The sequence below is a fragment of the Paenibacillus sp. J22FR21 genome, assembly GCF_056269135.1.
In genome coordinates, this window is the sequence record NZ_JBWDNJ010000004.1 from 634,099 (window position 1) to 691,769 (window position 57,671).

At 51.0% G+C, this 57,671-nt stretch carries 45 protein-coding genes (1 of these 45 running past the window's edge); 3 read left to right on the forward strand and 42 right to left on the reverse strand.

What is annotated here, in order from left to right; genetic code table 11:
• From AC0YNS_RS18230 to AC0YNS_RS18240, 3 genes are all read right to left on the reverse strand, one after another.
• Positions 1 to 651, reverse strand: the 5' portion of a protein-coding gene (locus AC0YNS_RS18230; RefSeq protein ID WP_475782383.1) for a DUF2087 domain-containing protein. The gene continues 114 nt to the left of window position 1, outside the view; 651 of the gene's 765 nt are visible here — the first part of the coding sequence; the start codon lies at positions 649 to 651; its stop codon lies beyond the left edge, outside the window.
• 137 nt (positions 652 to 788) lie between these two features.
• Entirely contained in the window at positions 789 to 974 is a 186-nt protein-coding gene (locus tag AC0YNS_RS18235) for a hypothetical protein (RefSeq protein ID WP_475782384.1), read from the reverse strand.
• Positions 975 to 1,669: 695 nt separating this feature from the next.
• The gene (locus AC0YNS_RS18240) at positions 1,670 to 2,842 is read right to left on the reverse strand and encodes an MFS transporter (protein WP_475782478.1); all 1,173 of its coding nucleotides are present in this window, start codon (positions 2,840 to 2,842) and stop codon (positions 1,670 to 1,672) included.
• 297 nt (positions 2,843 to 3,139) lie between these two features.
• On the opposite strand from AC0YNS_RS18240, the gene AC0YNS_RS18245 reads away from it, so the two are divergent.
• Positions 3,140 to 4,180 (forward strand): efflux RND transporter periplasmic adaptor subunit, encoded by a 1,041-nt coding sequence (locus tag AC0YNS_RS18245; RefSeq protein WP_475782385.1) that lies wholly within the window; start codon positions 3,140 to 3,142, stop codon positions 4,178 to 4,180.
• A gap of 72 nt (positions 4,181 to 4,252) precedes the next feature.
• Here the strand turns inward: AC0YNS_RS18245 and lacZ are convergent, their stop codons facing one another.
• The 6 genes from lacZ to AC0YNS_RS18275 all read right to left on the reverse strand — a co-directional run bounded on the left by lacZ (position 4,253) and on the right by AC0YNS_RS18275 (position 12,823).
• Complete coding sequence (gene lacZ / locus AC0YNS_RS18250; RefSeq protein ID WP_475782386.1) at positions 4,253 to 7,372, reverse strand: beta-galactosidase, LacZ type; 3,120 nt, start codon at positions 7,370 to 7,372, stop codon at positions 4,253 to 4,255.
• Positions 7,373 to 7,523: 151 nt separating this feature from the next.
• Positions 7,524 to 8,696, reverse strand: coding sequence for an ABC transporter permease (locus AC0YNS_RS18255; protein WP_090985647.1), 1,173 nt, complete (start codon positions 8,694 to 8,696; stop codon positions 7,524 to 7,526).
• Positions 8,662 to 9,393 carry an ABC transporter ATP-binding protein gene (locus AC0YNS_RS18260; protein ID WP_475782387.1) on the reverse strand — a complete coding sequence of 244 codons (732 nt, stop codon included), beginning with the start codon at positions 9,391 to 9,393 and terminating at the stop codon, positions 8,662 to 8,664. Before AC0YNS_RS18260 ends, AC0YNS_RS18255 begins: the two co-directional genes overlap by 35 nt.
• Positions 9,393 to 10,844: an efflux RND transporter periplasmic adaptor subunit gene (locus AC0YNS_RS18265; RefSeq protein WP_475782388.1), complete on the reverse strand. Its 1,452-nt coding sequence runs from the start codon at positions 10,842 to 10,844 to the stop codon at positions 9,393 to 9,395. Before AC0YNS_RS18265 ends, AC0YNS_RS18260 begins: the two co-directional genes overlap by 1 nt.
• On the reverse strand, positions 10,841 to 11,599 hold the full coding sequence (locus AC0YNS_RS18270; protein WP_475782389.1) for a hypothetical protein: 759 nt from the start codon (positions 11,597 to 11,599) through the stop codon (positions 10,841 to 10,843). The genes AC0YNS_RS18265 and AC0YNS_RS18270 overlap by 4 nt, the downstream gene beginning before the upstream one ends.
• Positions 11,600 to 12,043: 444 nt before the next feature.
• On the reverse strand, positions 12,044 to 12,823 hold the full coding sequence (locus tag AC0YNS_RS18275; protein ID WP_475782390.1) for a phytanoyl-CoA dioxygenase family protein: 780 nt from the start codon (positions 12,821 to 12,823) through the stop codon (positions 12,044 to 12,046).
• Positions 12,824 to 12,965: 142 nt separating this feature from the next.
• Between AC0YNS_RS18275 and AC0YNS_RS18280 the strand changes: the two genes are divergently transcribed.
• Positions 12,966 to 13,856: a helix-turn-helix domain-containing protein gene (locus tag AC0YNS_RS18280; RefSeq protein ID WP_475782391.1), complete on the forward strand. Its 891-nt coding sequence runs from the start codon at positions 12,966 to 12,968 to the stop codon at positions 13,854 to 13,856.
• 98 nt (positions 13,857 to 13,954) lie between these two features.
• On the opposite strand, the gene AC0YNS_RS18285 is transcribed toward AC0YNS_RS18280, so the two are convergent.
• From AC0YNS_RS18285 to AC0YNS_RS18300, 4 genes are all read right to left on the reverse strand, one after another.
• Positions 13,955 to 14,707 carry a response regulator transcription factor gene (locus tag AC0YNS_RS18285; RefSeq protein WP_475782392.1) on the reverse strand — a complete coding sequence of 251 codons (753 nt, stop codon included), beginning with the start codon at positions 14,705 to 14,707 and terminating at the stop codon, positions 13,955 to 13,957.
• 32 nt (positions 14,708 to 14,739) lie between these two features.
• A complete protein-coding gene (locus AC0YNS_RS18290; RefSeq protein ID WP_475782393.1) occupies positions 14,740 to 15,570 on the reverse strand; it encodes a carbohydrate ABC transporter permease in 831 nt (276 codons plus the stop codon).
• Positions 15,571 to 15,573: 3 nt separating this feature from the next.
• Positions 15,574 to 16,458 carry a carbohydrate ABC transporter permease gene (locus tag AC0YNS_RS18295; protein WP_475782394.1) on the reverse strand — a complete coding sequence of 295 codons (885 nt, stop codon included), beginning with the start codon at positions 16,456 to 16,458 and terminating at the stop codon, positions 15,574 to 15,576.
• Between the two features lie 110 nt (positions 16,459 to 16,568).
• Positions 16,569 to 17,939, reverse strand: a complete 1,371-nt coding sequence (locus tag AC0YNS_RS18300; RefSeq protein WP_475782395.1) for an ABC transporter substrate-binding protein — start codon at positions 17,937 to 17,939, stop codon at positions 16,569 to 16,571.
• Positions 17,940 to 18,156: 217 nt separating this feature from the next.
• Here AC0YNS_RS18300 and AC0YNS_RS18305 point away from each other — a divergent pair, with 217 nt between their 5' ends.
• Positions 18,157 to 19,098, forward strand: a complete 942-nt coding sequence (locus AC0YNS_RS18305) for a glycoside hydrolase family 113 (RefSeq protein WP_475782479.1) — start codon at positions 18,157 to 18,159, stop codon at positions 19,096 to 19,098.
• Between the two features lie 383 nt (positions 19,099 to 19,481).
• Here the strand turns inward: AC0YNS_RS18305 and AC0YNS_RS18310 are convergent, their stop codons facing one another.
• The 29 genes from AC0YNS_RS18310 to AC0YNS_RS18450 all read right to left on the reverse strand — a co-directional run bounded on the left by AC0YNS_RS18310 (position 19,482) and on the right by AC0YNS_RS18450 (position 57,562).
• Complete coding sequence (locus AC0YNS_RS18310) at positions 19,482 to 20,861, reverse strand: sugar phosphate nucleotidyltransferase (RefSeq protein ID WP_475782396.1); 1,380 nt, start codon at positions 20,859 to 20,861, stop codon at positions 19,482 to 19,484.
• Positions 20,862 to 20,897: 36 nt separating this feature from the next.
• The gene (locus AC0YNS_RS18315; RefSeq protein ID WP_475782397.1) at positions 20,898 to 21,719 is read right to left on the reverse strand and encodes a DUF6492 family protein; all 822 of its coding nucleotides are present in this window, start codon (positions 21,717 to 21,719) and stop codon (positions 20,898 to 20,900) included.
• Between the two features lie 144 nt (positions 21,720 to 21,863).
• The gene (locus AC0YNS_RS18320; RefSeq protein ID WP_475782398.1) at positions 21,864 to 22,688 is read right to left on the reverse strand and encodes an ATP-binding cassette domain-containing protein; all 825 of its coding nucleotides are present in this window, start codon (positions 22,686 to 22,688) and stop codon (positions 21,864 to 21,866) included.
• Positions 22,658 to 23,455: an ABC transporter permease subunit gene (locus tag AC0YNS_RS18325; RefSeq protein ID WP_475782399.1), complete on the reverse strand. Its 798-nt coding sequence runs from the start codon at positions 23,453 to 23,455 to the stop codon at positions 22,658 to 22,660. Before AC0YNS_RS18325 ends, AC0YNS_RS18320 begins: the two co-directional genes overlap by 31 nt.
• Before the next feature lie 12 nt (positions 23,456 to 23,467).
• A complete protein-coding gene (ssuD, locus tag AC0YNS_RS18330) occupies positions 23,468 to 24,613 on the reverse strand; it encodes an FMNH2-dependent alkanesulfonate monooxygenase (protein WP_475782400.1) in 1,146 nt (381 codons plus the stop codon).
• Positions 24,614 to 24,661: 48 nt separating this feature from the next.
• The gene (locus tag AC0YNS_RS18335; protein WP_475782401.1) at positions 24,662 to 25,675 is read right to left on the reverse strand and encodes a sulfonate ABC transporter substrate-binding protein; all 1,014 of its coding nucleotides are present in this window, start codon (positions 25,673 to 25,675) and stop codon (positions 24,662 to 24,664) included.
• A 515-nt stretch (positions 25,676 to 26,190) separates the two neighbouring features.
• Positions 26,191 to 27,966, reverse strand: coding sequence for an alpha-L-fucosidase (locus tag AC0YNS_RS18340; protein ID WP_475782402.1), 1,776 nt, complete (start codon positions 27,964 to 27,966; stop codon positions 26,191 to 26,193).
• A gap of 74 nt (positions 27,967 to 28,040) precedes the next feature.
• Positions 28,041 to 29,774 (reverse strand): type 2 periplasmic-binding domain-containing protein, encoded by a 1,734-nt coding sequence (locus AC0YNS_RS18345; RefSeq protein ID WP_475782403.1) that lies wholly within the window; start codon positions 29,772 to 29,774, stop codon positions 28,041 to 28,043.
• A 66-nt stretch (positions 29,775 to 29,840) separates the two neighbouring features.
• Positions 29,841 to 30,749 (reverse strand): carbohydrate ABC transporter permease, encoded by a 909-nt coding sequence (locus tag AC0YNS_RS18350; protein ID WP_475782404.1) that lies wholly within the window; start codon positions 30,747 to 30,749, stop codon positions 29,841 to 29,843.
• A gap of 26 nt (positions 30,750 to 30,775) precedes the next feature.
• Positions 30,776 to 31,714: an ABC transporter permease gene (locus AC0YNS_RS18355; protein WP_475782405.1), complete on the reverse strand. Its 939-nt coding sequence runs from the start codon at positions 31,712 to 31,714 to the stop codon at positions 30,776 to 30,778.
• A 214-nt stretch (positions 31,715 to 31,928) separates the two neighbouring features.
• On the reverse strand, positions 31,929 to 33,752 hold the full coding sequence (locus AC0YNS_RS18360; protein ID WP_475782406.1) for a cache domain-containing sensor histidine kinase: 1,824 nt from the start codon (positions 33,750 to 33,752) through the stop codon (positions 31,929 to 31,931).
• On the reverse strand, positions 33,733 to 35,370 hold the full coding sequence (locus AC0YNS_RS18365; protein WP_475782407.1) for a response regulator: 1,638 nt from the start codon (positions 35,368 to 35,370) through the stop codon (positions 33,733 to 33,735). Before AC0YNS_RS18365 ends, AC0YNS_RS18360 begins: the two co-directional genes overlap by 20 nt.
• Before the next feature lie 132 nt (positions 35,371 to 35,502).
• The gene (locus AC0YNS_RS18370) at positions 35,503 to 36,612 is read right to left on the reverse strand and encodes a nucleotidyltransferase domain-containing protein (RefSeq protein ID WP_475782408.1); all 1,110 of its coding nucleotides are present in this window, start codon (positions 36,610 to 36,612) and stop codon (positions 35,503 to 35,505) included.
• A gap of 400 nt (positions 36,613 to 37,012) precedes the next feature.
• The gene (locus AC0YNS_RS18375; protein WP_475782409.1) at positions 37,013 to 38,401 is read right to left on the reverse strand and encodes an ABC transporter substrate-binding protein; all 1,389 of its coding nucleotides are present in this window, start codon (positions 38,399 to 38,401) and stop codon (positions 37,013 to 37,015) included.
• Entirely contained in the window at positions 38,398 to 40,278 is a 1,881-nt protein-coding gene (locus tag AC0YNS_RS18380) for a cache domain-containing sensor histidine kinase (protein WP_475782410.1), read from the reverse strand. The genes AC0YNS_RS18375 and AC0YNS_RS18380 overlap by 4 nt, the downstream gene beginning before the upstream one ends.
• A 532-nt stretch (positions 40,279 to 40,810) precedes the next feature.
• On the reverse strand, positions 40,811 to 41,059 hold the full coding sequence (locus AC0YNS_RS18385; RefSeq protein WP_475782411.1) for a hypothetical protein: 249 nt from the start codon (positions 41,057 to 41,059) through the stop codon (positions 40,811 to 40,813).
• A gap of 36 nt (positions 41,060 to 41,095) precedes the next feature.
• Entirely contained in the window at positions 41,096 to 41,830 is a 735-nt protein-coding gene (locus tag AC0YNS_RS18390; RefSeq protein WP_475782412.1) for a nucleoside phosphorylase, read from the reverse strand.
• Entirely contained in the window at positions 41,830 to 42,504 is a 675-nt protein-coding gene (locus AC0YNS_RS18395) for a sulfite oxidase-like oxidoreductase (RefSeq protein WP_475782413.1), read from the reverse strand. The genes AC0YNS_RS18390 and AC0YNS_RS18395 overlap by 1 nt, the downstream gene beginning before the upstream one ends.
• 37 nt (positions 42,505 to 42,541) lie before the next feature.
• The gene (locus AC0YNS_RS18400) at positions 42,542 to 43,465 is read right to left on the reverse strand and encodes an ABC transporter permease (RefSeq protein ID WP_475782414.1); all 924 of its coding nucleotides are present in this window, start codon (positions 43,463 to 43,465) and stop codon (positions 42,542 to 42,544) included.
• Positions 43,449 to 44,519 (reverse strand): ABC transporter permease, encoded by a 1,071-nt coding sequence (locus AC0YNS_RS18405; RefSeq protein ID WP_475782415.1) that lies wholly within the window; start codon positions 44,517 to 44,519, stop codon positions 43,449 to 43,451. The genes AC0YNS_RS18400 and AC0YNS_RS18405 overlap by 17 nt, the downstream gene beginning before the upstream one ends.
• Positions 44,516 to 46,012 carry an ABC transporter ATP-binding protein gene (locus AC0YNS_RS18410; RefSeq protein WP_475782416.1) on the reverse strand — a complete coding sequence of 499 codons (1,497 nt, stop codon included), beginning with the start codon at positions 46,010 to 46,012 and terminating at the stop codon, positions 44,516 to 44,518. Before AC0YNS_RS18410 ends, AC0YNS_RS18405 begins: the two co-directional genes overlap by 4 nt.
• 75 nt (positions 46,013 to 46,087) lie before the next feature.
• On the reverse strand, positions 46,088 to 47,140 hold the full coding sequence (locus AC0YNS_RS18415; RefSeq protein ID WP_475782417.1) for a BMP family lipoprotein: 1,053 nt from the start codon (positions 47,138 to 47,140) through the stop codon (positions 46,088 to 46,090).
• Between the two features lie 292 nt (positions 47,141 to 47,432).
• On the reverse strand, positions 47,433 to 48,035 hold the full coding sequence (locus tag AC0YNS_RS18420) for a sigma-70 family RNA polymerase sigma factor (RefSeq protein ID WP_475782418.1): 603 nt from the start codon (positions 48,033 to 48,035) through the stop codon (positions 47,433 to 47,435).
• A gap of 107 nt (positions 48,036 to 48,142) precedes the next feature.
• On the reverse strand, positions 48,143 to 50,896 hold the full coding sequence (locus AC0YNS_RS18425; RefSeq protein WP_475782419.1) for a discoidin domain-containing protein: 2,754 nt from the start codon (positions 50,894 to 50,896) through the stop codon (positions 48,143 to 48,145).
• 9 nt (positions 50,897 to 50,905) lie between these two features.
• Positions 50,906 to 52,378 carry an ABC transporter substrate-binding protein gene (locus AC0YNS_RS18430; RefSeq protein WP_475782480.1) on the reverse strand — a complete coding sequence of 491 codons (1,473 nt, stop codon included), beginning with the start codon at positions 52,376 to 52,378 and terminating at the stop codon, positions 50,906 to 50,908.
• Between the two features lie 130 nt (positions 52,379 to 52,508).
• Positions 52,509 to 53,381, reverse strand: coding sequence for a carbohydrate ABC transporter permease (locus AC0YNS_RS18435; RefSeq protein ID WP_475782420.1), 873 nt, complete (start codon positions 53,379 to 53,381; stop codon positions 52,509 to 52,511).
• A 1-nt stretch (position 53,382) separates the two neighbouring features.
• On the reverse strand, positions 53,383 to 54,255 hold the full coding sequence (locus tag AC0YNS_RS18440) for a carbohydrate ABC transporter permease (protein WP_475782421.1): 873 nt from the start codon (positions 54,253 to 54,255) through the stop codon (positions 53,383 to 53,385).
• A gap of 139 nt (positions 54,256 to 54,394) precedes the next feature.
• Positions 54,395 to 55,699, reverse strand: a complete 1,305-nt coding sequence (locus AC0YNS_RS18445; RefSeq protein WP_475782422.1) for a response regulator transcription factor — start codon at positions 55,697 to 55,699, stop codon at positions 54,395 to 54,397.
• Positions 55,700 to 55,726: 27 nt separating this feature from the next.
• A complete protein-coding gene (locus tag AC0YNS_RS18450; RefSeq protein ID WP_475782423.1) occupies positions 55,727 to 57,562 on the reverse strand; it encodes a sensor histidine kinase in 1,836 nt (611 codons plus the stop codon).
• Between the last annotated feature and the right edge of the window lie 109 nt (positions 57,563 to 57,671).

The following is a 57,671-nucleotide window of genomic DNA, read 5'->3' on the forward strand; positions in this document are numbered from 1 at the left end:
ATTGACCTCAGCTTCCTTGTACTTGCGGCCTTTCTTGAAGCTGGTTGCAATGTGGCGGAGCAGTGCTGCTTTGCGTTTCTCCTTACGCGGCAGACCTGTGAGCGGCCCAGCCAATCCTTGCGGCAAATATTTGTTTAGCAGTGCTTTGTACTCATCGTGTGTGATCGCAAAACGCTCATCAACCAGAGGAGCCGTACGGTGCACCGGCACAAATTTCGCTCCTTGCGCAAGGCCTCCGTCCATCAGCTCCATGATGGCAAGAAACAGCTTTGCCTGCTTCGCTTTCTCTTTCAGCGCGAAACGGTGATTGCGAATGGTTGACGCACTGCCGCTGCCGGTTTGCTTCACGATGTCTGCATCGGAAGAGCCTGAGGCAAATGCACTGATGAGCTGCTTCTGCAAATCAGTTAGACCCGTTGCTTTCTTATCTAGTTCAAGCAGATATTGAAGCATGGATCCATGCACGCTGCCGATATGCTTGGCAACCGCTTTGTGAGCTTCCATGAGGCGAGTATCAATCGAATAGATGATGCCCTCTTCAAATTGTTCCCCGCAAACTAAGCAGTAATAGCTATCGGATTCCCCGTGATATACATAACCTTGCTTCAGCTCTGAGAGCGATGCGGTATAGAAGGATTCTGAAATGTCCATAACAAACAACTCCATCATTCGTTTGATAATTACCTAGATAATATATCACTTTGTTTAGTTTTATTCAATAAACGATTGTATAGTAAGAAGCTGGAAGTAGTATAGATATATAAAAAAGAATGACGATGATCCAATCTTTAAGCTGCTCTGGCACGCTTAAAGCCTCGATCATCGTCATTCTTCGGATACGCATATTTCCGTTTATCCGGCTTCACCCTCGTCACAGGTTTCACACCGTTCCAATTCCCTCGTTGCATAGTTGGATCCATCCCGCCTTGCTGCAGCTTCTTATCGCGCTGCTTACGCGCCGTACTCTTCGCCATGCTTAATGCACGCTCCTTATATTAAGTTGAGACCGCCAATTGCTGTAGCTATCAGTGCCTCACCTCTAGCTTATACGATTGATGTGCTTCGTTTCAAGGGGCTGATGCGGTCTGTCGCTCCCTTCCTATAAGTTACCTCGAGAAGTTGCTGTTTCGGCTATCAACTCTGAAAGCCGTTGTCACTGACGCGTTGCACCTCCACATTAGCAGTGTTACCACCTGCTGCAACTGTCATCCCCACTTCCGCTATTTCTGCTATTACGATGAACTCCTCTTCCTCGCTGTAGCCACTGTCGCAGTCACTCTGACACCTCCAACCTCCGTTACAAAGTAACCTGCTCCTCTCTTACATCTGGCAGCCACCTGGCTGAAATGCTGACATTTGGACGGCTCCCCCGGATTAAATGTTGACAAATAGGCAGCATTTCAGGCGAAAATAAGGGTTTTTGCTGGAAATGTTGCGCCAAAAGCAACATTCTCGCGCCAAACCCCCTTTCATTCGCTCATACGACCGGGAATGTTGCAGTTTGGGCAACATTAGGCTCTTACAGTCCATCAGACCGCTAAAATGTTGCAATTCCAGCAGCATTTCGCGCCTCCATCCAACCGACCGCCGCCCTCCACCTTTCCCTCGAGCAAAAAAAAAAGCTATCCCGAAAGTACACAATGCGTACTTTAGGGACAGCCACAAATTACTATGCTGTCTCTCGCCGATCTGGCGGCAGCAAGATCGCTAATAACCCGATCATCGGGAGGACGCTGGAATAGTTCATCACCTTAGTCAACCCCCAAGCTTCTGCGGCATGTCCCAAGATGATGGCGCCGAGCGCTCCCATGCCGAAGGCGAGTCCCGTAATGAGACCTGACGCCATGCCGACGTTGTTCGGAATGAGCTCCTGTGCGTACACGACGCTGACGGAGAAACCGGACAGCAGGATGAAGCCGAGCACGAAGCTCACCGGATACACCCACTCAATGGATAAATGAGGCAGCAGCAGCGCGAACGGGGAAGCACCGCCGATCGAGAACATGATCATCCGCTTGCGGCCGAACTTGTCAGCGAGCACGCCGCCGAAGAAGGTGCCAAGCACACCGGCAGCCATGAAGATGAAGATCGGCACTTGAGCCGCCTTGGTCGACAACCCATACTTCTCTACGGCGAAGAAGTTATAGAAGTTCGAGATGCCGCTGAAATACCAGGATCTCGAGAAAACGAGCAGAATCAATATCGTCATGGCGAAAATAATCACGCCTCTGCTCTGACCTGCCGCACCGTTCTGAGTCGCCGCTCTCGCTGATTTCTTAGCCGGCTTCCCATGCTGATCCAGCTGCCCTTTGTACCAAGGAACCACCCGCAATAGGATCGCGATAGCCGCAGCTGCCAATAACGTCCCCCAGATCGCGCCGGGCTGTCCCAGCGGCAAGAAGATAAAGATCGTCATCAGCGGAGCCAGCGAGCTCCCCGCATTGCCTCCGACTTGATAGATGGATTGCGCGAGCCCTCGGCGTCCACCAGCCGCAAAATATACGACACGGGAGCCCTCCGGATGAAATACCGCTGAACCCAAGCCGATAAACACAACCGCTCCTATGACGGAATAGAAATTCGGCGCATACGCAAGTCCGGCCATCCCAAGCAAGCTAAGCCCCATTCCGATCGGCAGCATCCAAGGCATCGGCCGTTTGTCGGAGAAATAGCCCACGACAGGCTGCATGACGGAGGAAGTCATATTCAGCGTAAAGGCAATCCAGCCCATTTGCCCATAGCTTAGATGAAGTGATTTTGCAAAGACAGGAAACAGTGCGGATACGACGGCCTGCATCGTATCATTCAATAAATGTACAGCACTGATTGCAAACAAAATCATGTACAGTGTACCGGTTTGCAAAGCAGCTGCACGTGGTGAAGCTGTAGCCAAACTCCCCAACCACCTTTCTCAAATACAACCTATCACAACGTGATAAGGTGAATCTCCGTCTACCTTTAGTCTACCTGCAAACCTTAGCATAATCGCTACGTAGTGACAATTATCCATTCTTAAGCAAAATTCCCAACTAATATTTGGAAATGTAATCGTTGACATCGCTATACAGTGCCGTTATTCTTTACATAGTAGTGACGCTTGTCCTTCCAATAAGTGCCCATTATGAGGGGAGATTATTTCGTGCCGAAGTTCCGTAATCGTACTTCCATTTCATTGCTGCGCATGTCACTCATGGGATCGCTAGCCGCTCTGATACTCAGCAGCTGCTCCTTGCTTCCTGCTGAAGAAGAGTCGCTTCAGCCCCCTGTTCTAAGCAAGAAAGAAGAAATTCACGAAACAGAAGCCGTCAAACGCGGCAATATGGAACTCTATTTATCCTCTACCGCAACCGCTTCTTCCGATACGAATCAATCCGTCTCGTTCCCGGAATCCGGCGAACGCTTGAAGAAGCTGTACGTGCAGCCCGGAGATACCGTGAAAGCCGGCTCACCGATTGCCGAGCTCGACACCGGAGATTTGCCGCTCCGGATCAAGCTACAGGAGCTTACCGTTGAGCAGCGTTCGCTGCGTTACTCCGATGCCGTGAAGAGCGGCGACGAGGAAGATGCACGTCTCGCCCACATCGACCTGGAGAAAGAGCAGCTTCAACTTGATGCCCTGCGCAAGCAGTACCAGAAGTCGCTTCTGATCTCTCCGGCAGACGGAATCATAACGTACTTGAATGAACTCAAGCCCGGTGAAACGGTAGAAGCGCTGCAAACGATGGCAATCATCTCCAACCCGAATAAAGTCAACTTTATCTACGAGGCAACAGACGCTTCCAAGATCGCCTCTGTCAAGAAGGGCATTGAAGTGGACGTCACGGTGGATAAGAAGATCTACAAGGGCACCGTCATCCAAACACCGGCAACTGCGCCTAAGAGCGATGTCGATGCCATTAAACGACGAAATTCCAGAGCGCTTATTATCGCACTGGATGCGCCGAAACCGCAGATCGAGATCGGTAAGCTGGCTGACATTAAGCTGTTTATCGAGAAACGCAGTAATGTCCTCATTATTCCGCGCGGCAGCCTAAACAGCATGTTTGGCCGCAATTACGTGAAGATTATCGAGAATGATCGCATCAAAGAAGTCGACGTCGAAGTCGGCCTCAAGACTAGTGCCGAGGTCGAAATTAAGAAGGGGATCGATGAAGGCCAGAAGATCATCATCGATAACTAATAACAGAAGCGTCCCATGCGCTTGGTGTATGAACTCCATACACCTTGCAGCACGGGACGCTTTTTTCATTACTTATTTGCCTTGCAATGTGAAGGAGAACGCATACGTCTTGTTCGCTTGCAGCAAATATTGCGGATGCGGCATCGCACCCCAGCTGTCATCTCCGCCTACACCCATTTGCTTGTAGTTGATCCGTACAACCGTCTTATCGCTGGCAGGCAGCTTATAGACATGATCATGCGCTTCCAGCTCAAACGGCGTATACGGCAGCACATTGAGTTCAAAAGATGGTGCACCTGTGATATGCAGTGTCGCTCCCGCGCCATTGCCAATTGCTGCACGGCGTACGCCCATCTTGTTACCGCACTCCTGCGGACGCAGGTAGGGAACGAATTGCTCCGCTGGTGTGCCTTGGTACAAGCCAAGCTTCGCACTGCCTTGGCGATCCCAATACGATTCATGCGGCCCTTTGCCGTACCATTCCAGGTTCTCGAAGGAGCCATCCATGACGAGCATCATGCCGACTTCCGGAATTTCCGGCAAGCCTTCTCCCGGTGCCAGTTGCTGGAGCACTTGGATCGCACCGCTGCCCATAACCGTGTACGTAATGGAGCAAGTGGATTCCACTGTAGTCGGCAGCAGATATTCCGCATGCACGATGACTCGGTCAGCCAGCGCTTCCCATCGAAGCGCACGCAGCACGCGTTCTTCGCCCGCACTGCGCCAAGTTGCACAACGCTCGTGGTGCTTGTTGCCGCGGTCATTGTCGGTGTACGCGCGCCAGAAGTTAGGCGCAAGCGCGCTCTTCAGCAGCTCGTTTCCACCAACCTTGTAGGACACGAGGCTGCCGGTTGTTTGAGCGAACTCGGCTGTGAAGCCTGCCCCTTGCACGGTCAACACATCCGCGAGCTCGGATACGTCCACTGCACCGCTGCTCTCAACGCGCACAGAGCCCACAAGCGCCGACTTCGAAGCGGCAAGGACGAATTGCTCGAACGCGACCTCATGACCGGCAGCAGCCCATTGCGCAGCCTCTGTCGTGACGAAGCTGATGGTCAAGACAGCTTCCCCGTTATGCTCCTCGCGAGCCGGCAGCGGAAGCGTTATCTCCTCAGCTTCACCCGGCGCCACAGCAACAGTCAAGCTGCCTTCAGCAGCAAGCACACCATCAAGCGCAACCGACCACTGCAGCGTATAAGCATCCAAATTCGTGAACAAGTTCTTATTCTGAATGCGGTACAGACCTTGTTTGCCATCCACTTCGGTAATCCCGATATTCTGGTAGCATTTCTTCACTTCCAGCAGTTTAGGCGAGATGGAGCGGTCCGCGAAAATCAACCCGTTGCCGCAGAAATTACCGTCATGCGGCTGCTCTCCAAAGTCTCCGCCATAGGCCATGTAGGAGACGCCGTCTTCGCCGGTTGTCCAAATCGCTTGGTCAACCCAGTCCCAAATAAACCCGCCCTGCAGCACCGGATGCTTGTCGAACAGCTCCGTGTAGATATGCAATCCACCGCAGGAGTTGCCCATCGCATGGCTGTATTCGCATAGAATATAAGGCTTCTTCGGACGATGATCGTGCGCATACTCAGCCAGCTTATGCGGCTTCGCGTACATGAAGCTCTCAATATCTGTCGCGTCAGCCGATTCTCTCCACATTGTTACGCCTTCATAATGAACGAGACGTGAAGGATCTGCTTCGCGAAGGAAATCATGCATTTTGACAAAGTTATCGCCGCCAAAAGATTCGTTCCCAAGCGACCAAATGATGATGGACGGATGGTTCTTATCCCGCTGCATCATGGAGTTCGCCCGATCCAGCACATTCGCTGTCCATGCCGGGTTGCTAGCCGGCACGTTATGCGGCAGCAGCTCCAATTGATCGTACGCCCAGCTGCCATGCGTCTCCAGATTCGTCTCGTCAATGACGTACAGACCATATTGATTGCACAGCTCATACCAGAGCGGATGATTCGGGTAATGCGAAGTCCGAACAGAGTTGATATTGTGCGTTTTCATCAATTTAACGTCTGTAATCATGTCCTCCAGCGCCAGCGCACGGCCGGTATGGCAAGAGAATTCATGACGGTTAGTCCCTTTAAACACGATACGCTGTCCGTTAATGAGCATCAGCCCATCCTTGATTTCAAACTTACGGAAGCCCGTTTGTGTACTGATTGTCTCGAGCTGCTTCTGCTCGGCATCCTTCAGACTAATGACAAGCGTGTATAGGTTCGGCTGCTCTGCGCTCCACTTGAGTGGATTGGCTACTTGCACGGAGGCTTCGATCTCTACTTCCGCTTCGCTGCTTCCAAGCGTAGTGGTTACAACGATGGGCTGTGCCAGAACCGGCTGCCGCTTGCTGTCATACAGCTGCGCTTCCACCGTTACCGTCCCGAGATCCACTTCCCAGTAGTTCATGATTGTCGCTCTCAGTTTAAGCTCGGCATCGCGGTAAGCATCGTCAAGCTCTGTTGTTACGAAGAAGTCATAGATATGCGCTTTCGGAGCCGTATACAAATACACATCACGGAAAATCCCGCTCATCCGCCAGAAATCCTGATCCTCCAGCCAGCTTGCATCGCACCAGCGGTACACTTCGACGGCAAGCTTGTTGTCACCGGCACGCAGATATGGCGTAAGATCAAACTCAGCAGGCGTAAACGTATCTTCGCTGTAACCGACCAGTTCACCGTTTAACCAAACGTAGAAAGCCGACTCTACCCCTTGGAAGCTGATAAATACGGGCTGGCCCTGCCAATTATCAGGAACCGTAAAGCTGCGTACATAGGAGCCAACGGGATTATATTTGGTCGGTGCAAAAGGAGGCTTAAGGTCCGGCTCTGATGCTTCCCACGGATAACGGATATTCGTATATTGCGGGTAATCGTAGCCTTGCAGCTGCCAATGTCCGGGTACCGCGATTTCGTCCCAAGCGCTCGTATCAAAGCCATCCTCGTAGAAGTTCGCAATACGTTTTGACGGCGTTTCGGCAAAAGCAAACTTCCAGTTCCCGTTCAGTGATAAGCTGCTGCGAGATGCATTGCGATCGCCTTTCAGTGCTTCTTCTATAGAATCGAAGGGCATCAGCGTAGCATGTGCCTTCATTCGGTTCAATTCAAAAATCTCAGGGTTATTGTTCCACTCCGGATAACCGTTAGCCGGCGGTGTATAGGTGAATTTCGATTTCAATGCGAGCACCTCTTTCTAGTAGTAGACATCCATAAGGCTACTTTATCGGAGTTGAATCCCTATCGTAAATATAATAAATGGACGGCAAGATATAAAAAAGAGGAGGGCCGGTGAGAAGGCTTCCCCTCTCACCTGCGACTCCTCTTGTGAGCTATTCAAATCGCAGCGCTTCAATTGGCCGCAAATTGGATGCTTTGTTCGCCGGGAACAGGCCGAACACCACACCGATGAAGACCGAGAAGCCGAATGCCAAGCCAATGATTGGCATCGACAAGACGACGGTCATGCTCATCGCCTTGGATAACAGCTGCGAGGCCCCGACGCCAATGCCAACGCCGAGCAGACCTCCAAGCCCGCTTAAGGCGATGGCCTCAATGAGAAACTGGGTTAGAATATCCCGCTTCTTCGCGCCAATAGCTTTGCGAATGCCGATTTCCCGCGTCCGTTCGGTAACGGATACGAGCATAATATTCATGATGCCGATGCCGCCAACAAGCAGGGAAATCGCTGCAACGCCGCCAAGTGCGAGCGACAACGTATCCGAGATGCTGCTGAAGGAATCGAGCAGATCCTGCTGGTTGAATACGCGGAAGCTGTCCGTATCGCCGCGGAACTTCTTCGTCAGCGCTGTTTCAAGCTCGGTTACGACGGCATCCATTTTGTCCGCATCCGCCACCTGCACATTGATTGTTTTGACCCCTTTGGATTTAAACAATCTCTCTGCTGTTGTAATCGGAATCACGACAACTTCGTCGTTGGAGCCGGTCAGCGAGCTGCCCTTGGAAGCCAGCACACCTACCACTTTGTATCTGACTCCGTTAATCAGAAAGGTTTGCCCGACCGCGTTTGTCGTCCCGAACAGATCCGTTGCCGTCGTCGATCCCAGCACCGCAATCTTCTGATAATAATCGAGGTCGATTTGCGCGACGAACCGCCCTGCCGCTACATCATACTCCTTCACGTCCAAGTAGTCTTCTGTCGTACCGACTACGCTGACTGACGTGCTCTCGCTCCCATTCTTGACGGTCGCATTCGACTGATTGATTGGAGCGGCAAAAGCGATATCGTCCTTCGCCGTAATTTCTTCCGCTTCCTTATAATCCACGGTCGTCTTGGAGCCGCGCCCCGTAATATTGACCGTGAGCAGATTGGTGCCTAAGCTCTGCACCTGATCGGTGACCTGCTTCGTTGTCCCTTGGCCGACACCGACCAAAGCAATGACGGCCGCTACCCCGATAATGATGCCCAGCATCGTGAGCAGCGATCTCATTTTGTTGGAAAGGATGCTTTTAGCCGCCATTTTGAAGGCTTGACTGACGTTCACGTCTCTCACCGCCTTCTTCACTGATTTGACCATCTTGAATGCGCACGACTCGCCGCGCTTGCTGCGAAATGGCCGTATCATGCGTAATGAGGACAATGGTATGTCCTTGCTTGTTCAATTCCTTCATCAGCCCCATAACCTCGACCCCGGTACGGGTATCAAGTGCTCCGGTCGGCTCATCGGCCAGCAGAATCGGAGGGTTGCCCGCCAAAGCTCTTGCGATCGCTACGCGCTGTTGTTGTCCACCAGACAGCTCGCTCGGTTTATGCTTGACGCGCTCTTCGAGTCCGACCTTGGTGAGCGCCTCGATGGCCTGTTCCTTGCGCTGCTTCGCAGGGATGCCCCGGTAGATGAGCGGAAGCTCGACATTTTCAAGAGCCGACAGCTTATTGAGCAAATTGAATCCTTGAAAAATAAACCCGATCTTGCTGTTGCGAATTTCAGCGAGCCTATTCTCCCGGAGTCGGCTCACTTCTTCGCCATCGAGCCAATACTTTCCTTCGGTCGGCGCATCCAGACAGCCGATAACATTCATCAGTGTCGACTTGCCGGAACCCGACGGACCGATGATGGCGATAAAATCACCATAATCGATCTTCATTGAAATATCGCTGAGTGCGTGGACGGTTTCTCCGCCCATTTTGTACAATTTGGACAAGTTCTCGATATGAATGAGTGGTTCACGTTTGGCTTCCATTAGCGTGTTCCTCCGCCGCCGGTGCCTCCACCGCCTCCGCCTTGCGTACCTCCGGCACGCGTCTGAGCTCCGCCTCCGCCTGCCGCGCGTTCGACTCGAACACCGCCGCCTCCGCCGAAGCCGCCTCCGCCGCCAAACCCGCCGAAGCCTCCTGCTGCACCTGCGAAGCCTGCTTGCGCCCCGGTTGCACCGGTTGAAGCTACAACGGTTGGTACCACAACTTTGTCGCCTTCTTTAAGTCCGGAGAGGATTTCAATGTAGTCTTCATTATGAATTCCGACCTCGATCATTGTTGGGACGCCATTGCCGAAGCGGCTGCTTGCGCCGTTTCTGCCACCCGTACGACCGGCGAATTGACCGCCTCCGCCGCCTGCGCCCGCTTGACCGCTGAATTGACCTTGTTGGCCTTGGCCTCTGGATTGACCCTGGCCTTGTGTGGACTCATCGCCGGAGCCCGCTTTATCTGTACCTTTATCCGTCGTTGTTTCTGTTCTGCCGCCACCTGTTGTGGATGGTCCGCCTGCAGCGCCGTTACTTGCCGTTTGCGTACCTGCCGGGAGCATAACCATGTAGCGTTTGCCTAATGATTGAACTGCGTCAATTGGAAGCATGAGCGTATTTTCTTTCTTCTCGATCTCGATGCTTGCTTCCGCGGACATCCCGCTCTTGAGATTTTGCGCTTTATCTAGGGCAACGGTAACATCGAATGAAGCTACCCCGTTGCTTGCTGTACCTTCGTCTGCGATTTTCACTACTTTACCTGTGAAAGTCTGGTCAGCCAATGCTTCTACAGAGATCGTAGCGCTCTGGCCCTCTTTGACCTTGGCGATATCGAGCTCATCGATGCCAACGACCATTTCCAAAGAAGCATAGTTTGCGATGGTTAAGATTTCAGTTGAAGGATTCAAGGAGTCCCCTTCGACGATAGATAGCGTTGTAACTGTGCCCTCGATCGGTGCCGTAATCGTGCTTCCTTCTTGGCTCTCTTCCAAGTCGGTAATCGACGTTCTGGACTGCTCGATCGCAAGCTGCTGTTTCTTCAAGCTTAGTTTAATGTTGGAAATATCGCTTTCCTCTGTCGCTGTTTTCAGCTTGGACTGTGTATCCTCCAAGTCTAGCAGCTTGCTTTCCAGGTTGAGCTTTTCGGATTTAATCTTGTCGGAATTGTCCACGCCTTCGATCGTCAGCAATACATCGCCTTTCTTAACGATGTCGCCTTCTTTCACGTTTATTTTCTCGACAGTTCCTTGCTCGGTCGCTTTAACCGTTTGTTTGTCGAGCGGAGCCAAGCTGCCGGTTCCACTCACATGCACCTCAATAGTACCTTTGACCACTTGGGTGGTGGATTGTACCTGTGCTAACGGCTCCTCCTTCGTTCCCATTTTCATATAAACCACAACTGCAGCTGCAACTAGCAGCACGCCGATCCCGAGCAGCCACCATTTTCTCATTGCCCGTTTCCTGCCTTTCCTTGAGTTCCCGGATTGAACCGGAGCGAGATATATTGCGCCGTCGCGTTATCGGAGGACAGCCACACGGTGAGGATGTCGCCTTCCTTCAGATCAGAGGCTTTGAGCGCATTGGTCGTCATGCCATCCTGACCTCGGCTCATCGTTACGATTTCCGTGTCGGCGTCGACCGCTACCGTTGTCTGCGCATCTTCGAATTTCATTTGATCCATGAAGCCTGCGCCGCCTCCGAATCTGCCGCCTTGGCGTTTGCCGCCTTCTCCGTTTGGTGCAGCGTTGCCTTGCGCACCGTCTGCGCCTGCGTTACCTTGCGGGGCATTAGCTGCCGCTCCGTTGCCACCGCCCGTTGGGGGAGCTTCGCTCTCAGGTGCGGTGCCGTTGCCAGCTTCGGGTGCGGCGGCATTGCCGGTACCGTTCCGGCCTTCGCCCGATTTCGCTTGCCCGTCCCGATTCGGACGCCCGCCACCGCCGCCTCCGAACCCGCCACCACCGCGCGGCATATCCGCCGGAGATAACGTTGATTTCTGCACGATAATCGCATCACCGGATACCTTCACCACTTTTGCCAGAAAATCCGCCGTCCGATCCGGCTGATTCACATCGCCGCCATTAAACCCGCCGACAGCCGCTTGTCCGTTATTAGTCGGCTGCTGCTCGTCGTTTTGCGCGCCGCATCCCGTCAGCATCGCCGTCAGCAGCATCGCCGCGGCCATTAATTTCAAACTGGAACGATCCATAAGGTTAGGATTCCACCTCTCTATTTGTTCTCCGTTATTCACAATAGCACGCATAAATGAAGTCCATGTGAAGAGAGGTGAAGTGGTGGCCGGGACGAGTGAGAGACTGGTTTTCCCACTCTCATCCTCCGGCGCGGACAGGATCCGGTTAGTTTGGTCGCTGAGAGTTCGATTTCGGGACTCTCGGCTTGTTTTTCTAGCGCTCTTGCAGCTGAGAGTTCGGTTTTCGAACTCTCAGCATAAGTATTCGCGGATCCTGACTCTTGCACAGAAGTAACCGCGAGGATCGAGCGAATCCAGCGGGATTGAAGGCTTTAAGCGGCATATCCGCTTACGAGCTTGAAAACGGGTAAGCTCGGTTCTAGCGGGTTACAATGCTCGCGCTTCGGGCGAGTAACGCAAACAAAAAAAAGCCGGACAGGATCGCCCCTGTCCGGCCTCTTATTAGATCGAAATAACCGAATATTCCGGTCTTGCTTTGTTGAAGTTTGGATTCTCGCCGCATACCATGAGGCCCATGCCCCAGTTGATATGCTCTTGTTTGGATGGGAAGTCTGTTGCGCTGCGGTATTGGAACAGCACGTTGCGGCGAGTCCGCTCGCTGCGGTTAGCAGGTGAGCCGTGAATGGTCAAGTAGTTGAAGAACAGCACATCGCCCGCTTCTGCTACGCATGGCACACCATCGGATACCGGATATTCCTTCGCATTCAGGTAATGTCTGCCCATGTGCGGCAGTTCGCCCCATTTGTGCGAGCCCGGCATAACGTGCAAGCAGCCATTTTCCAGGTCTGCATCGTCCAGATGGACACTTGCGGCCAACATTGTGTGCTGCTCATGCGGGAAGTAAGGGTGATCCTGGTGCATTGGGAACGCGGCGCCGTTTTCCGGCGGCTTCACCAGCATTTTGGAATGGTGGAGTTGAACGTTTGGTCCGATGATTTGCGACAGCACATCCGTCATGTTCGGGTGCGACAAAGCGCGAAGGAAGGAAGCATCATGGTAATGCACATCATGGAAACCTTTCAGAACGAGCTTCTTCAAATCTTCCGCCGGCAGGAAGTCACCTTGCCACTGTGCATTGTGATCCATATTCGCTCTTGCTGCGCGATCGATAATACCGTCAACCGCTTTGCGCATCGTTTCAATTTCACCTTTGTTGAATACGCCTTTCACTAGCAAATAACCATTTTCTTTGTAAAATTCTACATCCTGAGCTGTAATCATGTTACAATCCCCCTATGAGTGAATTCGCTTTCCTATGACCTTATTGTAGTAGAATCAAGGGGTTTCGGTCTTTAGCCGTTGAAGCCAGCTTTTTGTCTTTTCACGCCAACCACTATAACCTGTCCGGAGGTGCCTGTTAGTCATGTATATGTGGGAGGAAAGCGACACGTGGCTGAATCAATATGCCTTACGGCTTAAAACAGCCGAAGCGGTATTTACCGTTCACTATTGGGGCGTTCACGAGCGCCATACATCCAATTTTCTGCATAAGCATTCCTTCTTTGAAATTTGCTATGTGCTCGGCGGTAAAGGCACCTATCTCGATGACGGCGTCACCTACCCTTTGCAGAAAGGAACAATGTTCTGCTCCCGCCCCGGCATCACCCACTACATTCAAGGCGAGCCGGAGAACAGCCTTCTCTTCGTCGCTTTTGAGATTGATGAGAAAGGAAGCTCAGATGCGGTGCGCTCCGCCTTCCAAGCGATGGCAGAGACGGACACCGTCATCGTCTACGATTGCGACGAACTCCCTGCCTCCCAGCTATGGCGCTCGCTGATCCGGCGTCAATCCGATTCGCCTTCGCTGCCGGAATCCGTACTGCCGCAGCTTGCTGCATCTCTGTTACTCGCCTTACCCGGCCTATTCTGCAAGCCGCTCATGCAGCCTGGCAATATGCCGTCGGCGATGCCTCGCCGAAGTTCAACTGCACTGCTGAAACAGGCGAAGCTCTTCATTACCGATAACTTGAACGATGACGAGCTCTCGCTCGACAAGGTCGCAGCCCAGATCAATCTATCGCCGCGCCACTTATCCCGCCTGTTCTCTTCCGGCGTCAACGAATCCTATACCAATTACGTCCGCCAGCAGCGTGTTCGAAGGGCGGCTGAGCTGCTGCGATATTCCGAGTTAACGATAAAGGAAATCGCCGAGCGGACCGGCTTCGGCTCCGTCCATTACTTCACGCGCACCTTCCACTCGCTCATGCACGTCACGCCGGCCAAGTTCCGCGACGACGCACGATCGCATGACTAAACAGCTGGGAGTTAGGAGCTGGAACAAGGAGCTGCGATCGCATGACGAAAGAAAGCTAGCCGAACCACTCGTCCGGCTAGCCCACTATCCCCCGCCCCCTAAGGCCAGCGATGTTTATCTTTATAATCCTTCGGCGTCACGCCGACCATTTTCTTAAACAGCTTGTTGAAGTAAACCGGGTCGCTGTAGCCGACCAGATGCGAAATCTCATAATTCTTCAAATGCGGATGATCGGCTAGAAATTGCTTCGCCTTCTCAATTCGAAGCTGAATCAAGTAATCCGTAATCGTCATCGACGTCTTGTGCTTGAACAGCCTGCTAATGTAGCTCGCATTCATCCCGACACTGTCCGCCAGCCGCTCCAGCTCAAAGTTCTTATCATATTCCCGATCCAGAATATCCTTCATCTGATCAATAATATAATGATCGCTCTCCAGCTGCGCGCCGTCTTCCACCGCTACCCCGCTGCCGTTGCACTTCTCCGTGCGGATTTTGCCCAGCAAGTCGAACAACGCACTCTTATCCACCGGCTTCAGCAAGTAGTCTCTTACCCCAAACCGCAAGGCAGACCGCGCATATTCAAAATCACTGAAGCCGCTTAAGATGATAATGGTAATGTTCTTATATTTCTCCCGCACAAGCTCGCTCAGCTTCAGCCCGTCCATCATCGGCATCTTAATATCCGTAATGAGTACATCCGGCTCTTGGCTCTCATGCCCAAGCAGGAAATTCCACGCCTCCTGACCGTTGCTGAAGGAGCCGATCACATTATGCGTTTCATCACTCTTCATAATGATTTTCTCGAGGCCAAGACGGATGAACTGCTCGTCGTCCACGATCATGATTTTCATGTCTTTTCCTCACCGCCCAAGCGAAAGTAGCCTTATTTTACCGCACCGCTCGTCACACCGGCAAAAATATATTTCTGCAGGAACAAGTAAAGCAGCGAAGTCGGAATCATGATAATGATGATGGCCGCCGAGATACTCTGCCAATCCCCGCTGTTCACACCGAAGAATCGCATCAATGAGGTCGATACAACCACCAGCTCGGGCGTCGGCATATACAAGAATGGCGTGTAGATATCGTTATAAATGCTGATCGTCTTCAGAATCACGATCGTCGCCGTCGCAGGTGCCAGCAGCGGGAAAATAATCGTCGTATAGATTTTGAACAATGAAGCGCCTTCAATCATCGCACTTTCATCCAGCTCATAGGGCACATTGCGAATGAACTGCAGATAGATGTAGATTTGCAAAATATCAGCGCCAATATAGATCAGCATCGGCCCCATCAGGTTGTTCGTCAGGTGCATCGATTGAATCGTCTTAAAGTTCACGACCTGTGTCGTAATCGAAGGGATGACCGTCGCCATCAGAAACAGCCCGACGAGGAAACCTTTGAACCTAAACGTAAACCGCCCAACCGCATAGCAGAACGCCGAGCCAAGCACGATATTCAGAATCAGCGTAACCGCAACAATAACCAGTGTATTGCCAAAAGCCTTCGTCATATTCGCCTGCTGGAACGCATGCACGAAATTGCCGAAATGGAAGAACGAATCCGGCAAGGACATCGTCGACTTCGTTTGGAACTCTTCTTTGGTCTTGAAAGCATTCACGATAATGACGTAAGGCGGGAATACGATCATGAAAGACGCGAACAGCAAGGTCAAATATTTCACAGTAGATGCAATCGGATTGTGCGCGCGCATGCCTTAGTCCCCTCCTTTGCTGAAGAGCAGACGCTGAATCGATAGCACAAGCACAACTATTAATAGAAGCACGACGCTCATCGCTGATGCCAAGCCATAATTATTGAATTGGAATGCCGTTGCAATGATTTTGAATACATAGGTTTCGCTCGCGCCTGCCGGTCCGCCGTTCGTCAGCACAAACGGAAGGTCGAATACCTCAAGTGCTCCGGTGACGGTCAGGAACAGGTTAAGCTCGATGATTTTATAAATATTAGGCAGTGTAATGAAGAGAAATTGTTTCCACGCGTTAGCTCCGTCGATTTGCGCCGCTTCATAGAGATCTGATGGAATGGACTGCAACGCTGCCAAGTAGATAACCATGTTAAAGCCCATAAACCGCCAGAAGCCGATCGAAGCCAGCGTGTAGTTGACGAAGGATTCACTGCCGAGCCAGCTGATTTCACCATTCAGGCCAATTGCAGCAAGCAGCGTATTAAGCGAGCCTTGCGTCGTGTCAAACACATAACCAAACAGGTATGCCACCGCCACGCCGTTTAGGATATATGGTAAAAAGAGCAGCAGTCTGAAGAAATAACGTCCCTTCAGCTTGCCGTTCAAGACGATTGCAAAGTAAATGGCCGCGATGTTCTGCACGATTCCTACGGCGAAGTAGGCAAAATTGTGCTTAAACACGCCGAAGATATCGGGGTCGGTGAATACTTCCTTGTAATTGTCCCAGCCGATCCATTCTTTATCCGGGCTCAGTCCGTCCCAATTCGTGAAGCTAAGGTGAAACAGCTCTAGCGTCGGATAATAGGAGAAAGTCAGCAGCAGCAGGAGCGGTATGATCGTAAAGGATGCAATGATAATGATGCGCTGTTTCTTAAAGGATAGGTTGCCTAGCATGATGCGATCATTCCTTTCTGCAATTCACCTTGTGGCGGAAGGCCCTCACCTCGAACCTGAAAGAGCCGTTCCACCCTGGCAAAATTGATCTAGCTTTAGCTTACCGACTACTATTTCACGATTTGTTTCTTCGCTTTCGCCCACTCTGCGTTCACTTTATCCAGCACGGCTTGCGGGTTTTTGGAAAGAACGAACTCTTGAAGTACTGCATCTTGATCGATTTGCGCTTTGTTCAAGATCTGTGTGGCAACATCGTCACCGGCTACAGCTTCAAAATAAGTCGGGTTGTACGTATTGAATTCTGCCAGCTGTGCAAGCTTCGGTTGTTTGTCTTTCAATGTTGGAATGAAGCCTGCGAACTCATCGTAGCCGGACTCTTCGATCATCCATTGCACGAACGCTTTGGCTGCTTCCACGTTGCCGTCTTTATTGACGCCATAGAACCAATCCGGGTTAAGCGGTGCTTTGGCTTGACCGGAGTTGTCGGCAGGGAATGGGAAGAAACCTACATCGGATGCTGGCGCGCCGGCATCGATAACTTGGTTAATGACCCAGTTGCCAAGCAAGTACATGGCAAAGTTGCCTTGCGCTACATCCTTCTTGGACTGCTCCCAGTTCGTGGAATTCACGTCCTTCTCGAGGAAGCCTTTCTCCTTCAGCTCGCGGATGATGCTCCACGATTTGCCGTAAACGTTATCCATTGTGAATGGCGTGTCCGTGTCTTTCCGTTTGTTCTGGTGGTCTGCGGCTGCTCCGATAATCGTCGGCACATCGCCGGACCAAGCGCCAAGCGGCCATTTATCCTTGAAGTTCGATGCGAGCGGCACGATGCCGGCATCCTTGAGTTTCTGGCTGGCTACGAGGAACTCATCGTATGTTTTCGGAACCGCGGTAACGCCTGCTTTCTCAAAAGCTTTCTTGTTGTACACAATTCCTACCGTGCTGTTGCCGGAGGAGATACCGTATGATTTGCCTTCGAAGGATTTGAAATCTTTGAAGTAGATGTCGCCTGAGAACTTGATATCATCCAGCGGTGCAAAATATTTCGGGTAATCGGAGTTTGGAATCAATCCGCCGAGCAGAACGACATCCGGATAAGTGCCGGAAGCGATACGAATTTTCTCGTTTTTCTCATAGTCGGTAATCGCTTCGAATTGCAGGTCTACGCCGGGGTACTTCGCTTCGAACCTTTTCTCGTAATCGTTATACTCCTTATCTACCATATCTGTACGGTTCGTTAGGAATACGACCTTGCCGCTCAGCGCCTTCGTGTCTCCGCCATCGTTAGTCGCTGCTGCGTCGTTGGTTGCTGCATCGTTCGTTGCCGCTGCGTTATTCGAAGTGTCTGCGTTTGCTGCAGTGGCGTTGTTGCTCGCATCGGCATTCGCGTTCGTGTTTGCGCTTTCATTATTGCTGCCGCAAGCAGCCAGCGAGGTGACGAGAAGAAGTGAAATCATCGTATACGAGATTGTTTTGTTCATTTGTTGTTCCCCCTGTTTCGATTATGATATCGCTTACATGTGTAACTATAAGCCAATCGCTAAGGGGGTAAAATGGTTTCAATTGTGATTTGTAGTCTTCAATTGACTTTCTGGTCCACGTTGATAAATGTCTATTGACTGCACGCCCTCGCATTTGTTTTACTGGAGCAATGAAACAGGAGTGTAATGAGATGGAGGCTGAGACGACGTGCAGAAGATGGCGAACTACTATGGTGGAATGACCTGGGGCTGGACCGGAATTAGAGGCACTTGGGGGACCGAACAGGCGGAACGCTCTATGGAGCTTATGCAAGAAGGACTGGCTGTCAACTGGACGGCGATCACTTTCGCCGCGCTGCAAGCACATCCGCAAGCTACGGAAATTAAGTACGGGGAAGCGCCTACGGTGACGGATGAGGAAGTACGCTGGGCCATTGAGAAAGCCAAATCGCTTGGCCTACAAGTCTGTCTCAAGCCGGTCGTCAATTGCGCGAACGGCACTTGGCGCGCACACATTAACTTCTTCGATGTAGATGTACCGTGTGAGCCGAAGTGGTCGGAGTGGTTCGCTTCGTATACCCGCTTCATGCTTCATTACGCGCAGATCGCGGAAGAAACCGGCTGCGAGATGCTGTGCGTCGGCTGCGAAATGGTGCAAACCGATCGACGGGCTGCGGAGTGGCGCGCGTTGATTGCGGCGGTTAGACGTGTCTACTCCGGCGTCATTACCTACAACTGCGACAAATACCAAGAGAATCAAGTAAGCTGGTGGGATGCGGTGGATGTAATCTCGTCCAGCGGCTACTATCCGATCGACACATGGGAGGAGCAGCTTGACCGGATCGAAGGTGTCGTGAAGCAGCACGGCAAACCGTTTATGTTCATGGAGGCAGGCTGCCCGAGCCGTGAAGGCTCGCAGCATTTGCCGAATGATTGGGGATTGCCGGGCGAAGCGAGCGAGGATGTGCAAGCGCGCTATTACGAAGCCATGTTCAGCCATTGCGACAAGCGCGACTGGGTAGAGGGCTTTATGCTGTGGGATTGGCCGGCCAAGCTGTACAAGCCGGAGGACGCAGCGGCTAATAAGGACTACTGTATGTACGGCAAGCAGGCCGAAGCAGTCGTTCGAGACTACTATCGCGCGAAGACGGTTATTTAAAGAAGCTGAGAGTCGGAAAACCCGACTCTCAGGTTGTTGCCAGGACCCTTGCTCCGTCAGCGCTCACGCTAACGAACCGTACAGGTCTTATTTGAGTTAAATAACCTGGTTTGGAATTTTAACGAACCCTACGGGTCTTATTTAGTGGCAGGTTCCCCCCAATCACTCCGATTTCCCTCAATAAGACCTCCACGGTTCGTTAGATTTGAAAAGCAACCATTTTCGTCCGAATAAGGCCCCTACGGTTCGTTAGCGTAATGGCGTTTAGGCATTGTCCTTTGCGCCTGGCGTCTATGCAACTTCCCTTGCGCACGGAGTCCAGCAACTCCTGTACACGTTCCCCCGCAAAGCCAGCTAGCACCTACCTTACCGAACAGGCCACCTCACTCACCCTTCTTGCAATACCGAATAATCTCCTCCCAGGTCACGGCCAGCCGCAAGATGTCTGCTTCAACGAGCTCCGTCCCGATTTGGATCTCAATATATTCAAGCTGCGTAATTGCTTTGATGGCATGTCTCGCACCGGCAGCAATTTGAAGAACATCTCCGGTTTGAATACCCGTACTGACGCCCTCCAAGATGAACTCTCCTTGACCACTTATAATTGTCCATATCTCTTGCCGCATCTGGTGGGAATGATAGCTTGTATGTTTCCCGGGCAGCAATTCTACTTTCTTCGTCAACGTTTCCAGCAGGCAGTCGCCTGTCTTCGATTGATCCAATACCCGATAGGTCCCCCATCTTTTCTCTCCGTACATCGGCTGTTGCCGGGTGCTGCGCAGCTTCTTGATTTGGTTGGATTGGTCCTTATTGGCAACGAGAATCCCATCTGCACTGGCGGCTACAATAATATTGGAGACACCCACAACATGGATGGGATAGGCAAGTTCATTGACTAGATGCGTATGCACACAATCGCTGGAGATCTCCCCAAGGCCAACGACACTGCTTCCAAAATAATTCGGCAGCACACTCCAGTCACCAAGATCCTTCCACATATTACTGAAAGGGAGAACGACGACAGGCTGCGTTTTCTCCACGATCTCGACATCGAAACTCGCTTCAGGCAGCTGCTCGTAGCAGTCTAGCAGCTCGTCATAATCTGTCGGCAATCCTCTGCTTTGCAGACTGGAGAGCATGAAGGACAACGGAAAAGCGAACACGCCGCAATTCCACATCGCCTGACTGCCGATGAGGCGCAGCGCGGTCTCCTCATCCGGCTTTTCCACGAAATAGGCGACTTCTAAGTAGTCCTTATCCGCTGAATCTTGCTGCGGCGCAGGTACAATGTAGCCGAACTGGCTGGAGGGATGATTAGGGGTTGTTCCAAGCAACGCCAGCTCCGAGCCCGATTGTTTGAGGATTTCAGGAAACCGGCTCAACAGGCTGAAGAATTCCGACTCCGCAAACAAATCCGCCGGTATCACGCAGATCGTTTCATTCGGCGCTACCCGCAGCTTGGCATGCAAATAACTCACGGCCAAGGCAACCGCCGTGAAGGTGCCTCTTCGATGGGGTTCTGCCAGGAAAGGGACTTCGTCACCGATATGATTTTGCATAATTTCGGCTTGACTCTGATGCGCTACGATCGAGGTATGTGGAAGTAAACCCGCTTCCTCCAATTGTCGGCAGATTCGCTGTATCATCGATTCCATGCCGCCATCCTTCGAGGGCAGAAGCTTTAGAAATATTTTCGAACGAATCTCATTCGATAATGGCCAGAGTCTCTTTCCTGAGCCGCCGCCAAGCAGAACAATCCGCACGTACATGCCTCCCCCTCGAGTTGGATTGAAGCAGCATCATTTCCGCTTCCCGGCCGCTTTCCTCGAATAGCCTTTGCGTTTATGAAAAGAGAGCGAGCGATAGCTCTTAGCCAGCCTCTTCAGTTGTTTAGGTGTCATTCGTGCAATATTCGTTGATAGACTCTTATTCAGCGCCTTCCTGCGAGCAATCCCGCCCGGGTTCTGCGCGTAAAGGAAGTTGCCGTAGGTTTCGAATTCAGAGAAGGCAAACTGCTTGGTTTTGTCCATCTTCCGTAGGATCGCCGAGTACCAGCTCATCCCGTGTTTCGCTGCAATCGTCCGCTTCAATTGCCGCAGCTTTGCCTTCTCAAACAGCATGTAGTGCGCAACGAAGGAGGTAGGGGATGCGGCTCGCTTCCCCATAAGCTTGCGATAGGTTCGGAAATATTCCGGCTGGCTCCAGCTGCGGGTGTAGAACAGCGTCTTCTTGCCGGTTCGGAATACATGGGGCCGGATTAAGATGGTGTCTGCGTCGATGACCAAGAAGTATTTCGAGGTACATAATTTGTCCCCGCCCATTTTTAACAATTGCTGAAACATCCAACCCGACCGTTCCCACTTCTTGGAGCGATAGTTGATGTTTCTCTTCGTAATCGGAAGCACCGTGTTCTCGTTGACGAACGTGCATCTCTTACGCTTACACAGATTCCGCATTCGGACTCGGTTCGGAGCTACGATCATGAAGCGGCCAATGGGATGCTTTACTTGTTTACGCACAGCATCGATCACATAGGGCAGCGTTGATAAATCCTTCTCAATTGCCGGGATCAGGACATCTATTCGGGCGTTGCTAGCTCTGCTCTTGATAGGGGCCGACATCGCTTCATCTCCATTTAGCAAGTAATGAGATCATGATATGCGGATAGAGAATAATTGGACTAGGCATCTCCATAACTGCCATAAAGACAATAAAAAAACTGACCCTGAGAGTTTGCACTCTAGCCTAGGTCAGTTCTTTGTAATTTAAATCGAGAACCCGTTACGATCACCGTCCGGCTGCCGCCTCGCAAGTACGCGATTTAAGATGGTGTTCTCATAATGGGTAAATCCGCTGTCCTTCTCGCGCGGGCGCGCCAAGGCGATGGAGACATCCTGCGCAATGGTGCCGTTCTCCACCAGCACCACGCGATCGGCGAGAGCGACGGCCTCACTGACGTCATGCGTCACGAGGACGGCAGTAAATCGCCTCTCCCTCCACAGCCGCTCAATCAGCTGCTGCATCTCAATTCGAGTAAGCGCATCGAGCGCACCGAGCGGTTCATCAAGCAGCAGCAGACTCGGGTCTCCGACGAGCGCCCTTGCCAGTGAAACACGCTGCTTCTGCCCTCCCGACAGCACAGATGGCCACTCCTTCGCACGATCCGCGAGTCCAACGAGTTCAAGCGCATCCATAGCTTTCGCGCGATCGCCCCCTGGCACGCCGATTCGAACGTTGTCGAGGACCGATTTCCACGGCAGTAATCGAGCGTCTTGAAACATCACCCGCACATCCGAATTTAGTCCGGAAGTGGTTTTACCGCCGAAAGTCACCGAACCTTGCGATGCGGCTTCCAACCCGCCAAGCAGCCGCAGCAGCGTGCTCTTGCCGCAGCCGCTTCTGCCCACAACGGCTAAGAATTGCCCGGATGGAATGGATAATTCCAATTCGCTCAGAACGGCGAGATCGCCGAAGCGAACGCCTGCATTCCGAACGTCTACTTGAAGCCCGCGAGGTGCCTCATGCACGACCAGCGGCGTCTTCTCTTCGGGTTCGATGCTTATTTTCCTGGACGGAAGTGCGAATGCCATTTCAGCCAGCTCCTTTCCATCAGCTTTGCCATCCAATCCGAGAGCTTGCCGAGCAAAGCATAGATGACGATGCTGAGCACGACGACATCCATCTGGAAGAACTCACGGGCATTCATGGCCATATAGCCAATACCGCTGTTCGAGGATATCGTTTCGGATACGATCAGCGTAATCCACATAATGCCGAGCGCGAATCGAAGGCCAACTAGGATGGACGGAAGCGCACCCGGAAAAATAATCGTTCGAAATAGGGAATACCCTCTCAAACCATAAGTCCGACCCATCTCGATTAAGCCGGGATCAATCGACCTTATGCCATGGAGCGTATTCAGATAGATGGGGAAAGCTACTCCCAATGCGACTAGAAAAATTTTACCTTGTTCGCCAATGCCAAACCAAGCGATGATAAGCGGAATAAGAGATAAATGCGGGATTGTACGGATCATTTGGATACTGGAATCCGTCAGCTTCTCCGATAATGGAAGCAAGCCGTTCAGTATGGCCAGGACAAAACCGATGCCGCCGCCAATTGCAAAACCAATCAGTGCACGACGCGTGCTGTCCCCGATATAGATGAACAAATCTCCGCTTCGCACGAGCTTAGCGCCTGCTTCGAGTACGGATACCGGCGTCGGCAAGATGCGGGAGGATATCCATCCCACGCTTCCGAGCCATTGCCACAGCACCACGACCAGGATCGGAATGACCCATTCAAGTCCTACGGATAGCGTTCTGGTTTTCCACTTGTTATCTGCTGGACTCTTCATCTGCTTCCCCTCCTAGCTGACCGGCGCTCGTTCCGACGGCTTGATCGAGTTCGCGATAAGCTCGCCGAACGGACTGGTCGAGGTCGGGCCTTGCACCGTAGCTGATCGATTCAAAGGCAAAAGCGGGAATACGAGATCAGCGAATTGGTAAGCTTCCTCGAGATGCGGATAACCCGATAGTATGAATGTATCGATACCTAGATTGGCATACTCCTGCATCAGTGCAGCCACTTCAGCGGGATTGCCTACTAACGCTGTTCCAGCTCCACCGCGGACTAAGCCCACACCTGCCCACAGGTTCGGATAAATTTCTAGATGGCTTCGATCTCCGCCATGAAGTCGCGTCATCCGCTGCTGCCCTTCCGAATCGTAACGGGCAAACACCTTCTTGGCCGCTGCTATCGCTTCTTCATCGACTTTGCTGATTAGGCGATCGGCTTCCTTCCACGCTTCTTCGGACGTTTCGCGGACGATGACATGCAGACGAATGCCAAAACGAACCTCGCGGCCACGCTCTGCTGCCAACTTACGAACACGATCCAGCTTCTCCGCTACTTCCTGCGGGGGCTCGCCCCAAGTGAGATAGACGTCGATATGGTCAGCTGCGACTTCCTGCGCAGCCGGCGATGATCCGCCGAAATAGAGCGGTGGATAAGGTTTCTGAACCGGTGGATAGAGAACTTTGCCGCCTTCTACCTTCAGGTGAGTGCCTTCGAAATCAACGGTTTCTCCCTCGAGCTCCCTGCGCCATACTTCCAGAAACTCCGACGTCAGATCGTAGCGTTCATCATGCCCGAGGAACAAGCCGTCTGCCGCCAGTTCTACCGGGTCTCCCCCTGTCACGACATTGACGAGCAATCTCCCTCCGGAAAGCCGATCGAACGTGGCAGCCATTCTGGCCGATAAGGTCGGTGACATAAGGCCCGGTCTCAGGGCAACGAGAAACTTAAGCTTCTCCGTAGCCGATATGAGCGAAGAAGCCACTACCCACGCATCCTCGCATGAGCTCCCTGTCGGCAGTAAAACACCGCTGTAACCAAGTCGATCTGCAGCTTGCGCGATTTGCCTCATATACGTTGCATCAACGGCGCGGGCTCCTTCGGCAGAACCCAGATAACGCCCATCTCCATGTGTCGGAATAAACCAGAATACTTCCATTTCAATCACCCTTTCATCTACATTCAAATGTTCGATTATTTCAGTCCATTATTTCAGTGTGGCATCCTTAACCTGAATTTCTTTCGGGATCAGCTGCAGGTTGAAGAACGTATCCGCAATCTTCTGCTGCGCTTCGATAATGGCGTCGTCGATCGGCGATATGCCGTAATCTCTGCGGCCCGATGCGAGCTCAAGCGATGGAATGTCGATGCCGAGCTGCGGTGATAGAAGTGCTGCCACTTCTTTCTGATTGGCTTTGGACCACTCGTCAACCTTGTTCAACTCGTCGATGAAAGAATCGATAGCCGGTTTATTCGCTTCTGCGAATGTACGCGAAGCCAGATAGAATTCGATATTCGATACAAGTCCTTCTCCATCCGTAAGCAGCTTCGCCCCGGTTGCCGTCTGAGCCGCAGCCAGGAACGGATCCCAGATCACCCATGCATCAACGCTTCCGTTCTCGAACGCAACTCTGGCATCACCGGGCTTCAAGAATACAGTCGTGATATCCTTGTAATCCACGCCTGCTTTCTCCAGTGCTTTGACAAGCAGATAGTGAACATTGGAACCTTTGTTCAAGGCGATTTTCTTGCCCTTCAGGTCAGCGAGTGTCGCTATCTTGGAATCCTTCGGAACGATAATCCCTTCACTCTTCGGGCTTTCAGGCTCGTGGGACAGGTAGACAAGAGGCGTGTCGGCAGCTTGCGCGAAGATTGGCGGCGCTTCTCCGGTGTGCCCGATATCAATGCTGCCAACATTAAGTGCTTCAAGCAATTGCGGTCCGCCCGGGAACTCCGTCCACGTCACTTTGTAGCCTTCGGACTCGTAACGTTTCTCCAGCGTCCCTTGCGCTTTGAGAATATTAACCGTGCCGTATTTCTGATAGCCGATACGAATTTCTTTGGTGCTTTTAGGGGCATCTGTTGTTGTCTCCGTCGTTTCTCCTGTAGTCGTCGTGGCGTTGTTTCCCTCTTTACCGCATGCAGATAAGATAAGGACGAAGCTTAGAAGCGAGATCACGAGCAAGCTGATGGCTCGTAGCGATTTAGTGGTAGTTGTCATCTTTCAAAACCCCTTTTTTCTTGGATTGCAAACCAAAAACCGGAGGCTTCCACAGTCCAATCCCCATAAAGGAGTATCGGCTATGGAAACCTCCGGTTGTCCGGTAGGCTTCTTGCTATTTGTTGTTGGTTTTATGATATACACATTAATCCGATAAGTCAACTATGAATTAGTGATGGGCAAGCCTTTTTTTAAAAACAAAGAGATGGAGCAGCTTTCCCCTGCGCCATCTCAAGATGATCCTCTAACCAAATTCCGCGAAAATCTAACGAACCGTAGGGACGTTATTCACCTGGATTCCTCACCTCTGAAAATCTAACGAACCGTACGGGCGCTATTTCGGAAAAGCGGCTCCATTTCCCCCTCAAACCACCAAATAGCGCCTCAACGGTTCGTTAGCATTTTTTGGGGTCTGTTTTCGGGCATATAAGCGCCGTATGGTTCGTTAGAGCATTTCACGACTGGCAATCCGCCTATCGAATCGCACTCGCCTCTCACTCCCCGCCAACCCTCTACTAAACATGCACCAGCCGCAAACTAATCAGCTGGAACGTTTCCGTGCCGCCGTGGTTACTCAGTGCGGTCAGCCTAATATGTGTCGCCCCGCTGACCGGTTTGAAGGCAATCATCTGCATGCCGCGCTGATTATGCAGTTCACCGCATGCAATCGGCTCGCCCCAGTTCACGCCGTCTTGGCTGACATGAAGCTTATATGCTTTGAGCCGCTCGCCAATCGGAGCTGCATAGCCGCCATCAAGAACAGCGCCGGTCTCGGGCTGTGTGACACAAAGCCCCATCCATTCGTATTCCGCCTCACCTGAAGTCATCTGCAAGGTCAACGATTGCGGCCATGCCCGCATCGCCAGTCCTCGGAAGTAAGATTGATAGTTATCGTTCAGCACATTGACAGCCGAGGCATACGGCAGCTCAGAGCTGGCCTTGGCAACAAGCAGCGCTGTTGGGACAAGGCGAGCTTGCGAGGCCACAGTCAACTTAATGACCATATCTCCATCAACTCGAACCGTTTCCCATGATGGAACTTCGATCATCAGATATCCATCCTTCTGCTCGAACGGCAGCGGCTCGCCCGTTCTCAAGTCCGAGGCTGCAAGCACATCATAGCCCGCATCATGCAAGATCAGAACCTGCCCACTAGGCGGGGTAAGGACATGCAGATAATGCGTTTCCCCTCCGGGCACGACCGTCGTTATCCCATATGCCCCCTCATTCCAATATCCCGGCGGGAATCCGCCTTGATCATAGCCGCCTCCAACCGTGCCATAGATGGACTCCTCAGCCCAAGTCATGAAACGGTCAAAATGATCGGTGAAGCTGTCCAGTACCTCCGGAAATTCCCCGCCGATCTTCGGACCGTACCCCAGATGGGCATTCCAAGAAGTCCCTGCGACTGTAACGATCTTCTTCACAAGCGTTGCATTGTCCGGAACGTCCGCATAGTTCTCCTCATAGCCGCCCCATGCAGCGTTTCCTTCCCCCAAATACCACCAGTCCCATTTGGCCTTGAAGGCAAACTCCTTATCCCCTGGTCCAACCCATGTGCCGCTTGCCCAATCATAATCCGGCTGGCATACCTTACCGAAATCCTCCAGCGCCATGGCATCCTCGTCTTCAACAGGCCCTTTGCTGAAATCATTGTTGATGAGAATGATGTCCTCCCGCTTCCGATGAAGCCTGTCAAATACGTGCTGCGCTTCAAGCTTGTCATGGTAGCCATCGAACCAGAAACCGGCCACGCTCGGATAGCGATCCAACAACTCTTCCATCACCTCAATACTATAAGCAAGATAGCCCTCACGCGAAGTAATATCAAGCGTGCCATCCTGCTTATAGGCGCGATAATCCTCCTTATTCAACCATTCGATCCCGCCGTGAATGGCGTTCTTCGAATCCCGGTTTATATACACGATAATCCGGATACCCGCAACTTCAGCTGCATCCAGCATCTCTTGCAAATAGTCCCGCCCCGTGCTATGACTCCCCGCCACGTCCGATTGCCATATTTTCAAATAACCCTGCTGACAGTGAAACGTAGCCAGCGTTATATACTTGGCACGAAGCTTCACAGCCGTACTGACCCACCTTTGCGCATTCCAGCCTGCCTCTTCCACAGCTTGATCGAAAGCCTCAACCGTTTCATAAATATAGCGAAATTCCTGCCCGAACGGATCTGTCTTATGCTCCCCCGTATGCATCCCCCAATGTAGAAACAATCCGATACGCGCATCGCGGTACCACTGCTGCAAACGCTGATCTTTCCTCCATGTATCCACTTCGACTCCCACTCTCCCTTTCATTAAACGAGGCACATCGCCGCGTCCTGCTTAGCGATGTGCCCCACGGCCATTTATTGATTAACTGCAGCTTTCGTGTCATCCCATGCTTTAACCCACCATGTATTGGAGGTTTCGACTCCGTTAGATTTCAGATCATCCAACGTCTTCTGCTTGATCTCATCAAAGTCTGCATCGGAATCCGCCATAATTGCTTTCGCAACGGCTTTGATCATCAATTCTTTAAGCTTGGCGTCAATTCTAGAGATATCGTCCGGCGTGCTGGGAAGCGCAGCAGGAATACGAGTATCCATGTTTTGCTGGTTAATCGACTTGCCTGCTTCTACGTTCTTGAGGAAAATTTCTGCCGGGAAAGATACGCCGTAATGATCGCTGAAATCCTTCGTAAGCGGATCTAGCAGACCGTTGAACGATTTGCCGGAGCTGAACAAGTCTACTTCGGTCTTATCTTCCGGATTGATAACGAAGTTACCCAATCCATTGTAGATACCGGTTTGTGCGGCGCGAACGCCTGTGTTTCTGAACGCATCGCCGTTCTCGATCTTCGCTTTATTCATCGCATCGCTGATTGTCGGTACGCCTGATACCAAATCCCAATCCGTACCTTTGACGCCGCTGTAAGCAAGGCGGGAGCCTTCATACGACCAAAGGTAGTTCAGAAGATCCATAGCGCGGTCCGGATGCTTGGAGTTCTTCGTTATCCCGAGCGACTTGTCGAACCAACCCAATTGGTTGGCGCCATTCCATTGATGTCCCCATTCCAGCGGGATTGTCGCATAGCCGACTGCATTCGCATTGTTCTTGCCGTTAAAGCCGCCGTTAAACCAGCTCGCAGGAGAGTAGAGAATCGAGCCGTTTGCCATTTTGGCGCTGAAGTCACCGGATTGCATCGTTAAGGAGTCCGGATCAAGCAGCCCCATTTTTCTGGCTTTGTAGTAGAAGTTTACCGTTTTCCAAAGTGGCCCTTCAGTATCTGTGAAGTTGTTTACGAGCTCATTCGTATCGGATTTCACAACGTAACCGTTATTGCCCCAATCGGCATAACCGTACAGAATCGCCATCGGCATGTAGTAGCTCCATAATCCCCAGTCATTCCACGCTGCTACACCGTAGGTTTTGTAGCCTTCAGGCGTCTTCGGATGCTTATCCTGCATTTGTTTAAGAATGTTAAGCAGTTCGTCTTCACTTGTAATCGCAGGGTAGCCAAGCTCTTTATAATAGTCCCATCTCGTAACCACACCAAGGCTCGCTTCAAAGCCCATCATATCCGGCCCCGAGTTCACCGGCATGAAGTACAGCTTGTTAGAGCCGTTACTGCGGAACTTTCTCATGAAGTCTACGACTTCAGGTACGTTATTCAGGATGTTCTGACCTTTTGTTTCGATCATGTCATCCATGGCAATGACTTGCCCGCCCTCGATAACACGCGCTTGATCCTCAGGCTTGAGCATGATGATGTCCGGGAGATCTCCCGAAGCAAGCAGCACCTTTATTTTCTCGTCTTCGGCGACTACCCACTCCACTGTGATGCCCAGCTTCTTCTGGATCTCTTTGCCGACTTCGGTTTCAGCAAACGGAACCGCAGGCGCTTGGTTGACCAGCATCGTAATCGTCACCGGCTCCGGCGCAGGCGCTTCCTTCGCATCTGAATCAGTTGATCCTGTATTCTCCGAAACTGCTTGGTTCGAGTTTCCATTGTTTGACCCCGAGCATGCAGCCGCTGAGAACAAGAACAACAAAGCGAGCATTGCCATCAAAGTACCCCTGATACCCTTTCTTCTCCTCACTTCGTTTCCTCCTCATTCAATATTGATTATCAGTACGCATCGTACCGGGTAATCCATCCTTAGCCTTTAACCTTTAATAGCGCCCATCATAATGCCCTTCACAAAATACCGCTGCATAAACGGATACACGCAGAGTATCGGCAATGTAACAACCATCGTGATCGTCATGCGTACCGTTTGCGGCGTCATATAGACTGCGTTTGCACCGCCTCTATTAATCTCCATCCCGGATTGCCGCGATAGTGAGGATGCTTGCGTAATGTACTTATAGAGCTCATATTGCAGCGTCTGCAGGTGTTTATCGCTGACGAGAATATAATTATCGAACCAGTTGTTCCACTGATCCACCGCAGTGAATACCGCGATCGTAGCCAGAATCGACGTAGAAATCGGCATAATGATTTTCCAATAAATCGTGAAGTAGCCGGCGCCGTCAATCTTTGCTGATTCCTCCAGCGACTTGGGCAGCTGCTCGATATAGGTTTTGATCAGGATGATATAGAAGACATTGATTGCACCCGGTACGATGTAGAGCAGGAAGTTATCATTGAGGTGCAGGTTCTTCATGAGCAAATACCAAGGAATCAACCCCGCGTTGAAATAGAGCGTGATAACCAGAAACCGGTAGAAGAATTTCCTCATCGGGAACTGCTCAATGGTCATTAAGTAAGCAAACAGCGAGCATAAGAACGTGGTCAGCAGCGTGCCAAGCACAGTCCTTGAAACCGATATGAACGTTGCACTCAAGATCCCGTCAAACTCGAACACCTTGCTATAGGATACGAGCGTGAATCCTTTGGGAAACCATGTGATCCCGGTCATCGCCTCCTGCGAGCCGCTGATAGAGTAGATGAAGATATAGTAGAATGGATAAATGCACAGAAGCATAAACAAAGTGATGATCGTATAATTCACGATTTGGAAGCCTATATTGGACAAGCCGGATGATGATTTAGATGTATTTAACGTTTTCATGCTCTCTCTCCTTGTACCAAACTAAGCTACACAATTCCGTACCCTCTGATCCGTTTGGCCAGGCCGTTGGCTGCGAAGAGCAGGATGATGCTGATGAAGGTTTTCGACATCCCGAGTGCCGTCGAGTAGGAGTAATCGGCGTTCAATATTCCGGTACGGTACAGGTACAGATCGAGCACCGTTATTTTGTCAGCCACCAATCCGTTGTAGAAAACGAGATATTGTTCCATCCCAACCGAGAGTAAATTGGACATGCCCAGAATCATCAATACAATAAATGTCGGTGCTACACCGGGTACCGTGATATGCCAGATTCTGCGGAACCGCCCTGCCCCATCCACATGCGCGGCATCGTACAGCTCTTGATCAATTCCGATAATGGCCGCCAAGTAGATAATCGTTCCCCAGCCAAGCGACTTCCAGATCCCCAGCATCGTTTGAAAGATCCATACGACGTCGCCATTACCGAGCAGATTCGTCGGCTCTTTAATCAGGTGCAGATTCATCAGCAGCTCGTTGAGCAGGCCATCATTGGAGAAGACCGAGAAGGCCAGTGAGAAGACGATAACCCAGCTTACAAAGTGAGGGAGCGTGATGATCGTCTGCACAATTCGCTGAAAGCTGGTATGCTTCACCTCAGATAATAGAATGGCGAAGATGACCGGCAATGGGCTTGTAAGGAGATTTAAGAAGTAGAACGCCAGTGTGTTCTGCAGCGCATTCAGCAGGTCATTACCGCTTGTCGTGATCAGTTCGAAAAACTTCAATCCGACGAACGGCGTCTTGGCTAGCGGTATGCCCGGCTTGTAATCGAAGAACGCCAATACCCAGCCGGCCAGCGGTATATATTGAAAGACGAGAACTAACAAAATAATCGGCAATCCGAGCAAAAACAGCTTCGTTCTGTCAGATAAAAACTTCTTCCTTAAAGAAGCTGTGTACGATACGCTGACCTCTGTTTTCATGTGTTGGTTCTCCTTACTCATTTGATAAGTTAACTATACAAGGGCAGCAATCGAGCTTGAATAGCGGATTTAACGGATTTATGGTAATATTTGATCCGGTTTGCGGGGTAAGCGAGGCGAGTTGAACATTTTTACGATAAAATTGTTCGATTATTAGATAACATAAAAAAACAGCGGCTCGAAATGTTTCCGGGCCGCTGTTTGTATGAATCGATCATTCCATCCACTTTGGAAGTCTGATGATGACCTCTGTTCCTAATCCCTCGCTGCTTTCCAGCGTAATTCCATACTTCTCGCCAAAGTTGAGCATGATCCTTCGGTTTACATTACGCAGCCCGATTCCCGCCACCTTCTCTTGCTCTCGATTGAAGATTGGCTGATGCAAACCGTTCTTGATCCCGGTGAGCTTGTCCGCCGCGATCCCTATCCCATTATCCGAGACATGGACAATTAGCTCGTCTCTGACCTCTTTCATCTGAATGACGATATCAATTCGGTTGACCTGCTTGCTCAATCCGTGTACAACCGAGTTCTCGATGATCGGCTGCAAAATAAACTTGATGATGCGATAGTCCACCAGATGCTCCGGAATATCGAACCGATAGCTGATTTTGTTATTAAACCGCCAGTTCATAATTTTCATGTAGTTCTCAAGGTAGCTCATTTCTTCTCTGACGGTGCACATCGGCTCATTGCTGCTGTAGAGCGGGTGCAGAATGTTCCCTAAGGCGACGACGCTGTCGACGATATTGTCCGCTTTGTTGATCATCGCCATCCACTTGATCATGTTCAGCGTGTTGTACAGAAAATGAGGATTGATTTGATTTTGCAGCGCCTCTATCTCCAGCTCCTTCTTCTCGCGTTCCACCTCGGTATTCTTCGTCACGAGCTCCTGAATGTTAAGCGACATCTCATTGAATCGCATGATAACAAGTCCAAGCTCATTCTTCGGAATATTCGGCAGCGTGATCCCCAAATTTCCTTTCCCCATATCCTTCATCTTCCGTGCCAGACTGCTGAGCGGATTCGTAATTCTTCGCATCGAGAATACAAATACGACGACAATCAGAAGTAAGCTGATCACAAATACGAAGATCACGACTTGCTGCAGTTCAATAACGTCGCTTTGCAGGAGCTCCAGCGGGAATTCCCTGATCACGTACCAGCCAGTTTCTTGAATGCGATAATAGACCACCATCTTCTTGGTGCGCCCTTCCGTAATGTTGATGCTCTTGAAATCGACACCGGGTTCCGGCTTGAATAAGGCTCTCTGGCCTAGATCCTTATTCCGTGTGCTGGAGATGATCATTCCGCTGGCATCCATGATATACATATAATCGTCTGGCGAGCTGATGAACTTGGAATAGGTCGAGCGCAGCTCCCGTTCGTCGATATTGAACACAACCACCGAGGAAAGCTTGGACTCCAGCAGCGCTCGCGCTCCCATTACGAAGCTGACGACATAACCCGGGTCCTTCGTATCTTCGACAATATCGTAGTACCAATTCTCCGTAATCCCGCCGTACCACACCGGATTCGGGTACGTTTGCAGCGCTTGATCGTACAGGCCCGACGTGATGAGCTTGTGCTCGTTGCCATGGCTGTTGACGACACTTCTCGTCTTGCTGCTGCCGATAATGCTGTTTTTCGTGAACACATAGATGGAATTAAGACTGTTATTATAGCTGTTTGTAAAATCACTGATTTTCTTAAACACATTTTGCTGCATTTCGATCGATTCATAGGTGGACTCGATATTGTCCGCTTTCAGAAACTCCTGAACCTCAGAATCGATCAAGAAAATGCGATATATTTTCTCGACCTCATTTTGCAGCGTCTGAATATTGTATTCGGATTGCCTGAACTGCTCGAAGATGTACTTCTCGCTGCGCTTCTGCAGAATATGAATCGAGGAATTATAAACGAGATAAGAACCAAGAAGCATAACAATCATCCAGATCGCAACGAAGTAGACAAGCAGCTCAAACCCGATACTGCGAAAGAAGCCCCTCCTGATCTTACTGATCGATAATTTCACCTTCCGGTTCCTCCGCCTGCTCCACAAGCCATTGTTTTCGATATTCACCTGTCGTCATGCCGGTTACCTTCTTAAAGATTTTGCAGAAATAGGTGTTCTCCTTGAAGCCGACGCTTTCGGCAATTTCGTAGGACTTTAAGTAGGAGTCCAGCAGCAGTTCCTTCGCTTTCTCGATCCTAATCTCATTTAAGTAATCGATGAAATTAATCGTCATTTCCTTCTTAAACAGGCTGCTCAGGTAACTCGGACTTAAATTCACGTAGACAGAAGCTTGCTGAAGGGACAGATCGCTGCTGTAATTCGCCTCCATATAGTCGAGCGCCAGCCTAACTTCCTTGCTGACGACTCTTTTCTTTCTCTTGGACGCTGCAATGCTCGACAGAAAATCATAGAAGCTGCGGTGAATTTCATCCAGTGTCTCACTCTGCCTGATCGATTGAATGACCGCAAGAATGACTTGCTCACTGCCTTCTTCTTGAAACTTCAAGCTATTGACCGTCCACTGGACGAGGTGACAGAACTTCTCCAGAACCTCTGCTCTGGAGTGAGATGGCTCCTTCATTACGGAGCGGAAACGGTCGCCATATTCTTGGAGGAAAGCCGGTGTCATGCCCGCTACTCGCTCGCTCATATTCAATATTTCTTCTGTTTTCTCCTGTGTTACCGCCTGTCTGTCAAAATCGACATAACGACCGTAGATCCCGGTACCGCCGAAGAACTTGTCTTCCAATGCACTCAAGGCTTGATCATACATGCTCCGCAGGGATCCATAACCGGATCGAATTTCGCTTACACCGTAAGATACCGTAGCGTTGAAGTAGGTTTTGAAAGGGGTTTCAATTTCTTTTAGCATGTGCAGGACTTCTTCTCGGATGATGCGCTCCTCCGCCAGCTTGTTGTAGCTGAAGATAAGGATGTACTTAGCTCCGTCATCGCAGAAAGCTTCTCCATTACGAAAATGAAGGAACATCTCGTCCAGTACGTTCAACATCGTATGCTTGACCAATTGGCCGTTTGTATCTTTAAATAGCTTTTTGATTTTGGCAAAATGGTCCATTTCGAGCACGCACATGATCATGCGTTCCGATCGAAGATGGAAGTCATACTGCTCAACCAGCGCTTCGAACTCTCGTTCCGAATAGCCGTTGTACAGTATATAATCCTTCATAATTTTTTCTTTGATTACATGTCGATTCGCATCGCTGATTTTGGGAAGCGATGACGGCTGACGGCTCTCGTCCGCGGACAGTTCTTGCTGCATTTTGCTCAGAATGACATTGATTTGTTCGATCGTCATCGTGAGCTTAAGAATATAATCGGATACCCCCAGCTGGAGCGCTTGCCTGACGAGGTCAAACTCCTCCATGCAGGTTAAGATGACAATTTTGGTGCTTTTGTCCCTCTCTCTGATCCGGGCAATCAGATCCATTCCGCTCATGCCGGGCATTTTCAAGTCCGTAATGATCAAGTCCGGTTTCTCTTTCTCGTAGATGTCGAGTGCTGACTCCCCGTCAGCTACATCTGCAATGACACACATGCCAAAGCTCGACCAGTCGATCGCGTTTTTCAATCCCATTCTGACCAGCATCTCATCCTCGACGATCATGACACCGAACACATTGACCCCTGCCCTCTAGTGTAGAATATGCCCCGGTACAACGTTAAGCTATATTCTATGCTCCCGATGCATTCCTGTAAAGCAATAAAGCATGCCGGTTATGGCATGCTTATCGTTTCGTTCCCGTGCTGCTTAAACGCGTTCATTCAGAAATTGTTCAAACTGACCGAGATTGTTGAAGCGGTTAATCGCTACCCCTTGGGACAGAAGATATTGCTCGAGATGCTGATCCAACCGCACGACGGCGTCATGAAGCGAAACGAGATGATGAGGGTCAAGAAGTGCTAATAAATTAGGAAAGCCTGCTTCGTTATAGTAGGAATGATAGGATAATCCGGCTTCCAAGGAACCGGGCCACATCCCTTTCTCAAAAAAGTAGAGAAAACGAGCGACTTCATCCTGCACGCGTATGGACCAATAAGAGACCGTGGAGTACTCATTCTTCTCGCACGCCGTTCTGATTTTGTCGAAGATGCCTTTGATCTCTTCGTAGAAACCTATCGCACGGTCCGAGTAAGAAGGAGCGCTTGCAAGGGCTGCTCTCTGTTCCGTCAATAAGGCAACTGTATCATCTGTAAGCTGCTCGCAGGTTTCCCGGATTTCGCTGCATGAGCATGCGCGCAAGATCGATTCAATCTGTTCTTCCAATCGAGCCGGACGCAGCGGGAGTTGCAGCAGCTGCTCGCGATTCTTCCCCCACCCCCTTGTCATATATGTTCGATTGAGCAGTGCCAGCGCATACACCAGCTTATTCAATACATCGTGGGCTTCAATCTGGCAGACAGAAATGTCGTCTTCCTGAAGTCGGCTCATTTTGTAGAGATGCACGTAGACTTCGCGCAGCTGAGACTCAGCCTTCTCGATGAATATCTGTGGCTGTTGAGGGAGCTCGGCGATGGTCTCGCGCAGCTTTAGAAACTTCGTTCGATCTTCCTCGGAGCGAACATACAAGATTTCGCAATCGGCGATGATCGTCGTGTTCGGCTCCTCGAATTTCGCCATCCGCTCCGCGCGTTCCCAACTGATCGGCCAGAAATCAAAGCTGATGTCGTTCAGCACAAACTGTACGCTGGCACCATAGCCTCTGCCAGATGCAGGGATGAAGAAGAAATCCAAGTCCGATCGTGCTGTTGCTGTCCCTTGTGCGTATGATCCGTAATAGGCAATAAGAGCAACATCCTCCGAGTAACGCTCGCGTATATGATTCACTAGCGTTTGTGCAACGTCGAATACATTAAGCATGGTATAGCCTCCTTTGTTATGAAATCTAGTTTAAGTAACGTAGAGTGCAGCATAGGAACGACAAAAAGCCGTGAATGAATATTGCTCATTCACGGCTTCTCGAATATAGCCAACCCTAACGGGACGTAAATAACGTCTCACTAGAACAGTCTACACGGAGCAATGATGATCAATAGGTTCGATTCAGACACCCATAAACGTCCGCATAGCTAAGCAAACCTCACTCTACCGGAGGCCGACACCGCTCTCGTTCATGGTTATTCAGTTCGCTATGACGCGATACCTGCTGCCTGGAAACCTATTCGATCAACAATGCCCTAATCCCACCATTCCTTTAAGTTATACCCAGTATAGTTAACGAGGGAAAATATTACAATTTATTTATTAAGCGAAACTGCTGCTACTTCTTCTTATCGGCTTCTTCAACAGCTGCGTTATCCGTCGATTGCTCAGTCGACTGCTTCTTATTCGACACTTCTATCCCCAGTACAAGCTTCCTTGCTTCTGCCCATCTCACATTGTAGCTCTGGAAGGATACCTTCAGGTCCGGCGCCGCGACCCACTCCTGGACGTAATCGCCGGACCAGAATGCCATCTGGGCCTTCGCCGAAATATTCAAGAAATCATCGCTTGGCGGCTGCCGTTCGACGAAGATGGGATCAAAGGTTAGAAACTGCCGGATTTGCGGCAGCTGAGACGTCTTCGTCGTATCGACCGGCAGGAAACCGGAATCGTCCACATAACCGGACTCCTTCACGAAGAAGTTCACCCACGCTTCGGCGAGCTCTTTATTTTCGCTGAATTTGCTTACACCAAGAAACCAATCCGGACTAAGCGGCGCATACCGCTCCGCATTGTTATTATACGGGAATGGGAAGAAACCGAGATCCTCGGAGCTTCCTCCTGCTGCAATCACTTGATTGATTACCCAATTGCCCAGGAAATACATGCCCGCATTTCCTTTAGCCACCTCGCCTTTGGACATCTCCCAGTTGTTCGTGAAGAGGTCCTTCTCGACGTAGCCTTTATTAATCAGGGTTTTGACAATTGTAATTGTCTGACCCCATGGATTTTCGTTGGTGAACGGCTGATCAGATGCTGTCATCTGGTTCAAGTAATTCGCATTCCCGGTCATATAACTGACTAAATTCTCACCCCAAGACGACATCGGCCACTGCGCGCCATAGTTCAGATAGATTGGCACGATGCCTAATCGCTTCAGCTTGGCACAAGCGGCATAGAACTCCTCCAGTGTCGCAGGTACCTTCGTAATGCCGGCTCTCAGAAAAGCCGTTTTATTGTACACAATACCATCCGTAGCGGCACCTGTTGCAATCCCATACCGTTCACCGCGATAGGATTTGAAATCGGCAAACCGTGTATGCTCGAAGAGACTATCATTCAGCGGTTCAAAATAATTGATTAAATCCTCATTAGGCAGGTTGTTCGGCAGCAGCAGCACATCTCCCGTGCTCCGCGTCGACAGCCTGACGAGAATATCGCTGGCATAATTGGTCAGACCTTCAAACTCGACATGTGTACCGGGATGCTTCGCTTCAAACTTATCCGCGTACTTCTGAAAGACGCCGTTCTCCACAAGGTCAACCCGATTCGTCAGCATCGTGATTTGTTTCAAACCATCTGTGTTCTCCTCCTTGATACTAGGAGAAGGCGGCGGAGTCTTGTCAGCAGTTTGATGGGATGCACAGCTTGTCAGCATGGAGCTGCCGAGTACAGCAGCTGCCAAGGTGTATTTGATACGTTTGGATGCTAGAACCGGCATCTTCATTCCACTTCTCCTCCCACGACAGGCAGCCGCAGCATCACTTGTGTCCCCATGCCGGGCCGACTCTTCACTTGAATGCCATAGTTTGTACCATAATGCAGCTTAATGCGTTCATTGACATTCCGCAGCCCGATTCCGGTTCGATGCGAATCCGAATAACCGCCTTCAAGCAAAAGCACACCGTTCAAACTACCGTTCAAACGCTCCAGCGTCTTCTCGTCCATCCCAATTCCATCGTCGGTAAGCTGAACGAATACAGCTTGCTCGGTCTTCCATGCCGACGCCTCAATGACCATCTTCGGCTTGTTATCGTCCATACCGTGGTAAATCGCATTTTCTACAATCGGCTGAAGTACGAGCTTAATCAGCGAGTAGCTCATCAGCTCATCAGGTGCATTTACCTTCAGCTCGAAGCGGCCTGGATAACGGTAATTCAGAATGTCCACGTAGTACCGAATATGATTAATCTCGCTGCCGAGAATGACTTCTTCATTGAGATCGCTGATGCTGTAACGCAGCAGCTTCCCGAGAATCGCCAGCATATCCGCTGCATCCGTATCATCATTGAGCTCCGCGGCCATCCGAATCGACTCCAGCGTATTGTACATGAAATGAGGATTGATCTGGCTTTGCAGCGCATGCAGCTCCGCTTCCTTCTTCTTCGTTTCCATCAGGTAAATGTCTCGAATGAGATCATCGATGCGCAGAATCATCCGGTTGAACTGGTTGCCGAGCTGCCCGATTTCATCACGGTGTTTGACTTGGAATTGAACGCTGAAGTCGCCCTCTTGTACTTTTCTCATCAACTTCATCATCTTCCGCAGCGGCTTCGTCAGTGCAAACGAGAAGAAGATCGAGATGAGCAGCGCGATGCCAATCGTTAAGAACGTGAGAATCCACGTCACATTGCGGATGACAGCCGTATTGCGCGTCAGCTCCTTCACCGGGATGGACGTGATCACCTTCCAATCCGTATGCGGAGAAGTGGTGAAGATATAGAGATGCTTCTCACCGTTTTCCTCCAGGTAGAAACTACCTTTCTCCCCTTGCGCCATCTTCACCATCTTCATGTCGCTAATATTCGTAGCCAACAGCTTCTTATCGCTATCGTAGATCACATTGCCGAGTGCATCGAAGATGAACGATTTGCCGTGCGTAACCCCATCGAATTTGACAATTTGGTCTTCAATTACGTTGATGTTGGCATCGACGGCGATTAGGCCGATATCATGCAGCGATTTGTCGATAATTTTGCGAACCACGGTAAAGGCATAACGGGTGCTCTTCAAATTACTTGTATACTTCTGGGTGCTGATCAGCAGCGCTTCCCCTTTGGAATCGGCCGCACGCTCCATCCAGTACTGGTAGCTTTCCTTAATGTTCATGCGGATGCCGCCGGACTTCGTCGAATAGTAACCGTTTCCATATTGATCGAAAATATAGACCGACGTAGCGCCTCGCTTGATCGTATTGATAAACGAAATATTGCCTTCAATGCCGCGCTGAATCGCCAACAGCAAATCAAAATCCATCGGCGGCGCGCCGCTGTTCTCATCCGAGGAATATTGCGCACGCTGCTCATGGTATTTGCCGGATTTGATCAGGTTTTGCTTTATATCATCCTGATAGGCGGGAATGGAAGAAATCCGGCTCATATCGTCGATATAATCATCCACGCGGTCCATCATGTTGCCCAGCATCGTAGTGGAATACGCGATGGTGTTCTGTTCAATCGAATCGGAATAATTGCGAAAGGAAACCGCCCCAATGAACGTCAGCGGCAATGTAATCAGCACCAGGAAAACAAGCAACAGCTTGCGTTCCATCGGCATATCGCTAAATGAGGAGAATAGTTGTGAGAACCGCCTGATGGGATTCATATATGCGCTGACCGCTCCTTCTACTTCACTGCTTGTTGCACCACCTCACTCAATATACCAGAGAGAAGCGGAAGCGGACAAACAGCTCTTTTTAACCGGTTAGTTGAACTGCCAGTTGGCTTGGATTTGGCGGGGGGGTAGTTGGGTACGTTGTCTCGTTCGCAAAAGTGGAGAATGCTGCATTTTGTGCAACATTTCCGAAGGAATTTCGGTCTGTGCAGAGGATTGTTGCGCATTATGCATCATTTTGCCTCTGAACCCGCCAATCTGCGTCTTAGCAGACTACAATGCTGCTTTTTCTGCATGATTTTGTGGTTCGAGGGCAGCTAAGCGGGAAATTTGTTGCCATTTATGCAACAATTTTAATGATCCGAGAGTTGGGTTTCTTACTCGGGGACCTAGCTGGATGGCTTGCTTTGCCTGATCTAATTGGCGCTGCCACGAGATTGCTCTAACGAACCGTGGGGGTCTTATTCAGGGGAAATGGAGTGGAATTGGGCATTTTGAGACCAGATAAGGCCTGTAGGGTTCGTTAGATTTTCAAAACGAGCAATTGGGCTAATATAAGACCTCTGTGGTTCGTTAGCGCCAACGCTCCCCAATGATCCCCCGCGAAACTTACAGTGGGATCATCCGCGATGCCAGCTGATGCGAGCATCCGCGTAGCCAGCTGGCGCGTGCATCCGCGAGGCCTGCTGGCGCGAGCATCCGTGAAGCCTGCTGCGGCGAGCATCATCAGGTCACCACGCGCGACACGCGCGCAGCAAAAAAGCCGTTTCAAAAGTCGCATAGCACACTTTTGAAACGGCTTTACCTACTACTGAGCTTGTCCCGCCAGCATCACAACAGCGCGCAGTGCTGCAGCGATTTCACGCTCGACGGCGTCCGCTACCACGTTCGTGTGCGGGTCGTACACCTCCGCGAGGTCGCTGTCGGCGTAGCCGTCCAGCGCGACGATTGCGCCGGCACGCGCACCGCGAAGCGTCGCGACGACATACAGCGCCGCGATCTCCATCTCCACGGCGAGTGCGCCCGCTTGCTTATACTTGCGGTGCGGAATCTCTTCCACCCCGGTGAAGAAGGCATCCAGCGAAACGGTGATGCCTTTCTTCACGATGCCTTCGCTCTCCTGAGCAGCGGCGTACAGAGCACTGACGACATCGCTGTCACCGACGGCCGGGAAGCCGTCCGGCACGAGCTGGCGAGTCAGTCCCTCTGCACGTACCGCAGCGGTACTGACGATGAGGCTGCCCGCAGGATGGTCAGCCGAATACGAACCGGCCGTGCCCACGCGGATCAGCGTCTTCACGCCTGCGCGGATCAGCTCCTCGAAGCAGACCGCTGCCCCGGCAGAGCCGACGCCATGGCTTGTAACCAAGATACGCACACCATCGATCTCACCGGTGAACGTCCGATATTCACGGCTGAACGCCAACTCTCGCGCATTGTCCAGCTTCTTCGAAATCAGCTCGGCGCGTTTCGGATCCCCGCATACAATCGCGTAATCCGCCGCATCCTCGCTATGAATTTGTAGTATAGGCATTAGTGTCATTAGTCGAAGTCCACATCTTTCCACAGATCTTCCGGTAGACCAAGATCTTCGCCGGAGAAACGCTCCTCGCGGAACGGGTCGGCTACGTTATGGAAGCCGTTGCGCTCCCAGAAGCCCGGGCGGTCTTCCTTCATAAACTCGATGCCCGTAATCCACTTCGCACTCTTCCAGAAGTACAAATGCGGCACAACAAGACGGAGAGGGAAACCATGCTTAGGCGTCAACGGCTCACCGTCGAACAAGAAAGCAAGCAGGATATCATCGCCCATCAAATCCTCAATCGGCACATTCGTCTCATAATCGTTATCCGCATGGATCATCACATAGCGAGCTTCCGGCTTCACGCCGAGCAAAGGCAGCAAATCTTTGAACTTCACGCCTTCCCACGTCGTATCGAACTTCGACCAGCGCGTAACGCAGTGAATATCGCATAGAACCTCAGATTGCTTCATCGCCTTCAACTGCTCCAGCGAGAATTCCATTTCCTTCTCCACTTCACCGAAGATGCGAAGTCTCCAGTCCGGCAGCGAATAATTCGGCACTTCCCCTTCATGCAGGATCGGGAAGCGCTCTGTTAGAGCTTGGCCCGGCGGCAAGCGATGCGCTAGCGTTGCATCTACTTCTACTTGCGTAATCGGTTTCGCTTTCTTCAAGCGTTCTGCTTTATTATTCACTTTATTTTCCCTCCTTGAGCAATACTAGTATATTTCATTAACGGGAGCTTTCATTCGCTTTGCGCGCTTCCGCAAGATAACTCTTATCCTTGAAGAAGAACATCATCACAAGCGTCACGACATACGGCAGCATATTTGTAAAATTGGTCGGCAGCGCCAAGCCCTGCAGCCGAATACTGATCGCATCCATAAATCCGAACAACAAGCTGGATGCGCCAACGCCAATCGGATTCGATTGACCAAGCATCGTCGCGACAAGGGCGATAAACCCGCGGCCCGCCGTCATATTTTCCGTGAACATCGTCACTTGTCCAAGCGACAGCTGGGCGCCGGCCAAGCCGCATAATACACCGCAAATCAACACAGCGCCGTATTGAATGCGTTTGGACTTAATGCCAATGCTGCGCGCGGCAATCGGATTCTCGCCGACAGCCAGCAGCCGGAAGCCGGATACCGTTCTAAACAAGAAATATTGAAACACGAAGACGAGCAGGAATGCAGCATACACAAGCGGCGAATGCCCGGATAAAACATCGCCAAGCCACGGAATATCTTTGATTAGCGGGATATCCCATGCGGGTAAACCTTGCATGTTCTTATCGTAATAAGCACCTTTAACATTGAAGATGGCTCTCAAACTGAATGAGGTTAAGCCCAGAGCCAAGAAATTAAGCGATATCCCGACTATGATGACATTGGCCCTAAGCTGGATGCTTAGATAAGCAAATATCATCGAGAATAACATGACGCAAACGACCGCAAACGCGACAGCCAGCCACACGTTACCCATCAGGTAATTGCCGACGATCGCGAAGAAAGCGCCGAACAGCACAAGCCCTTCCAAGCCTACATTAAACAGTCCGACGCGCGAGCAAATCGCGCCGCCGAGAGCGGCAAGCAGAATGGGCGTCACCATTCGTAGGGCAGAGTTAAACAGTGAAGCATCAAGTAATTGTTCCACCTTGAGCCCTCGCTTTCCTGCGTTTTAAGAAGCCGTAGCTTAATTTAGCCGAGACGAAGAGAATCAGCGTAGCTTGGATAACACTCGCAATCTCAAGCGGAACCTCGGTATTACGTTCTACGCCCATACCGCCGGTTTGCAAGGCTGCCAGCAATAAAGCTGAGAATGCGGTGCCAAGCGGATGCGAGCCTGCGAGCAGCGTCGCCATAATCCCCGACCAAGCATAGCCCGGCGTGGACAGCGATCCATCCAAATAGCGGTACTGCGTACCAAGCACTTCTACTGCACCGGCCAAGCCTGCGAAGCCGCCGCTGGCAATCATGCTGTAGAGCATCAGCTTGCCGCGCTGCACGCCGCCATAAGCGGCGAACAGCGGGTTATTGCCGAGCATGCGCGTTTCATAGCCGCTCACCGTGTATTTCATATACAGATACAGCAGCACTGCACCTAGAATCGCAATAATAAATCCGGCATGAAGACTCATGCCTTGAAACAATTTAGGAAGCCAGACGCTCTGCTCGATCATCTTCGTTTGCGACATTGCCGCCGAGCCGGATGTATCCTTCAGCGGATAAGCTACCAAATAGCCGGCAAACAAGGAAGCAATATAGTTGAGCAGCAGCGTCGTAATTAGCAAATTCATGCGGAATTTCGCATCCATCCATCCGGCAAAAGCAGACCAAATTCCGCCTGCCAGAATACCGGCAACCAGTGCCATGATGAGCCTGTACCAACCGGGACCCGGAACATATAAGGCGATTAATGCCGCGCTAAGTCCCCCAAGGATCATTTGTCCTTCTGCACCAAGGTTGAAGAACCCCGCTCTGAAGGCAAGCGTCGCGCCAAGTCCGACCAAGATAATCGGCGTTGCGCGGGACAGCGTATTCGTTACAAAGTAGAAGCTGCCGAATGCACCTTTCCACATCTCCGCGTAGGTTTCCATAATGGATCCGCCAACAAGCGAGATGGCAATTGCACCAATCAGCAAGCCAAGGATGACAGCAATAACCGGCTGGAAGAGCGAGCCTGCAAATTGGGTGAGTTTACTTTTCAAGCCTGCTTACCTCCTGCCATCAATAAACTAATCCGTTCTTCGGTCGCTTCCTCTGCACGCAGCTCGCCAACGATCCGGCCTTCATTCATGACCAGAATACGATCAGACAGCTTCAGAATTTCCGTCAGCTCCGACGAAACAAGCAGAATTGCGCCTTTCTCATTCCGTTTCTTGATCAGCTCGCCATGAATAATCTCCATCGCCCCAACATCGACGCCGCGCGTTGGTTCAGCCGCAATAAGAAACGGTGTACCTTGTGCCAGCTCTCTGGCTACGATCAGCTTCTGCAGGTTACCACCGGAGAGAAACTGTGCTTTCGTATCCGGCGAACCGGTCTTGATCTCAAACTGCTTAATCCAGCCTTCCACCATGGAACGAATGCTCCGTCCACGCAGCAAGCCGTAACGCTGCTCTCTGCGGGCATGTCCCATCACGCCGTTCTCAACAACGGTCGCATCCTTCGCCGCTCCCCATTGATAGCGGTCCTCCGGAATATGGGCAAGCCCAAGCTCCCGAATCTTCCGCACCGGAGCTCCCGTAATCTCTTTGCCTGCGAGCATCACTTGGCCGCTCCCGATATCTACGAGACCCGCGATCGCCCCGATCAGTTCGGATTGACCATTGCCGGAAATCCCGGCAATACCGACGATCTCGCCGGCTCTGACCGATAGATTGACATCGTTCACAAGCGGCTTCCCTTTATCGCCATTCACCGTAAGCGACTTTACTTCCAGCACTGCCGTGCCCAGATCAGGCGCTGTACGGGTCATCTCAACCAAATCGCGCCCGACCATCAGCCTTGAGATTTGTTCAACGCTTGTATGCTTGGCATCCACAACGCCGGTCACACGACCATCGCGAAGCACCGTAATCCGGTCCGCAACATCCATGATCTCTTGCAGCTTGTGGCTGATGATAATGAAGCTTTTCCCTTGTGCCGCGAGCCGTTTAATCGAAACAAGCAGCTCCTTCACTTCAAGCGGCGTCAGAACGCCAGTCGGTTCATCCAGAATAATAATGTCCGCACCTTGATGAAGCACCTTCAAGATTTCAACACGCTGCTGGACGCCAAGCGAACAAGCCGACGTTTTCTTGCGCGGGTCAACCGGCATGCCATATTGGCGCGACAGCTCTTCCACCTCTGCAATTGCAGCCTTGCGGTTAAATCCGATACCGGAGCTCGGCTCACGTCCGATGACGATGTTCTCGGCTACCGTGAAAGAGGGAAACAGCATGAAATGCTGATGCACCATGCCAATTCCGCTGCGAATGGCATCAGAAGGCGTTGCGAAATGCCGCTCTTCACCGTTAATCTGAATGGAGCCGCTGGTCGGCTTCTCCATGCCGTACAGAATACGCATGAGCGTTGTTTTGCCAGCGCCATTCTCGCCGACGAGCGCATGAATTTCACCTTTGTTCAGCGTAAAATTGATATCGGTATTGGCTTTCACAGGACCGTAAGCCTTCGTAATATTCTCCATGCTAAGCAACATTCGGCCGTTCTTCTCCTCTCATACCGTGTAAATAGGAAGAAACCGGCTGTATGTTCATACAGCCGGCAGGTAACATTATGGGTTCAGCGGGTTCTTAACAACCAGTTTACCGGATACGATATCATCTTTGATTGCTTTTACTTTATCGACGGTTGCTTGTCCGATAAACGGATTCAGAGGAGATTGGCTGTCTCTTGTTACATAAGTAAGACCAACGCCGTCTTCCTTCAAACCGTAATCAACTGCTCCGTAAGCAAAGTTGCCTTCTGCAAAAGATTTAACCGTTTCATATGCAACTGTGTCAGTACCTTTCAGCTGTGCAAGGACAACATGCTCGGGGTCAACGCCGGTGTTGTCGATGTCTTGACCGGAAGTGAAGAAGCCTTTCTCTTTCGCAGCCTCGAACACGCCAAGGTCGCCTACTGCCGATGCGCCTGCGATGAAGTCAGCGCCTTTAGAGAATTGAAGCAATGCAAGCTCTTTCGCTTTCGCCGGATCCGTAAATCCGCCTACATAGTTGATGAGCATTTCAGCATTAGGGTTCGTGTATTTCAAGCCTTGAGCAAAACCTTCTGTATATTTCTTCAGAAGCGGCGCGTCAATTGCAACAACCATGCCGACTTTATTCGTTTTGGTGGAAAGACCTGCAGCTGCGCCCAAGAGGTACGATGCTTCGTACTCACGGAATACAACACTGCGTACATTCGGCAGATCTACTACGGTGTCGATAATCGCGAATGGTTTGTCCGGATTCTCGGCAGCCACTTTCTTCAGTGCATCTTCCGCTTGGAATGTAGCGGTAATGATCATATCGTAGTTCTCTGCAACCGTCGAACGAAGGTTCTGCTCGAATGCGGCAGGGTCAGTCGATTCGATTGTTTTTACTTCTACGTTAAACTCTTTGCCTGCTTTCTTGAAGCCCTCGTCCATTTGTACGAAGAAGGCGTTAACGCCGATTTTCTCTGGAAGAACAAGTGCGACTTTCTTCGTAGGAGCTTGTTCACTTGCATTGCCCGAATTACTCGTGTTCGTTGAGTTATCGGCCGTGTTGTTGTCTTTCTTACCACATGCGACGAACAATGAAGACATTAAAATAAGTACTACAGCAAGCAGAATCCCTTTTTTCATCTGTTTCTCTCCTAGTCTTATGTGTAATCTCTCTCTCAATTGCTCAAATATATCAAAAATCGACAATTTTCGCGCAATCCGTATGGATATTATACCGCTATGTACCAGAATTGGCTATCCATAAATACGACAATCCATTATGTAAATATTGCGTAATCCCGGCTAAAACCAACCATAGTATCCCAGAACTGGAACCCAACTATTCACACTGTCCTTCATCAGACCCGCAACCGGCCGCAATCCGCAAAAAAAGCGTGCGAATGAGCCGTTCCATTCAAACACGCTTTATCGTTTAGAAGAAGCTAAACAACAGCAGAGAATAGATGAGGAGCGTCTTGCCCCAACGTTTCTTCATGAAATCTTTCCCGCGATGAATACGCGACTTCACTGTGTTCACAGGGATATTGTTCGCAATGCTGATATCCTCCATCGACATCTCCAGTACGTAACGCTGATAGACAACGCTTCTATATTTATCCGGCAGCTTATCGATGAGCTCCGCCATCTTCGACGAAAGCTCGCGTTCGATCACTTCTCCTTCCGGAGAGAGCGATGCATGCGCAATGACATCATGGAGAGAGAGCGCTTGATCGGACTGGGCTAAGACAGGCTGGTCCAGCGGCAGCGGCGGGGTTTTGCGGCGACGAAGAAGATCCAGGCAAATGTTCTTCCCGATATGGAAAATCCATGTCGAGAATCGTTTATTCTCATCAAAGCGGTTCAGGTTCAAATACACCTTGAGAAACGTTTCCTGAACGACATCCTCGGTATCACTCTTACTGCGAAGTATTCGATGCGCCATACGGGATAATTTATCCTTGTAGAGCTCGACCAATTTGTTAAAGGCCGTTTCATCGCCTTGCCTCGATAACATCACTAATTGCGCTTCATTCACGGCAATTCTCCTTTGCCACCCGTCATCCGTCTTATCTCTTATTATAACAGGAAAAAGAAGAAACGCATCTGTAAAAGCATGCGTTTTTGTGACGATATCTGACGTTTTCACGGTCCATACACTTCAAATTCAGAAATTTGAGCCGCCGGCCAGCCTGTGTTGCCCTCCACGGTGAGCAACACATAACGAGAGCTCGCTCCATCCAGCACAATTTCAACCGTATTCTCCTTCGCAGGATCAAAGGTGTAGGTGTCTAGCGCTTTGATGACGGTATAGTGCTCACCGTCATCACTGCCTTGCACCGCAATGGACTGATCCCGTGCTGCCCACGCATCAAGCGGCGGCAGCTTCAATACGACTCGCCCAAGCTGCTTCTTGTCGCCGAGATCAACGATTAACGATTGCGGGAATTTGTTCGAGACACTTTCCCAATAGGTGAAAGGGTCGCCGTCTCCTGCCAGCTTTGCAATCAGCTCCGTATTCGTGTTCGTACTCGATTGAAGCTCATGCCCCTGAGCAAGGTTCTCCAGTACCCTCACCTTCTTGAACGGCGAATCCTTTACAGGACTCCCATCATCTGAAGGCGTAATCGCGACATAGGCCGCCATCTTACCGCCCATGTTGGCAATAAAATCTACCATCAGCCACTCCCCTGATTCTGCAACAGGCAATTCGGCGATTTCCGTGCCATCTGCCTCGTAAGCTGCAGCATGGGCATGCTTCCAGCCTTTCATCGGCTTAATCCGCAGCGTTGTATCGGAACCGATCGGCTGATAGACGCGAATTTCCTTGTCCGCACGAATCTCGGCCAAATAATGCTCACCGGGATCAAGCTCGTAACCATTGTATCTCGCATAGCTGCCTGCCCGTACTTTTCCGGACACCGAAGCAATATCGAAACCGCCCGCTGTGAGTGTCGTCTGCTCATCCATCGTATAAGGCTTCTGAGTATCCCAGTTCGCCGTGACGATATGCGTCCCGAAATCCGTCCTCGTCGTGGTGGCATCGACCGCATCATAACGCTGAACGAGTGCATCGGCATAATCTGCAAGCACGTACTTCTGGAATACTCCGATCAGAGTGATCCATGGATTCGTGGTACCGGTATACAAATCGCCGCTTAAGTTGTACCCCATCGCCGCATTCCAGCGGAGCATATCCTTATTATCCGTCATCGTCTCCGCAGCAAGGTCATGCTGATAGAGCAGCACCTTATCGCGCAGCAGCATACTGGCAAGCGGGTAATAATCGGTATAAGAAGCGGTATTCTTCCTATAACCGAGCAAATCCCACAGGTAGTTCGTTCCCATGAATCCAATGCTGTTATCGGATAGCACATCAATGCCGTCTTCGGTATACATGCGATGTTTAGAGGAAGCAAAATACTGCTGAACCCCTTCGAAATAAGCGGACCAAGCATCCGTATCCGCAGGGTGCAACTCACCTGCCGTGAACGGTGCGTTGCGTATTCCCCATTGATCTTCGAAAATGCCATCCACGCCAGCGTCCAGCAGCTTCTGATGTTCCTCTGCAATCCGCTTCGTCACGAACGGGTGGTTCAGATTCATCACATAGCCGCTGTGTTCGCCGTAATCTTCCTTAAGCAGCGTATCATTCGCCTGCTCCACAACGATATCCTCCAGCTTCACGCCATCCGGCAATGCCGCTAATGTCGGAGAATGCACGCCCCACCAGGAGAAGTTCGTATACGGCACAACCTGATTGCCTTTTGCCTGCGCATCTGTAATGAAAGCTTCCAGAGCATCCTCGCCGCCCCACTTCGGATCAGCAGGCAAGAAATCCGGATAATTCTCATCATGACCGCCGGTCTGGAAACCTACGAGATGAAGCATCCCGTTGTATGGCAAAGCATCCACATAGCTGCTCGTCAGCGTGCCCCATTTTTCTTTGCCCAAGGCCGAAATATCCAGCTTCATTAACGGAAGCTCCGCCGTGTGCGCCTTCGCGTTGCCGAGTTTATGATCCAGCGAAGGATAACGGTCAATCCCGCCCAGCGTTCGATAGCTGGCAATCGAGTCGGTATAATCTCCGCCGATTTCAAGCACTACAGTTGGACTTCGCCAGCTCGCTCCTGCTTCCGTCCACACGTTATATTGATGCACGAATGCGCTCTTGCCGGCATCATCCGTTTGGTTCTTGAAGCCAAGCTCTGTCGTCACGACAGGCTTATCACCTCCGACCAAATCATAAAGTGCGACATTGCCGCCTGCCGTGCGCAGCGCCGTATAGGAAGCAAACATAACACCGGGATACTGCCCTTCATAAGCATTGTTATCGGTAAAGAAAGTAGGCTTCAGCTTCACACCAGGCAGCATCGGAAGCAGGCCGTCAACCACCGAATCCGCTGCGAATTTCAACTCATAGGGAAAGCGAAACGATTGCAGGATGTCATTCGTACCGTTCTGCACCTCAGCACGAAGCTGAATGCGGTTGGTCTTATCGAAGGTTGCGGTCACATCCACTGCAAGCTTGCCGCCATAATGCAGCAGCAGCTCTGAACGCCCGCTCCTCCACTCATAGTCAAACTTCGCTGCACCTAAGCTGTTTATCGATGAGTTGTCTTTCAGAAAAGCCCACCACAGCGCTCCTTTGCGGTTGCCTTGCATCACCTTGCTGCCTGTGCTTCGGTCCTTGATATAGGCGATTCCGCCGGCATCCCGCTGAAAACCGATTTCGTAACTGTCATTGGCAAGCACGAGCAAGTTGTCGGTTTCATTAAAGGTTACTGCTTGTGAGGTAAATAGATCTTTTCGGAGGGAGATAAGGGACAGCAGCGCTACCAGAAGTAGCGCTGCTGCGAGGAAGAGTCTTGTTCGGGATTCCGGCTTCAAGACCTGCATCGAACGGACCTATTCAACCTTGATTGTGTTGTAGAACTTTTCTTGCATGTTTTTGGCTGCTGCATCCAGCTCTGCTTTCATGTCTACGTCTTTCTTCGAGAACACTTCTTGCACGACATTCGTCATGGCGGCGTAGTAATCTTGCGTGTTGAACTGTGCTTCCGGTTTACCGTCAAGCAAGCTCATGATTTCCGGGCTGTATTGGTACACGTTATCGTATTTGTCGTAAACTGCTTTTACCTTCTGACCATATTCCGAGTTATCGTTGTAGTACTGGATAACCGGCGGGATGAAGAATTTGTTGTCCGTTTTACGTTGTTTGATGCTTTCTTCAACGGACTCCAAGCCTTTGTCGGAGAAGTAATCGAACGTTGCGTAGTTGAACGCCATTTCTTGCTCTTCTTTGGAAGCATTCGGATTGATAACAAGGAAGTCGCCTCCGAGTACGCCCGTATGCTTGCCGCCTTTCTCTGCTGCAGGCATCGGGTACACGAGAATGTCTTCCGGCTTCATGCCGCCTTGGTTCAGACCTTGGTCAACCGGTCCATCCGGACCTGCGATAACCATAGCCGTTCTGCCCTGTGCGAATGCGCCTACTGCATCGCCCCAGCCAAGTGCGAAGTCCTTCGGAATCGCGCTGGCTTCCCATGCCAGCTTGTGGTAGAACTCAAGCGCTTTAAGACCTGCTTCGGAATTGAAGGCCGCCGTTACTTTGCCGCCGTCAACCGTTTGAATTTCGCCGCCTGCTTCGAACAGGAAGTTAGTCCAGTTCCAGCCTGCTTCATTGCCTTTACCCATTGGCGCGATACCGGAAATCCCTTTCTTCGGTTCCGCAACCGCTTTCGCCGTATTCAGCATATCGTCCCAAGTCCAGTCGAAGGATGGAACCGCAACGCCTTTATCGGTCAGCATTTTCTTATTCACTACTGTGCCCGTTACATAACCTTGCTGCGCAATGCCGTACACTTTGTCGCCGATGATGAATTGATTTTGCAGAATCGGATTCATTTGATCCTTGAACTCATAGTTGTTGAACAGCTCTGTAATGTCCGCTGCCCAGCCGCGCTCTGCAAGGAATTTACCTTCTGTAGCGTAAGTATTGAACAATGTAGGTGCTTCGTTCGCACCCATCTTGATTCCGATCTCGTTCGGGTTGTACTGCCATTCGCTCTTCACGATCTCAACGTTCGGATATTTCTCTGTGAATCGTTTGATTTTGTCGTCCTCAAGCGCTCTCTTCTCCACCAAATCCGGTGTTGGGTAGTAGATGCTGATCGTTACTTTAGCGGCAGGTGTTTCTTCCGCAGCCGTGTTATCGCCTGTGTTAGCCGCTGTATTCGTGTTCGTGCTGGTATTCGATGAGGCCGCGTTGTTCGTCTTGCCGCTGTTCTCGCCGGTGTTGTTGTCGTTCGAGCTTCCGCATGCCGACAGGACGCCTGTCATTAGAAACATGCTTGCCAGAATGAATGAAACCTTACGCATCTTACGCATGTTTTATCCCCTTCTCACGTTTATTTACCTTACACGCTCATCATAATAGAGGCGCAGAGAAAGCAGAATGTGTATTCCTATGTCGATCATGTGCAGGTCTACGATTACGATGTGATCCTTTCTATCCTTTGACGCCGCCCATATGCAGCCCTCGAATAATAAACCGTTGGAAAATGAGGAACACGGCAATCGGCGGCAGCATGACCATGGTCAGCATCGCGAATTTCACGTTCGTATCCAGCCTGCGCACGTTAATGACGTAATTATAGATCGCCGTAGCAAGCGGTCGTTTCTGGTCTGTATGCATCACCAGCGATGGCCAGAACCAGTCGTTCCATGCCGTGGAGAAGACGAAGATGGCAAGTGTCGAGAAGATCGGCACCGACAGCGGAATCGCAATCGATACAAACAATCTGAAGTCCGACGCCCCATCGATGCGACCCGCTTCGAACAGCTCATGGCTGATGCCGTCGAAGAAGTTCTTGAGCAGCAGCAGGAAGAAGGCATTCGCCCCGGCCGGCAGCCAGAACGCTTGGAACGTATTGAGCAAGCCCAAATCCTTCAGGTTGACGAAGTTCGGGATGATGTACGTCGTTGGCGGGATGAACAAGGCCGCAAGGAAGAAGAAGTTAATCGCCCGATTGTACGGGATATTGAGCCTCGACAAGCTAAAGGAAGCCAAGCCGAGCACAAGAATCGTAACGAACATATTACCGCCGAAAATAATCATCGTATTGCGGAAGAAGAGCGGCAGCTGAATATAGTTCCACCCTTTGGAGTACGTATCCGCTTGCCAGGTCTGAGGAATAAAATGCGGCGGGAACGAGTTGACCTCCACATTGGATTTGAAGCTGTTCAGCAGCGTCACTAATATCGGATAAAGCATAGAGCAGACCATCGCTGCAATGACGAGCAGCATGAGGCCATAGACCAGCTTATTGGAAGTCTTCTGCAAATCGTAACGGGATAGTATACCGCGGTCAAAGCTCTTCATCTTAGTTCACCTCTCTGCTGGAAAGTCGGTGCTGAAGGACGGCAAGTCCGCCGAGCACGAGGAACATGAGCACGCCAAGCGCGGATGCCGCACCGTAATCGAGCCTTGTGAAGGCGTATTTGACGATGAGCAGCGCATAGGTCAGCGTTGCGTTGTTCGGTCCGCCGTCCAGCATAGCGAACTGCGACTGGAAGCCTTGAGAGGTAGCGATAAGCTGCAAAATAAGCAGGAGTACGACCAGGTTGCGAATGAAAGGCAGCGTGATATGCCGAATTCGGTTCCATACGCCGGCGCCGTCTATCTCCGCTGCTTCATACAGATCACGCGGAATACTCAGCACCGCTGCGAGATAAATCAGCATCGCAGCACCGAATTGCTGCCAGGTTTCCATGAAGACGAGTGAAATCATCGACCATTTCGTATCGGTCATGAAGGAGACCGGCTCGAAGCCGGCTTGCGTAATGGTTGCGTTGATCGGACCGACCGGATCGTACATCCAGCGCCATAACCCGTACAGAACCACTACCGGAATGACGTTCGGCAGATACGCCGCAACGCGAACGAAGCCTTGAAACCGTTTCAGCTCCGAGATCGCGATCGAGAATACAATCGGGACCCAGAAGCCGATCAATAGGCAGAGCAGCATATAATACAGCGTGTTCTTCACCGCTGTCAATACATCTTGATCATGCAGCACGGTCCGGAAATTATCGAAGCCGACAAACGTATTGCCTTTGACGAAATCGACCTGATAGAAGCTGTAAATAAATCCTTTCACGATCGGCATCCATAAGAACAGAATGAAGATGACGGCTGCCGGTACGACGAACAAATAACCCCAAATATGTTTTTTAAACCGCGCGGACGTTCCCATATGGTCCCCTCTTTCATGTTGTAGCCTTGGAGAAACGGCGACTTCGCTTGGAGGCTCGTCGTTTCTGCTTGCCTACTTTCATTCTAGAGAAGCGGGTCATGGCTGAACATGTGTAGTTCTATGAGGATCATAGGCGATATTACTTCTTCAGCTCCGTTGGGCTGACACCGAAATATTTTTTGAAAATTTTACTGAAATGCTCCGGCGACTCATAGCCTACCCGCTCCGCGATCTCATACCTGCGAAGATCCGTGGTGAGGATCAGCTTCCGGCTCTCTTCCATGCGCAGCTTGATGACGTATTCCCATAAATTATGGCCGATGTTCTTCTTGAACAGATAGCTGAGGTAATTCGGGCTGACATGGTTCTTCTGCGCCACCTCATGAAGCGTAAGCCCCTTCTGAGCATAGTGCTCATCGATATAGCTCTTCGCTTTCTGGGCGATAATGTTGTTCTGCGCATCCAGCTCCTCCACCGTCGGGTCCTGCTTCGGGTCATAACGGCTCCAATTGAAGTCGCCATAATAGAAGACGCTCAGCTCCTTATGGTCGTAGTTCCAGCTGATCGCCTTCTGCGCTTGTTCACCGAGCTCGCTTAAGAATGGAACCCCTCGTAATACTTGGCTGATGCCGATGACACAGCTCATGCCGAGGTATTTCGTAATGTTGAATTGCAAACTGCGACCCAGCATGTCGAGCTGGTTGATCCGCGATGTGCCGCTATCCTCGAAGCGTTTGTCGTCCCACTGAATAATGATGCTGACCTCATCCTCCGGCGAATAGAAGGCGACCGGAAGCCATGCTTGGTCGAGCAGCTCCATCGCAATGTTGAGCGCAGCATATTGCAGAAGCTCCGAGGAACGGCTTAGCTTCACGCGCAGCACGGAGAAATACGGCCCCGTGAGCACGGTGGCATGTTCGCGCTTCAAGAGTTCTGCTGTTGCGAGCGCTTCTGCCTCCTTTGTATCTGTCAGCAGCTTGTTAAGCAGTGCTGTTCGCTTCGGCGAAGGCTGCTCCATGTGGAATTGCTCACGGAAGCCTGCCAGCAGCTCATCCTGTGAAGGGCTTGTTTTGTTCGTGTTCAGCAGTACGTTACGCACCGAGTCGAGGAACTGGTCGCTGTTCAGCGGTTTAATGAGGTAATCCTTTGCACCGAGCCGAATAGCCAGCTGGGCATATTGAAACGTCTCATGGGCGGAGATGATGATCGTCTGCACCCAAGGCTTGATCATTTTGGCTTGATGCATCAGCTCGATTCCGTTCATTTCACCCATCTGAATATCCGTCACGAGCAAATCTATATCTTCCAGCCTCAAATAATCCATCGCCTCGTAGCCGTTATGTGCGACATACAGCTGGGATATGGCCAGACCTGATGACATGAGCAAGCTGCTCAGCCCTTTGCAAATTAACGGTTCGTCGTCTACAACCAATATGGAATACATGTCGTTTCGTTCCCTCCTTGCTCTTGCTTATATAGTAGGACCCGCAGCTGCATCGCCGCTTTCGTCGTGGCTGCGCGGTAGAATAATGACAACGCGCGTTCCCCGTTCTTCCCGCTCTTCATAGCTAATTCCGAAGCTCCGGCCAAAATGAAGCCGAATGCGCTGATCCAAATTCCGAATGCCGTAACCGATGGCCGGATCGCCCTTCTCTTCGTTCAGCAGCCTATGGATCGCTTCGAAGTCTACTTTCTTGTAGCCGTTATCCTCGACGCGGATGATGATTTTGTCATGGTCCAGAAGTGCGCCCGTTATAATAATTTCGCCGTCCTCACCCATGTTGCGAACGCCGTGAATGATGGAATTCTCGATTAGCGGCTGCAAGGTGATTTTCGGAATCAGGTTGTGCAGCAGCTCCTCCGGAATGTTCCAGATGACGTTGAATGTGTATTCATACCTCTTCTGCTGCAGACTGATGTACGCCTTCGCATGCTCCATCTCGTCTTCGAGAGAGATGAGCTCCCGCCCGCGGCTTAAGCTGATCTTCATCAGCTTGGACAGCTCCTTGATCATTTCCGCGGATTCGGAGTTGCCTTCCAGCGTGCTTTTCCAATAAATACTCTCGAGCGTGTTGTACAGGAGATGCGGATTGATCTGTTGATATAACAGTTGGAGTTGGGACTCCTTCTCCTTGATCTCCATCTGGTACTTGTAATGAATCAGCACATTGAGCCGCCGCGCCATGTCATATAAGGAAGAGATGAGTACGCCGACTTCGTCTTTACGCCCTTTTCCCGGTGTCTCAGGTACCCGTTTGCCCGGTTCGTAGGAGCGGACAAAATAGGCCAAACGCTGAAGCGGAGTCATGAGTGAGCGCCAGAAATACATGATGACGATGATACCAAAGATGGTATAGACGATGGAAATAAGCTGGATCACGCGTTTCAGTTCATTTTGCTGCTGGAGCAGGGAATTGACCGGGATCTTATAAATCAGCTTCTGCTGCTGCAGATGATTGTCGTTAATAACGTAGATAAATTCCGGCGTAATGATGTTGCTGATGTTGCCCATGCCGTCCGCCGCACCCAGTTTGATTCCTTCCGCTTCAGTCGGAAGCTGCAGGGTTGTGCCGATTATGCCCGGCGCGGTCGCCGTCAGCACCCGATTCGTGGAATCGGTAAAATAAATCTCGCCGTCGGGCAGCGTCACACTCTGAAACGACTCTCCAATCTTCTTATCCATCTTCGTCGCCACCAATACGCCGATGACGCCATGACCGTTCGAGATGTTGTTGACCGAACGCACGTAGGCCAGCGTTGTCTGCGTCGAGAAGCCGATGTTGTTGCGGATCAGCTTCATATAGCCTTCGCCTTTCTTCTTCACGGCTTCGTCGAACCATTCCGGCTTGTCGCGGTCGGAGAAGAAGTAGACCCCTGTCTGCGTCATGGGGATTTTCGGTGCAAAATAGTAAAAGTCCTCAGGGTCATAAACGTAGAGGCTGTAGTAGACCGCTTCGCCGCCATTCACGCTGATCGAGTAGCCTGCGATGAGCTTATCGAGCTTCGAATACTCCTGCACCCGTTCGAAGACGGACTCCCCCGGTGCCGGAACGAGCTGCTGGGTGAGCGGATTTTGGATGATCGTCGTGGTAATCTTGTTGACGGTGTCGATATCGCGGCTCAAGAGGGCCATATTCTGCTTGTTGAGCTCCACGTAGGCATTGGTCACATGGCGCTTCAGAATGAGCTCCGCCCTCGTGTTTCCATACCATTGCAGCAGTAGAATCGGACTGACCATGATGATAAAAAGTAAAATAATTTGCTGTCTCACGTTCATCCGTGTGAGCGGGTTCGTCATATGGGCCATCGGAACAGTCTCTCCTTCTCGCGTTACTGGTACTATAACAAGTTGCGCTTGGCGCGCGTATGGCTATTTTTATGGATGTTAGGTGCAGATCTATCGGGATTGGCGGGGG

Excerpts from the sequence above, each read along its gene's own strand:
- AC0YNS_RS18235 (WP_475782384.1), bottom strand. The coding sequence starts at position 974 with ATGGCGAAGAGTACGGCGCGTAAGCAGCGCGATAAGAAGCTGCAGCAA.
- AC0YNS_RS18240 (WP_475782478.1), bottom strand. The coding sequence starts at position 2,842 with ATGATTTTGTTTGCAATCAGTGCTGTACATTTATTGAATGATACGATG.
- AC0YNS_RS18260 (WP_475782387.1), bottom strand. The coding sequence starts at position 9,393 with ATGGAAGCCAAACGTGAACCACTCATTCATATCGAGAACTTGTCCAAA.
- AC0YNS_RS18265 (WP_475782388.1), bottom strand. The coding sequence starts at position 10,844 with ATGAGAAAATGGTGGCTGCTCGGGATCGGCGTGCTGCTAGTTGCAGCT.
- AC0YNS_RS18270 (WP_475782389.1), bottom strand. The coding sequence starts at position 11,599 with ATGGATCGTTCCAGTTTGAAATTAATGGCCGCGGCGATGCTGCTGACG.
- AC0YNS_RS18275 (WP_475782390.1), bottom strand. The coding sequence starts at position 12,823 with ATGATTACAGCTCAGGATGTAGAATTTTACAAAGAAAATGGTTATTTG.
- AC0YNS_RS18280 (WP_475782391.1), top strand. The coding sequence starts at position 12,966 with ATGTATATGTGGGAGGAAAGCGACACGTGGCTGAATCAATATGCCTTA.
- AC0YNS_RS18285 (WP_475782392.1), bottom strand. The coding sequence starts at position 14,707 with ATGAAAATCATGATCGTGGACGACGAGCAGTTCATCCGTCTTGGCCTC.
- AC0YNS_RS18290 (WP_475782393.1), bottom strand. The coding sequence starts at position 15,570 with ATGCGCGCGCACAATCCGATTGCATCTACTGTGAAATATTTGACCTTG.
- AC0YNS_RS18295 (WP_475782394.1), bottom strand. The coding sequence starts at position 16,458 with ATGCTAGGCAACCTATCCTTTAAGAAACAGCGCATCATTATCATTGCA.
- AC0YNS_RS18300 (WP_475782395.1), bottom strand. The coding sequence starts at position 17,939 with ATGAACAAAACAATCTCGTATACGATGATTTCACTTCTTCTCGTCACC.
- AC0YNS_RS18305 (WP_475782479.1), top strand. The coding sequence starts at position 18,157 with ATGGCGAACTACTATGGTGGAATGACCTGGGGCTGGACCGGAATTAGA.
- AC0YNS_RS18315 (WP_475782397.1), bottom strand. The coding sequence starts at position 21,719 with ATGTCGGCCCCTATCAAGAGCAGAGCTAGCAACGCCCGAATAGATGTC.
- AC0YNS_RS18320 (WP_475782398.1), bottom strand. The coding sequence starts at position 22,688 with ATGGCATTCGCACTTCCGTCCAGGAAAATAAGCATCGAACCCGAAGAG.
- AC0YNS_RS18325 (WP_475782399.1), bottom strand. The coding sequence starts at position 23,455 with ATGAAGAGTCCAGCAGATAACAAGTGGAAAACCAGAACGCTATCCGTA.
- ssuD (WP_475782400.1), bottom strand. The coding sequence starts at position 24,613 with ATGGAAGTATTCTGGTTTATTCCGACACATGGAGATGGGCGTTATCTG.
- AC0YNS_RS18335 (WP_475782401.1), bottom strand. The coding sequence starts at position 25,675 with ATGACAACTACCACTAAATCGCTACGAGCCATCAGCTTGCTCGTGATC.
- AC0YNS_RS18350 (WP_475782404.1), bottom strand. The coding sequence starts at position 30,749 with ATGAAAACGTTAAATACATCTAAATCATCATCCGGCTTGTCCAATATA.
- AC0YNS_RS18355 (WP_475782405.1), bottom strand. The coding sequence starts at position 31,714 with ATGAAAACAGAGGTCAGCGTATCGTACACAGCTTCTTTAAGGAAGAAG.
- AC0YNS_RS18370 (WP_475782408.1), bottom strand. The coding sequence starts at position 36,612 with ATGCTTAATGTATTCGACGTTGCACAAACGCTAGTGAATCATATACGC.
- AC0YNS_RS18375 (WP_475782409.1), bottom strand. The coding sequence starts at position 38,401 with ATGAAGATGCCGGTTCTAGCATCCAAACGTATCAAATACACCTTGGCA.
- AC0YNS_RS18380 (WP_475782410.1), bottom strand. The coding sequence starts at position 40,278 with ATGAATCCCATCAGGCGGTTCTCACAACTATTCTCCTCATTTAGCGAT.
- AC0YNS_RS18390 (WP_475782412.1), bottom strand. The coding sequence starts at position 41,830 with ATGACACTAATGCCTATACTACAAATTCATAGCGAGGATGCGGCGGAT.
- AC0YNS_RS18410 (WP_475782416.1), bottom strand. The coding sequence starts at position 46,012 with ATGTTGCTTAGCATGGAGAATATTACGAAGGCTTACGGTCCTGTGAAA.
- AC0YNS_RS18415 (WP_475782417.1), bottom strand. The coding sequence starts at position 47,140 with ATGAAAAAAGGGATTCTGCTTGCTGTAGTACTTATTTTAATGTCTTCA.
- AC0YNS_RS18425 (WP_475782419.1), bottom strand. The coding sequence starts at position 50,896 with ATGCAGGTCTTGAAGCCGGAATCCCGAACAAGACTCTTCCTCGCAGCA.
- AC0YNS_RS18430 (WP_475782480.1), bottom strand. The coding sequence starts at position 52,378 with ATGCGTAAGGTTTCATTCATTCTGGCAAGCATGTTTCTAATGACAGGC.
- AC0YNS_RS18435 (WP_475782420.1), bottom strand. The coding sequence starts at position 53,381 with ATGAAGAGCTTTGACCGCGGTATACTATCCCGTTACGATTTGCAGAAG.
- AC0YNS_RS18440 (WP_475782421.1), bottom strand. The coding sequence starts at position 54,255 with ATGGGAACGTCCGCGCGGTTTAAAAAACATATTTGGGGTTATTTGTTC.
- AC0YNS_RS18445 (WP_475782422.1), bottom strand. The coding sequence starts at position 55,699 with ATGTATTCCATATTGGTTGTAGACGACGAACCGTTAATTTGCAAAGGG.
- AC0YNS_RS18450 (WP_475782423.1), bottom strand. The coding sequence starts at position 57,562 with ATGGCCCATATGACGAACCCGCTCACACGGATGAACGTGAGACAGCAA.